Origin of the sequence: Candidatus Cryosericum septentrionale (assembly GCF_003570995.1) — a bacterium.
In the GTDB taxonomy this organism is placed as follows: Bacteria; Caldisericota; Caldisericia; order Cryosericales; family Cryosericaceae; genus Cryosericum; species Cryosericum septentrionale.
The window spans coordinates 1-53896 of sequence record NZ_QXIY01000018.1 but is presented as its reverse complement, the minus strand read 5'-3'; the positions used below and the strand labels follow the sequence as shown (position 1 = coordinate 53896).

General features: G+C 58.2%; 53 protein-coding genes and 2 tRNA genes. 26 read left to right on the top strand and 29 right to left on the bottom strand.

Annotated features, from left to right (window positions below; translation table 11 throughout):
- Positions 1–156: 156 nt before the first annotated feature.
- Complete coding sequence (locus tag SMC1_RS04870) at positions 157–1740, top strand: M2 family metallopeptidase (RefSeq protein WP_119085675.1); 1584 nt, start codon at positions 157–159, stop codon at positions 1738–1740.
- A gap of 86 nt (positions 1741–1826) precedes the next feature.
- On the opposite strand, the gene SMC1_RS04865 is transcribed toward SMC1_RS04870, so the two are convergent.
- The 15 genes from SMC1_RS04865 to SMC1_RS04795 all read right to left on the bottom strand — a co-directional run bounded on the left by SMC1_RS04865 (position 1827) and on the right by SMC1_RS04795 (position 14172).
- Entirely contained in the window at positions 1827–2636 is an 810-nt protein-coding gene (locus SMC1_RS04865) for an REP-associated tyrosine transposase (protein ID WP_119085674.1), read from the bottom strand.
- A gap of 100 nt (positions 2637–2736) precedes the next feature.
- On the bottom strand, positions 2737–3420 hold the full coding sequence (locus SMC1_RS04860; protein ID WP_119085673.1) for a 3-oxoacid CoA-transferase subunit B: 684 nt from the start codon (positions 3418–3420) through the stop codon (positions 2737–2739).
- 1 nt (position 3421) lies between these two features.
- Entirely contained in the window at positions 3422–4081 is a 660-nt protein-coding gene (locus SMC1_RS04855) for a CoA transferase subunit A (protein WP_119085672.1), read from the bottom strand.
- Positions 4082–4099: 18 nt separating this feature from the next.
- Positions 4100–5299: a thiolase family protein gene (locus SMC1_RS04850; protein ID WP_119085671.1), complete on the bottom strand. Its 1200-nt coding sequence runs from the start codon at positions 5297–5299 to the stop codon at positions 4100–4102.
- Between the two features lie 73 nt (positions 5300–5372).
- Positions 5373–6710, bottom strand: coding sequence for an aspartate aminotransferase family protein (locus SMC1_RS04845; RefSeq protein ID WP_119085670.1), 1338 nt, complete (start codon positions 6708–6710; stop codon positions 5373–5375).
- A 10-nt stretch (positions 6711–6720) separates the two neighbouring features.
- Positions 6721–8061, bottom strand: coding sequence for an acetyl ornithine aminotransferase family protein (locus tag SMC1_RS04840; RefSeq protein ID WP_119085669.1), 1341 nt, complete (start codon positions 8059–8061; stop codon positions 6721–6723).
- Positions 8062–8066: 5 nt separating this feature from the next.
- Positions 8067–9344 (bottom strand): lysine 2,3-aminomutase, encoded by a 1278-nt coding sequence (ablA, locus tag SMC1_RS04835; protein WP_165849224.1) that lies wholly within the window; start codon positions 9342–9344, stop codon positions 8067–8069.
- 20 nt (positions 9345–9364) lie between these two features.
- Positions 9365–9440 (bottom strand) — tRNA-Ala (locus SMC1_RS04830).
- Positions 9441–9465: 25 nt separating this feature from the next.
- A tRNA-Ile gene (locus tag SMC1_RS04825) sits at positions 9466–9542 on the bottom strand.
- A gap of 71 nt (positions 9543–9613) precedes the next feature.
- Positions 9614–10189: a molybdopterin-dependent oxidoreductase gene (locus SMC1_RS04820; RefSeq protein ID WP_207799309.1), complete on the bottom strand. Its 576-nt coding sequence runs from the start codon at positions 10187–10189 to the stop codon at positions 9614–9616.
- 22 nt (positions 10190–10211) lie between these two features.
- Positions 10212–10778, bottom strand: coding sequence for a folate family ECF transporter S component (locus tag SMC1_RS04815; RefSeq protein ID WP_119085666.1), 567 nt, complete (start codon positions 10776–10778; stop codon positions 10212–10214).
- Between the two features lie 97 nt (positions 10779–10875).
- Entirely contained in the window at positions 10876–12129 is a 1254-nt protein-coding gene (gene tyrS / locus SMC1_RS04810) for a tyrosine--tRNA ligase (protein ID WP_119085665.1), read from the bottom strand.
- Positions 12130–12140: 11 nt separating this feature from the next.
- On the bottom strand, positions 12141–12800 hold the full coding sequence (locus SMC1_RS04805) for a thiamine diphosphokinase (RefSeq protein ID WP_119085664.1): 660 nt from the start codon (positions 12798–12800) through the stop codon (positions 12141–12143).
- Between the two features lie 11 nt (positions 12801–12811).
- Positions 12812–13474, bottom strand: coding sequence for a ribulose-phosphate 3-epimerase (rpe, locus tag SMC1_RS04800; RefSeq protein ID WP_119085663.1), 663 nt, complete (start codon positions 13472–13474; stop codon positions 12812–12814).
- Positions 13471–14172, bottom strand: coding sequence for a PASTA domain-containing protein (locus tag SMC1_RS04795; protein WP_165849223.1), 702 nt, complete (start codon positions 14170–14172; stop codon positions 13471–13473). Before SMC1_RS04795 ends, rpe begins: the two co-directional genes overlap by 4 nt.
- A gap of 243 nt (positions 14173–14415) precedes the next feature.
- Between SMC1_RS04795 and SMC1_RS04790 the strand changes: the two genes are divergently transcribed.
- Together SMC1_RS04790 and argF are read left to right on the top strand one after the other, a co-directional pair.
- The gene (locus tag SMC1_RS04790; RefSeq protein WP_119085661.1) at positions 14416–15732 is read left to right on the top strand and encodes a cyclic 2,3-diphosphoglycerate synthase; all 1317 of its coding nucleotides are present in this window, start codon (positions 14416–14418) and stop codon (positions 15730–15732) included.
- A 12-nt stretch (positions 15733–15744) separates the two neighbouring features.
- The gene (argF, locus tag SMC1_RS04785) at positions 15745–16680 is read left to right on the top strand and encodes an ornithine carbamoyltransferase (RefSeq protein ID WP_119085660.1); all 936 of its coding nucleotides are present in this window, start codon (positions 15745–15747) and stop codon (positions 16678–16680) included.
- A gap of 137 nt (positions 16681–16817) precedes the next feature.
- On the opposite strand, the gene SMC1_RS04780 is transcribed toward argF, so the two are convergent.
- Positions 16818–17771 (bottom strand): NAD(P)/FAD-dependent oxidoreductase, encoded by a 954-nt coding sequence (locus tag SMC1_RS04780; protein WP_119085659.1) that lies wholly within the window; start codon positions 17769–17771, stop codon positions 16818–16820.
- 74 nt (positions 17772–17845) lie between these two features.
- The gene (gene rsfS, locus SMC1_RS04775) at positions 17846–18229 is read right to left on the bottom strand and encodes a ribosome silencing factor (RefSeq protein ID WP_119085658.1); all 384 of its coding nucleotides are present in this window, start codon (positions 18227–18229) and stop codon (positions 17846–17848) included.
- 171 nt (positions 18230–18400) lie between these two features.
- Here rsfS and SMC1_RS04770 point away from each other — a divergent pair, with 171 nt between their 5' ends.
- The 20 genes from SMC1_RS04770 (at position 18401) to SMC1_RS04675 (ending at position 35685) form a co-directional block, all read left to right on the top strand.
- The gene (locus SMC1_RS04770; RefSeq protein WP_165849222.1) at positions 18401–18742 is read left to right on the top strand and encodes a roadblock/LC7 domain-containing protein; all 342 of its coding nucleotides are present in this window, start codon (positions 18401–18403) and stop codon (positions 18740–18742) included.
- 37 nt (positions 18743–18779) lie between these two features.
- Entirely contained in the window at positions 18780–20726 is a 1947-nt protein-coding gene (gene metG, locus SMC1_RS04765; protein ID WP_119085656.1) for a methionine--tRNA ligase, read from the top strand.
- Positions 20723–21556 (top strand): TatD family hydrolase, encoded by an 834-nt coding sequence (locus SMC1_RS04760; RefSeq protein ID WP_119085655.1) that lies wholly within the window; start codon positions 20723–20725, stop codon positions 21554–21556. Before metG ends, SMC1_RS04760 begins: the two co-directional genes overlap by 4 nt.
- Complete coding sequence (locus SMC1_RS04755) at positions 21516–21728, top strand: ferredoxin family protein (protein WP_119085654.1); 213 nt, start codon at positions 21516–21518, stop codon at positions 21726–21728. The genes SMC1_RS04760 and SMC1_RS04755 overlap by 41 nt, the downstream gene beginning before the upstream one ends.
- The gene (locus SMC1_RS04750) at positions 21721–22848 is read left to right on the top strand and encodes a 2-oxoacid:acceptor oxidoreductase subunit alpha (RefSeq protein ID WP_119085653.1); all 1128 of its coding nucleotides are present in this window, start codon (positions 21721–21723) and stop codon (positions 22846–22848) included. The genes SMC1_RS04755 and SMC1_RS04750 overlap by 8 nt, the downstream gene beginning before the upstream one ends.
- Positions 22845–23639, top strand: a complete 795-nt coding sequence (locus SMC1_RS04745; RefSeq protein ID WP_119085652.1) for a thiamine pyrophosphate-dependent enzyme — start codon at positions 22845–22847, stop codon at positions 23637–23639. Before SMC1_RS04750 ends, SMC1_RS04745 begins: the two co-directional genes overlap by 4 nt.
- Position 23640: 1 nt before the next feature.
- Positions 23641–24219 carry a 2-oxoacid:acceptor oxidoreductase family protein gene (locus tag SMC1_RS04740; protein WP_119085651.1) on the top strand — a complete coding sequence of 193 codons (579 nt, stop codon included), beginning with the start codon at positions 23641–23643 and terminating at the stop codon, positions 24217–24219.
- A 157-nt stretch (positions 24220–24376) separates the two neighbouring features.
- On the top strand, positions 24377–25276 hold the full coding sequence (locus tag SMC1_RS04735; protein ID WP_119085650.1) for a radical SAM protein: 900 nt from the start codon (positions 24377–24379) through the stop codon (positions 25274–25276).
- Entirely contained in the window at positions 25273–26298 is a 1026-nt protein-coding gene (locus tag SMC1_RS04730; protein ID WP_165849221.1) for an FAD:protein FMN transferase, read from the top strand. The genes SMC1_RS04735 and SMC1_RS04730 overlap by 4 nt, the downstream gene beginning before the upstream one ends.
- The gene (locus SMC1_RS04725) at positions 26295–26666 is read left to right on the top strand and encodes a NusG domain II-containing protein (RefSeq protein ID WP_119085648.1); all 372 of its coding nucleotides are present in this window, start codon (positions 26295–26297) and stop codon (positions 26664–26666) included. Before SMC1_RS04730 ends, SMC1_RS04725 begins: the two co-directional genes overlap by 4 nt.
- On the top strand, positions 26650–27195 hold the full coding sequence (locus SMC1_RS04720) for a Gx transporter family protein (RefSeq protein ID WP_119085647.1): 546 nt from the start codon (positions 26650–26652) through the stop codon (positions 27193–27195). The genes SMC1_RS04725 and SMC1_RS04720 overlap by 17 nt, the downstream gene beginning before the upstream one ends.
- Complete coding sequence (locus tag SMC1_RS04715; RefSeq protein WP_119085646.1) at positions 27192–27434, top strand: DUF4321 domain-containing protein; 243 nt, start codon at positions 27192–27194, stop codon at positions 27432–27434. The genes SMC1_RS04720 and SMC1_RS04715 overlap by 4 nt, the downstream gene beginning before the upstream one ends.
- Positions 27431–28003: a Maf family protein gene (locus SMC1_RS04710; RefSeq protein ID WP_119085645.1), complete on the top strand. Its 573-nt coding sequence runs from the start codon at positions 27431–27433 to the stop codon at positions 28001–28003. Before SMC1_RS04715 ends, SMC1_RS04710 begins: the two co-directional genes overlap by 4 nt.
- Positions 28004–28006: 3 nt before the next feature.
- On the top strand, positions 28007–29011 hold the full coding sequence (locus SMC1_RS04705) for a rod shape-determining protein (RefSeq protein ID WP_119085644.1): 1005 nt from the start codon (positions 28007–28009) through the stop codon (positions 29009–29011).
- A gap of 3 nt (positions 29012–29014) precedes the next feature.
- Complete coding sequence (gene mreC / locus SMC1_RS04700; RefSeq protein ID WP_119085643.1) at positions 29015–29848, top strand: rod shape-determining protein MreC; 834 nt, start codon at positions 29015–29017, stop codon at positions 29846–29848.
- Complete coding sequence (locus tag SMC1_RS04695; RefSeq protein WP_119085642.1) at positions 29845–30330, top strand: hypothetical protein; 486 nt, start codon at positions 29845–29847, stop codon at positions 30328–30330. Before mreC ends, SMC1_RS04695 begins: the two co-directional genes overlap by 4 nt.
- On the top strand, positions 30323–32101 hold the full coding sequence (gene mrdA, locus SMC1_RS04690) for a penicillin-binding protein 2 (RefSeq protein WP_119085641.1): 1779 nt from the start codon (positions 30323–30325) through the stop codon (positions 32099–32101). The genes SMC1_RS04695 and mrdA overlap by 8 nt, the downstream gene beginning before the upstream one ends.
- The gene (locus SMC1_RS04685; protein ID WP_165849220.1) at positions 32088–32717 is read left to right on the top strand and encodes a septum site-determining protein MinC; all 630 of its coding nucleotides are present in this window, start codon (positions 32088–32090) and stop codon (positions 32715–32717) included. Before mrdA ends, SMC1_RS04685 begins: the two co-directional genes overlap by 14 nt.
- Positions 32718–32726: 9 nt before the next feature.
- Positions 32727–33836, top strand: a complete 1110-nt coding sequence (locus SMC1_RS04680; RefSeq protein WP_119085639.1) for an FtsW/RodA/SpoVE family cell cycle protein — start codon at positions 32727–32729, stop codon at positions 33834–33836.
- A 1-nt stretch (position 33837) separates the two neighbouring features.
- A complete protein-coding gene (locus tag SMC1_RS04675; protein WP_119085638.1) occupies positions 33838–35685 on the top strand; it encodes a TIGR03960 family B12-binding radical SAM protein in 1848 nt (615 codons plus the stop codon).
- Positions 35686–35758: 73 nt separating this feature from the next.
- Here SMC1_RS04675 and SMC1_RS04670 read toward each other — a convergent pair whose 3' ends face one another.
- From SMC1_RS04670 to SMC1_RS04630, 9 genes are all read right to left on the bottom strand, one after another.
- Positions 35759–36760: a DHH family phosphoesterase gene (locus tag SMC1_RS04670; RefSeq protein WP_119085637.1), complete on the bottom strand. Its 1002-nt coding sequence runs from the start codon at positions 36758–36760 to the stop codon at positions 35759–35761.
- Complete coding sequence (rbfA, locus tag SMC1_RS04665; RefSeq protein WP_119085636.1) at positions 36757–37125, bottom strand: 30S ribosome-binding factor RbfA; 369 nt, start codon at positions 37123–37125, stop codon at positions 36757–36759. The genes SMC1_RS04670 and rbfA overlap by 4 nt, the downstream gene beginning before the upstream one ends.
- 44 nt (positions 37126–37169) lie before the next feature.
- On the bottom strand, positions 37170–38825 hold the full coding sequence (argS, locus tag SMC1_RS04660) for an arginine--tRNA ligase (RefSeq protein ID WP_119085635.1): 1656 nt from the start codon (positions 38823–38825) through the stop codon (positions 37170–37172).
- A gap of 4 nt (positions 38826–38829) precedes the next feature.
- On the bottom strand, positions 38830–40281 hold the full coding sequence (gene gcvPB, locus SMC1_RS04655) for an aminomethyl-transferring glycine dehydrogenase subunit GcvPB (protein ID WP_119085634.1): 1452 nt from the start codon (positions 40279–40281) through the stop codon (positions 38830–38832).
- An 11-nt stretch (positions 40282–40292) separates the two neighbouring features.
- Positions 40293–41666 carry an aminomethyl-transferring glycine dehydrogenase subunit GcvPA gene (gene gcvPA, locus SMC1_RS04650; protein ID WP_119085633.1) on the bottom strand — a complete coding sequence of 458 codons (1374 nt, stop codon included), beginning with the start codon at positions 41664–41666 and terminating at the stop codon, positions 40293–40295.
- Complete coding sequence (gene gcvH / locus SMC1_RS04645; protein ID WP_119085632.1) at positions 41644–42024, bottom strand: glycine cleavage system protein GcvH; 381 nt, start codon at positions 42022–42024, stop codon at positions 41644–41646. The genes gcvPA and gcvH overlap by 23 nt, the downstream gene beginning before the upstream one ends.
- A 98-nt stretch (positions 42025–42122) precedes the next feature.
- Entirely contained in the window at positions 42123–42959 is an 837-nt protein-coding gene (rsmA, locus tag SMC1_RS04640; RefSeq protein WP_119085631.1) for a 16S rRNA (adenine(1518)-N(6)/adenine(1519)-N(6))-dimethyltransferase RsmA, read from the bottom strand.
- Positions 42960–42978: 19 nt separating this feature from the next.
- Complete coding sequence (locus SMC1_RS11150; RefSeq protein ID WP_119085630.1) at positions 42979–43839, bottom strand: G5 and 3D domain-containing protein; 861 nt, start codon at positions 43837–43839, stop codon at positions 42979–42981.
- A complete protein-coding gene (locus SMC1_RS04630; protein WP_119085629.1) occupies positions 43836–44579 on the bottom strand; it encodes a hypothetical protein in 744 nt (247 codons plus the stop codon). Before SMC1_RS04630 ends, SMC1_RS11150 begins: the two co-directional genes overlap by 4 nt.
- Positions 44580–44793: 214 nt before the next feature.
- Between SMC1_RS04630 and SMC1_RS04625 the strand changes: the two genes are divergently transcribed.
- On the top strand, positions 44794–45852 hold the full coding sequence (locus tag SMC1_RS04625; RefSeq protein ID WP_165849219.1) for a DUF933 domain-containing protein: 1059 nt from the start codon (positions 44794–44796) through the stop codon (positions 45850–45852).
- 56 nt (positions 45853–45908) lie between these two features.
- On the opposite strand, the gene hemW is transcribed toward SMC1_RS04625, so the two are convergent.
- Genes hemW through SMC1_RS04610 form a run of 3 tightly spaced genes read right to left on the bottom strand, consistent with a single transcriptional unit; the run spans position 45909 to position 51333 of the window.
- Positions 45909–47063, bottom strand: coding sequence for a radical SAM family heme chaperone HemW (hemW, locus tag SMC1_RS04620; protein WP_119085627.1), 1155 nt, complete (start codon positions 47061–47063; stop codon positions 45909–45911).
- The gene (gene lepA / locus SMC1_RS04615; protein WP_119085626.1) at positions 47047–48852 is read right to left on the bottom strand and encodes a translation elongation factor 4; all 1806 of its coding nucleotides are present in this window, start codon (positions 48850–48852) and stop codon (positions 47047–47049) included. The genes hemW and lepA overlap by 17 nt, the downstream gene beginning before the upstream one ends.
- Before the next feature lie 9 nt (positions 48853–48861).
- Positions 48862–51333: an ATP-dependent Clp protease ATP-binding subunit gene (locus tag SMC1_RS04610; protein ID WP_119085625.1), complete on the bottom strand. Its 2472-nt coding sequence runs from the start codon at positions 51331–51333 to the stop codon at positions 48862–48864.
- A gap of 205 nt (positions 51334–51538) precedes the next feature.
- On the opposite strand from SMC1_RS04610, the gene SMC1_RS04605 reads away from it, so the two are divergent.
- Both SMC1_RS04605 and SMC1_RS04600 read left to right on the top strand, forming a co-directional pair.
- Complete coding sequence (locus tag SMC1_RS04605) at positions 51539–52042, top strand: hypothetical protein (RefSeq protein WP_119085624.1); 504 nt, start codon at positions 51539–51541, stop codon at positions 52040–52042.
- 103 nt (positions 52043–52145) lie between these two features.
- The coding region (locus SMC1_RS04600) for a transglycosylase domain-containing protein (RefSeq protein WP_119085623.1) at positions 52146–53896 on the top strand (1751 nt) is incomplete at its 3' end.

Genomic DNA, 53896 nt, shown 5'->3' with positions numbered 1-53896 from the left:
ATTTCACCCTGCCCCAGAGAACACTTGAAGTATATGCGGCCCCAAGAACATGTCAAACGCGGCCTCTTCAAGCTGGAGCCTGTTCCGGTCACTCCTCTACTGGCCTGTTGCATTCGCCGATTACTTCGTAAACTGTACATACTCTAGGAGGTGCCCATGGAAAAAGCCATATATCTGAAGGAACTGAATGAGAAGCTCAACGCACTGTACTATCAGTGCAACATCGCCGCCTGGAACCTGTCGACGACCGGGAAGGACGAGTACGCCGCTCAAGCGGAGCATGCCGACCTGGCAATGCGGCTCTTCCTCGCTGACAAGCAGCGCTTCGACACCGTGAACTCCATGCTCGCCGCGGGTGACCTGGAAGAGCTCGAGCGCAGGCAGCTCACCCTTATCCACGACATGATGGTCGAAAACCAGCTTGACAAGGAGATGCTTCAGCAACTGGTCATCAAGCAGATCGCCTTGCAGAGCATCACGACGAAGTTCCGCGGAACGATCGACGGCAGGGAAGTCAACAACAAGCAGATCGAGGAGGTCCTCAGGTCCAGCACCAACAATGACCTTCGCAAGAAGGCATGGCTGGCCAGCAAGCAGGTGGGCGCAGTGCTCGAACCTGGCCTCATGGAGCTCATCAAGCTCCGCAACGAGTCCGCCGTCAAGCTGGGGTACGCCAACTACTATGAGATGTCAATCCAGCTCCAGGAGTTCGACGGTGCGTGGCTCAAGCAGACGCTCGAAAGCTACCGCGACCAGACCGACACGCTGTTCCGCCGCGTTAAGGACTCTATCGATCAGGCGGTCGGACAGCGCCTGGGCGTCGACCCTTCCACACTGATGCCCTGGCACATGAGCGACATGTTCTTCCAGGAGGCCCCCCGCACCTCAGACGTCGATCTCGGCGTCTATTTCGAGGGCAAGGGCAACCACATCGTCGAGGAACTTGCGACGAAGACCTACGATACTATCGGGCTGGACATCCGCGACATTATCGCTCGCAGCGACCTCTACGAGCGCGCGGGCAAGGACCAGCACGCCTTCACCATGCACCTCGACCACAAGGGCGACGTCCGCGTCCTGGCCAACCTGCGCCCCAACGAGACCGAGATGGAGACCCTGCTGCACGAAATGGGGCACGGCGTCTACGACAAGTACCTCGACATGTCACTTCCCCCGGTCCTGCGTCATCCCGCACACATCTTCACGACGGAAGCCGTCGCCATGTTCTTTGGCCGCATGGCCCGTGACCCCAAGTGGTATAAGCAGATGGTGGGCATCGATGACGCCGCCCTCCAGAGGCTAGAGGACGACCTGCCTGTCGCCATCCGTAACCAGATGCTCGTCGCGACCAGGTGGATCACGCACTTCGCGCTCTTCGAGAGCGAGTTGTACCACACCGAGAATGGCGACAGCCGCCTCTGGTACCAGGGCGTCCAGAACATCCAGTACCTCAACACCCCCGAGGAACGCCTGGAGAAGCCCGACTGGGCAGCCAAGTACCACTTCGCGATGGCGCCCGTGTACTACCACAACTACCTGCTCGGCGAGATGCTCGCCTCCCAGTTCGACCATACCCTGCGCGCCGAAACCGAGGGTAAGGTCCTGACGCCCGAAGGTGGGCGCTGGTTCGTCGACAACGTCTTCACGCCCGGCGCGAAGTACTCATGGAACACCATGATCGAAGACGCCACCGGCGAGAAGCTCAACCCGTCCTACCTGGTACAGCAGTTCAACTACTAACGACAAGGGACTGTAACACTCTCGGGACGGTTCCAAATATGCCGAGAGTGTTACACTTTGGGACGATTCCGAATAAGCCGAGCGAGTTATGGTTTCGTCTCTTCGGCGTTGAGCGCCAGATAACGCCGCGCCGTCATGTGACTTATGCCAAGTGCGGCGGCGATCTTTCTTAGACTCATCCCCTGCTGGTGGAGACTGACCACACGGGAGATTTCAATCATGTCGGGGGTCAGGCCGGCGACAGGCTTTCGCGGAGCAACATCTTGGCCGCTCTGTGACTGAGCGCGGCGCTTGGATTCCGCCCATTGCCTAGCCCTGCCCGTGAGTAGAAAGTCCGGTTTCTTGAGCCCGATACCAGCCTGGACAAATTCCCGGTAGAGCTCGCGGGATTCTGCTTCTTCCTGCGCGAACATCCCCATCAACTCGTGATCCCTTAGCGGAACGCGAGAGGGCGCACCCAGCACGGCAGTGCTGTAGCTACTCCAGCGCCACTCCTGAGGCGTAGTCACGAGGCCTGCCCTCAAGGGATTCAGCACGACGTAGCGCGAGGCCTCGAGAAGATGGCTGTCCTGAGTGATTAGAATCGAGAAGAACCGATCCTGAAATACATGACCGTGGCGTCCCCGGGCCTTGTTGTACCACTCGCCATAGCTCATGTTGATGTGGTGCATTCCTTCCGACAGATTGTCGTCATGCGTCTTCAGCAGGAAGTGGTAGTGATTCCCCATGACGCACCAGGCATACATAGACCAGTCAAATTCCTTGGCCGTGTCCGCCACCAGATCAACCAGTCGCCACTTCTCGGACGGCCCCTCGAAGATCATCATGTCGCCGTTGCCGTGTGTCGTCACGTGATAGACGCCATCGGGAATCCGAATTCTCGCTTGTCTACTCATCCAAGTAGACCATCCGCACGAAACATGTGCCTGACATGTTCCCTCCTCCAGTTCAAGTTATCGTCGAGAGTGTAACACTTTCGGAACCGTCCCGAGAAAGTTACAGAGACATGAGGTGGAGGTCGGGACTCAGGTCGAACTCGGCGTCGGTTATGCCTCGGAGCTCGTCCACGGTGATCTCGGGGGCGATTTCCTTGAGGACCAGTCTGCCGCCCTCGAAGACAAACACGGCGTACTCGGTGACGACTATGTCTGCCTCGCCGATGCCGGTGATGGGGAGCGTGCAGCCTTTGACCAGCTTGGGTTTGCCGTTTTTGCTGGTGTGCTGCATCGCGATGACGACTTCTCTTGCTCCTGTCACGAGGTCCATCGCCCCGCCGACCCCAAGCTGCTTCCCGTTGGGGATGATCCAGTTGGCAATGTTGGCCTTCTGATCCACTTCGAACGCCCCGATGACCGTGGCGTCGACGTGACCGCCCCGTATCATCCCGAAGGATGCGGCGCTGTCCATGTAGACGCATCCAGGAGTTTCTGTGACGCACGTCCTGCCGGCATTGATCAGGTCATGGTCCATCTGGCCTTCCGGCGCCGGACAGCCGACGCCGAGCATCCCGTTTTCGGCCTGCACGTAGATGTTGGGGCTTGTGACGTAGTTGGCCACCATGGTCGGAATGCCGACGCCAAGGTTGATGAACAGTCTCCCGTTCTGGGCTTCGCTGTCGAAGTGGCGCGCTATCACTGAAGCTATCCGTTCTTTTGCCTGTTGTTCGAGTATCGCCTGCATCTCAGCTCTTCCTCATCGTCAGCACATCCACATATATGTGGGGTGTCACTATGCACTCGGGGTCCAGGGACCCCACAGGGACTATCTCTTCGACTTCGGCTATGACGGTGTCTGCCGCCATCGCCATGACAGGATTGAAGTTGCGGGCAGTCTTGTAGTAGACCAGATTGCCCAGCTCGTCGGCCTTGTAGGCCTTGATGAGTGCCACGTCGGCATGGATGGATTCTTCCAGCACACACGCCCTGCCGGCGAATTCTCTGGTCTCCTTGCCTGCGGCGAGGTCTGTTCCCGCTCCGGTCGGTGTGAAGAACGCCGGGATGCCCACCCCGGCGGCTCTGATCGCTTCTGCGAACGTCCCCTGGGGGATAAGCTTCACGCTGATCCGGCCTTCGTTGTTGGCCGCGGCTACCTCTGGATTCCAGTTGTAGTAGGTCCCGATCAACGACCGGATCTGGTTGTTGGTGAGCAACTTGCCAAGGCCCACGCCGGGCGTACCCAGGTCGTTGCTGATGATCGTCAGGTCTCCCGTCCCACTTGCTGCAAGAGCCTCTATCAACTCCTCGGGATATCCGGCCAGGCCAAAGCTCCCGACCATGATGCGTGACCCCGGCTTGACCCTGGCAATTGCGTCCTCGATGCTTCTGTACTTGTCACTAACCATGGACAGAACCTCCTGCTCTCACACGCACAGATTCTCGAAGATCGTCGACACACCGAGGCCGCCCGCAACGCAGATGGTTGCAAGTCCGTACCTGGTGTTTCTCCGCAGCATCTCGTGGATCAGTGTGACCGAGATGCGCGTTCCGGAGCAGCCGAGCGGGTGCCCCAGCGCAATGGCCCCTCCGTTCACGTTGAGGATATCGCGGTTGAAGCCCAGCTCCCCCACGACTGCCAGACTCTGAGCTGCGAACGCTTCATTGAGCTCGATGAGGCCGATGTCATCCAGCGACAGTCCTGACCGTTCCAGGGCCTTGCGCGTGGCGGGTACCGGGCCGATGCCCATGATGGTGGGGTTGACGCCGGCGATGCCTGCTGCCACAAATCTTGCCAGAGGCTTGATCCCCAGCTCGCCGGCCTTCTCTTCCGACATCACCACGACAGCGGCGGCGCCATCGTTTCTGCTGGAGCTGTTGCCGGCCGTCACCGTCCCTCCCGCTTTGAACACGGGCTTGAGCTTGGCCATCTTCTCGAGGCTTGTATCTCTTCTGGGGCCCTCGTCGGTGTCGACAAGCATCGTTTGGCCTTTCCCGATGCGCACGCTCACAGGGATGATCTCCTCCTTGAACCGACCCGCGTCGATTGCTGCGACGGCCCTGGCATGGCTGGCATACGCAAATTCATCCTGTTCTTCCCTGGTGATCCCGTACTTGTCCGCCAGATTCTCGGCCGTCATGCCCATGGTGAACGAGCCGTAGATCTCCTCGGGCTGTGACTTTGGCTGGCTCTCGGTGTTCGGATCGAGCAACTCGCCGTTCCCGGACTTGTAGCCGTAGCGTGCACTGCGAAGGTAGTAGGGAGCCGTGCTCATGCTCTCGACGCCACCAGCCACGATCACATCGCCATATCCCGCCTGAATCTGCCACACGGCATTCAGGATGGCCTGCAGACCCGACGAACACTGTCTATGGACCGTGTATGCGGGGACTTCTTCTGGAAAACCGCCTTCCAGAGCGGCGACTCTGGCAATGTTGGGCGCATCCGTGCTCTGTTTTGCCTGCCCGAGGATAATCTCATCCACGATAGATTTCTCGATGCCTGACCTCTTGACGGCTTCCTCCAGGACAGTCCTTGCCAACTCGACGGCCAGAATGTCCCTGAAAACCCCGCCCATGTTGCCGACGGGCGTTCTGACTGCGGACGTGATGACAACTGACTTCATTGTTGTTCCCCCCTGTTCAGTATCTTTTCACCCCTCGAGGTGACCAGACAACTGCGCCGACTGGATTCTCAGCTCAGCTGATCGCCGCGAAGATCTGGTCGAGCTTCCGCAGCGTCGCCTCATAGTCTTGGGCCGAGTGCGCCAATGACGTGTAGAACGGTTTGTGAGGATGAACATAGATGCCCTCGGTCAAGCATGCAAAGTCGAAGGCCTCTCGCATGGCTCCGTTCTCGCGAGCCAGGTCGCGGTAGTTGCGAATCGGCGTCTCGCTCATGATGACGCCGAAATTGGCGCCGAGGCCGGCCACATGCCCGGGGATGTGATGGGCTGTCACCAGATGACGGATTCCAGCTTTGAACGCCTCGGTCGCCTCATAGAACGGCCGCATCTGGGACTCATCTGACAGGATATCCAGTGTGGCAAGCCCCGCAGCAAGAACCTGGACTGCCCCGTTGAACGTCCCGGAGTGGAAGACGCTTCCACCACTCGACAACGGGGACGTCAGGTCCAGAAGATCTTCCCTCCCCGCCACCGCTCCCACAGGGAATCCGCCCCCGATGATCTTGCCCAGGGTCATCAAGTCGGGCTGGACACCAAAGATGCCGGCCGCACCCTTGGGGCCCGAGCGAAACCCCGACATCACCTCGTCGAAAATGAGGACCATGCCAAGTTCCCGGGTGAGAGCGCGCAGGCCTTCCAGAAAAGCCGGGTCTGTCTGATAGAACGCACGCGGCGACGGCTCGACGATGACCGTGCCGACGCGGTCACGATTGGCCGTAAGCAGCGTCCTGCACGCGTCGAGGGCATTGAACGGAAGCACCAACGTGTTCTCGAGGATGCACGCAGGAGTCCCGCGGGACCCGGCGACGGACGTCGGCCGGTCTGGATCTCCATAGTCTGCCGCCCGCGGGGTATTGCTGAGCACGCCCTCATAATACCACCCATGGTAGTGCCCTTCGAAACGTGCGATAGCCGGCTTGCCGGTCGCGGCGCGGCCTAGCTGCAGGGCCAGGTACGTCGCCTCGGAACCACTGTTGGTGAGACGTACCTTGCCGCCGATCGGCAGCATGGACATCAGTTTCTCGGCGTACTGGACCTCGAGTTCATTCGGCGTCCCAAAAATCGTCGTGCCCCATGTCGCAAGTGACTGTGCCACGGCACTGACAACAGCCGGATGCCCATGGCCAAGGATGAGCGGCCCAAATGCGAGACAGTAGTCGATGTACTCGTTCCCATCGACATCCCACAAGTGCGAACCCCCCGCCCGCTGCATGAACAGCGGGTAGGGGGCAAAGTACTTGACGTTGGCGACGACGCCGGCCGGGAGAGTCTGCCGGGCACGCTCGCTCAGCTTTCGGGATGCCGGTGTCTTCGCTGCATACAGCTCTTTGAACTCAGCAGGAGACTTCATCGCACACCCCCTAGTTGTTCATCTGTTTCTCGACAGCCGCCAGAGACTCTTCCCAGATGTCCAGCATGACGTCGCACTGATCGTGTGTGACACTGAGCGACGGAGAAAGGCGGACCGCGTTCTCGCCACAGGGCAGCAGCAGCAGACCTCGTTCGAATGCCTCGAGGACCAGCTGGATGCTTTCTTCCTTGGCCTTGGTCTTCTTGGCGTCCTTCACGAACTCGACGCCGATCATGAGCCCCATGCCGCGCACGTCGCCCATCAGCGGGTGCCGCTTCTGCATCTGGCGCAGATGCTTCATGATGTACTCGCCCTGGACAGCAGCATTCTTCATCATCCCATTCTGGATGAGCTCGATCGTCTTGAGCGCTGCGGCACAGCTCAGTGGATTCCCTCCAAAGGTCGAGCCGTGGGCGCCCTGTTTCCAGTCCATGACAGTCTTCTTGGCGACCATGATGCCCAGAGGAAGACCCGAAGCAACACCCTTCGCGATAGCCATGATGTCGGGCTCTGTATCCCAATGCTCGATGGCGAACATCTTGCCGGTACGGCCCATGCCACTCTGCACCTCATCAACCATGAGCAGGATGCCTCGCTCTTCGGTGAGCTGGCGCAGTTTCTGGAAGTAGCCGGCCGGTGGCACGACATACCCACCCTCGCCCTGGATCGGCTCGACCACCATGACAGCTATATCCGAAGGTGGAGCAATACGCTCCATGACTTCTTCGATCATACCGATGCACCGGAATTCGCACGTCTCCGGTTCGAGACCAAGCGGGCATCGGTAGCAGTAGGCGTAGGGAACATGAACGACGCCCTGAAGCATGGGCGAGAATCCTTCGCGGTGCTTCGCCTTTGAACCCGACAGCGTGACGGCGCCGTAGGTGCGGCCGTGAAACCCGCCAAAGAACGCAAGCGCCAGCGGGCGCCTCGAGTGCCAGCGTGCAAGCTTCAGGCCGGCCTCGACAGCCTCGGCTCCGGAGTTCCCGTACCAGACCATCTTCTCGGTCGGACCAGGCGCGATTTCCTGGATTTTCTCTGCGAGCACAATCTGAATCGGGTAGAAGAAGTCCGTACCGGACATGTGGACCAGCTTGTCTGCCTGATCCTTGATGGCCTTGATAACTTCGGGATGACGATGACCGGTACTGTTGACGGCGACCCCAGCCGTGAAGTCCAGATACGTGTTGCCATCGACGTCCACGACTTCCAAGCCCTCGGCATGGTCAGCCACGAGGACATACGGGCGAACGTATGAAGGCGAGATGGCGGCGCGGTCACGCGCATACCATTCCATGCCCTTGGGTCCTGGGATCGCGGTCTTGAGGTCGATATAGTTGTTCTTGGCCATTGCCATCACTCCCTTGGATAATGCTCACGACGCTTTTCGCGCAACGTGCCTGGCGGTGTCAGGTCATAGGCGTCCTGCGTAAATATCTTGGCGATGCCCTCCGGCGGCACCTTGCGCTTCTGTGTGTCACAGATGACACATGGCTCCGGGCAATGACTCCTGGTGTCTTCGGGCTCGGGGTACGACACGATAACGCCCTCGTAGTTTCGAAGCACGATGCGGTCGGGAGACATGGAGAGAATGTAGTTGGGACTGACCGGGATCTTGCCACCACCGTGCGGCGCGTCGACGACGAATTGCGGCACGGAGAAGCCGCTTGTGTGACCGCGCAGAAACTCCATGATCTCGATACCCTTGTAAACAGAGGTACGGAAGTGACTGATACCTCTGGTCAGATCGCACTGATAAATATAGTAGGGCCTGACACGGATAGCCACGAGCTTCTGAACGAGTTCTTTCATGATATAGGGGCAATCGTTGATCCCCTTGAGGAGAACGGACTGGTTGCCAACCGGGATCCCTGCGTCGACCAGCATCGCGATAGCCCTTGAGGACTCGGGCGTCACCTCGTTGGGGTGGTTGAACTGCGTGTTGAGCCACAGCGGATGGTATTTGCGCAGCATCGCGCAAAGTTCGGGCGTGATGCGCTGAGGGAGAACCACGGGCGCACGCGTGCCGATGCGTATCACCTCGACGTGCTGAATGTTGCGGACCTCACTGATGACGTGCTCGAGGAACTCGTCGTCGACGAGCAGCGCGTCACCACCGGACAGGAGGACATCCCGCACCTCCTCGTGCTCACGAATGTAGCCGATTGCCGCATCGACCTCGCTCCTGGAGCGCCGTCCGTCAGTCATGCCTGCAAGGCGCCTGCGCGTGCAGTGACGGCAATACATGCCACACTGGTCCGTAATGAGAAAGAGCACGCGATCGGGGTATCGATGCGTCAGGCCGTGGACGGGGGAATCGACCTCCTCGTAGAGGGGATCGTCTAGATCGCTTGGCGCAGACTGCAGTTCCAGTGCCGTGGGAACGCACTGCTTGAAGATGGGATCATCGGGACTGTTCTGGTCGATGAGCGTGGCATAGTAGGGTGTGATAGCCATGCGGAACCTGGAGAGTGCGCTGATAACACCAGCCTTCTGCTCATCGGTGATATGGATGACCTGAGATAGCGTTTCGACTGTCTGTATGCGATTGGCAACCTGCCAGCACCAATCGTCCCAGTCGTGCTGCGGCACGTTCTTCCAGAGGGGAATATCAGTGTACTTGCGACTCGACAAGGAACACCTCCTCCTCTCGATGGTGGAGATGGCGGGATTTGAACCCGCGACCTCATGGATGCAAACCATGCGCTCTCCCAACTGAGCCACATCCCCACGTATGAAGACACGAACTACGAAATGGTGGGCCTCTCTGGATTCGGACCAGAGACCTCGTCCTTATCAGGGACGCGCTCTAACCAGCTGAGCTAGAGGCCCACTTGCAGCTTCCTTTTCCAAAATGCTATTCTACAGGGAATCGCCCTGCTGTCAAGTCGCAGGAACGGCTCTCAGCCATAGCGCTCTTCCTTCCACGGGTCTCCATGCATATGATAGCCACGCGATTCCCAGAACCCGGGCCGATCCTCTGTCAGGAACTCGAAGCCGGATACCCACTTGGCGTCCTTCCAGGCGTAAAGCGACGGTACAAGAAGCCGGATGGGTCCGCCGTGCTCGCTCGTGAGGGGAAGCCCGTTCCATTCCCAGACCAGCATCGTGTCGTCGGCGAGCAGGGCCTCGAGCGGGAGATTCGCCGTGAACTCTGTGATACAGTGGGCCATGACGAATCGAGCCGACGTGGATAACTCGACGTGCGCTGCCTCCAGGACGTCGCGCACCAACGCTCCGCCCCACTCGCTCCCCAGCATCGACCATCCAGTCACACAATGGAAGTCGGCCGCCAAGGTCATGTGCTTCACGGCCATGAGTTGCTGCCATGTCATCTCGGTCGGCTCCCGCACCTCGCCCCAGAACCTGAACGTGAAGTTGTTCACGTCCACCGACGGTACCTGCTCAGCCGTCAGGGTATGGAACGATGTCGTGACCGACTGGTTAGGAGGAACCCGTGGCCGATCGAGTCGCGGCACCGGTTCTGGACCACCGGAAGCTCTATGCTGGAAGACGCCCATATCCAGAACGCTCGTACGCGTTCACGAGCAATTCCACAAAAAACGCCGTCGCTGGAACCATCACGACGCTGCCTGCGGCTTGACCAGCCAATACGGGCCAGTATGGCAGCTTCATGACGCTACGCAGTACCAGCGGCAACCAGCCGACATTGAGCACCAGGCGCGTGACGCTCACCCCTATCCATATCCGCGCAGTGCGCGACCGTGGCCATCCCAACTTCACAAACATCCAGGGGATGACACCATTAAGAGCCGAAATTGCCGTTATCTGCCAGATAATGAAGGGCCCAGAAGGCCAGATAACGAAACCGACCAGGTCAGCGGCAGCTCCAACCAGCAATCCGCTCAGCGGGCCTGCAACGATGCCGGTAAACACAATCGGGAGATGCCCGAGACCTATCCTGGCCCCGAGGCCCCCTCCGATGGGAACATTCAATGACATGAGACGCGTCAGAACAATGCTCAGCCCAATCATGAGCCCGTCCAGTGTCAGGACTCTCAGGGCCATGCGGGTGCGATCCGATTTGCCTTCAACGGGTTCACTCACTGTTCCTCCTCCTGTGCCCTCCAAGCCGCGCCAACACTGAACAAACAGACGTGCAAGATCGGCTGCGTCAAGTGGCGCGCCGCGCCGTCCCGTCCCTCTAGAGATTGACGGCCAGGAACCGCTTCTTGCCAACGCGCATGTGGATGGGCGAATGACCCAGACTGACCCGGAACCCGATGTCGGCAACACGCTGCCCCTCCACTTCGATGCCGCCCTGTTGAATCAGACGGCGGGCTTCCGACTTCGACGGCACCGCCCCCAGTCCAAAAAGCAGGTCGATGACCGCAACCTCAGGGAAGCCGGCAAACTCGGCCGGCAGTGTAACGTCCTCATAAACGATGTCAGCGGACGCAGTCGATGCCCTCTTGCTGAACACATTCTCGAAGTTGGCCTGCGCAGCCGCCGCGCCCTCTGTCCCATGGAAACGCTCAGTGACGAGGAATGCCAGACGCTTCTTGGCAGTCATCGGATGTACGGAGCCGTCCGCAATTCCTGCCACGATACCCTGGAGCTCTGGTTCCGGCATGCTGGTCAGCAGTGTGAAGTACTGCTCCATCAACCCGTCCGGAATCGACATGGACTTACCATACATGTCCACGGCGTTCTCTGCTATGCCAATGTAGTTGCCCAGACTCTTGCTCATCCTGTGGATGCCGTCGAGTCCAGGCAGGATGGGCATCATAAATGCGACCTGCGCAACCTGGCCGACCTGTTCCTGCAATTGGCGAGCGAGAAGGAAATTGAACTTCTGGTCCGTGCCGCCCAGCTCGACGTCTGCCTCGACAGCCACTGAATCATATGCCTGCATGAGGGGATAGAAGAATTCGTGGAAGAAGATCGGGACCTGGACGTGGTAGCGCTTGGAGAAATCGTCGCGCTCCAGAATCTGCTGGATTGTGAACCGTGAGGCGAGGCGAATGATCTCTTCGAATGTCAGTCTGGACAGCCATTCACCGTTGTATCGGACCTCCGTTTTCTGTGGGTCGAGAATCCGGCAGACCTGCTCGAAGTACGTCGTGGCATTGGCATCGATCTGCTCTCCGGTCAACGGTGGACGCGTCTTGGAGCGTCCGGACGGATCCCCGATCCTCGCAGTGTAGTCGCCGATGATGAACACGACCTGGTGGCCCAGGTCCTGAAACTCGCGCAACTTGTCGAGAACCACGGCATGCCCGAGATGCAGATCGGGCGCACTTGGATCCGCTCCCAGCTTTACCCGCAGTGGCTTCCCCGAAACGAGGGAACTCCTAATCTTGGTTGCCAGGCCTTCTTCACTCACGATTTCCGCTGTTCCACGCCGCAGGATACTCAGCTGACGCTGCACCTCCTGCTCCAACTGTGCTTTTTTCATCTTCACCTCTTTCATGGAATATCGCTCTGTACCTTCCAGGCAATCATGACAACGGTGCCCCGCTCCACGATGACCTGCTGAACCAAGCCGCAGGCGACATTGCTGAGTGTTCTCGTCGATCCCCGCTGCACAACTGCGTGCAACAGAGGGTACTCGAATCCCGTCAAACTCAACTCGACTTCCCGCGTCACAGGAACAAATGAGACGGTCGTGCGCGCCGGGAGCTGCAGGGCATTGCTGGACGTAAGCGGCCTGACCAGACACCGGTCATCCTCGAACGTAATGTCTTCGAAGTCAGCGAGATGCCGCGCTGCAAGTTGAAAGTTGAATAGACAGTGATCGAGTCTCCCGCCGAGTCCGGCCAGCACAAGCACACTGCCCTGTCTCCCCATCGTCACCAGCAGGTCAAATGCAGCCTCGAGATCGGAAACGTCCTTGTGTGCAGGCAGAATGACCACCCGAGTGCGGCTCCTGTCCAGCCCCGCCAGCAGCTCTGGAACAACGGAGTCTCCGTCTCCGACGAACAGGTCAGGGGTCAGCCCAAGCTCGGCCATCACGGCCAGGCCACGATCTACGGCGACCAGAAATGCGTCTGCATAGTCAACCGTGCGCAGGTACGAGAACGAGCCAGGGTCTCCCCCGGCGAAGACGATCGTGGGCACGGCAGGCATGGTTGCTTTCCTCAGGCACCCTTGAGGAGCCGTACGAATGCAGCAGGGTCTGCGGCACGGAAGAATGCCGTCCCAGCCACAAGTTCGTCTGCCCCCGCGTCACAAAGAGCCGCTGCGTTCGACGCATCTACTCCCCCGTCAACAGCGATGCGAAGGGGCGTTCCAGCCCGATCCGCAGCCGAACGGAGCGCCCGCACCTTTGCCAGCGTCCCCGGCAGAAACGACTGGCCCCCAAAACCGGGTTCCACCGACATCAGGAGCACAGTGTCGACACTGTCCAGGAGAGGAACAACCGACTCTACCTGCGTAGCGGGGTTGACAGCGACTCCTCTGCCGATGCCAGGCCGTTTCAGGAGCTGAAGCGCCCGGAATGGGAACCGCGTCGCCTCCACGTGAAAGAGCAGCTCGGTGACACCGGCTCCGACGAACGCGTCGAACGCGTCCTCAGGGTGCTCGATCATCAAGTGCGCACGACATGGAAGGGCTGATGCCCTGACGATGTCGGCAGCAATCGACGAGCCGAACGAAATGTTCGGGACGAATCGGCCGTCCATGATATCCAGGTGGATGCTGTCGGCCCCCGACAGCCGAATCCGCTCAAGAGTACGCCCGAGCTCTGTGAAGTCCGTACCCAGGACGGATATGGACACTCTGGCGCACGGTTGTTCGATCATGGGACTTTCGACACCATCAGCTCGATCCAGCCGCCTTTCTCGATGGCGTCGCCAGCCGCTGGCTCCTGCCTCAGCACCAGCTGCGCAGGTTGAGTCGTCTGAGCGGATACGATGACCTTACTCACCGAGAGCCCGAGGGCACCCAGATGCTTCTTCGACTCAGTCAGCGACAGCCCAACCAGATCCGGCATGGCGGCCATGGTCCCTCTGCTGATCGTCAGAGTAACGACGGACCCTCCGTCGACATCGGCATTGCCCGCAGGTTCCTGGGCAAGGACAGTTCCAACCGGACTCGCGTCAACCTGCTCGACGAGGCCGCCCAGGACCAGTTGATTCGCGACAATGAAGGCCTGCGCCGCCTCGAACTTCCCACCGACAAAGTCCGGAAGTGTCAGAGAAACGGGCCCCGAACTGGTCACCACAGTAATGACACGCCCCTTCTGCACCACGGTCTGAGGTTCGGGGTCCTGTCTGAGGACAAAATCCACTGGCATCGTGTCCGAAGTCTCTGAAGACTGCACTTTAACCTGCACTCCGACTTCCGCGGCTTTCGCCTCGGCTTCGCGGAGACTCACTCCCACCAAGACCGGAGCCTCGATCATGCCCTGAACGGCAGTACCGGACGAACAGCCTGCAACTGCTGCCAGGACAGAGATGAGCGCAACCGCCACCAGATATCTATATAGGTTTCGTATCATCAATGTCATTCCACCTGTAGGCGGATGAAGTCAAACCATCTGCCATGTCTCGCCGGGCCGCTATGACCCGAACCTGCAACTTGCACATAACCTGTCCATAGACACTCTTCTGAACCATTATATGGCCAGCCGCCAATAGTCAACTGCAAAGGAGCACAAGTCATTTGACAACGAGGCCTAAGCCGGTAAAATCAGGATGCCCTGAAGCGGGCATTGGACGTTATTCTCTGTAGAGGAGGCTTTATGAAGAAGAGAGTCTTGATCATGGGAGCTGCAGGCCGGGACTTCCACAATTTCAACGTGGTCTACAGGGACAACCCAGACTACGATGTGGTAGCATTCACGGCTACGCAGATCCCCGGCATCGACGACAAGAAGTACCCTGTCGCCTTGGCCGGCAAGCTCTATCCGAGTGGTATTCCAATCTACCCAGAGTCCGATCTCGACAAGCTCATCGCTGAGCTCAATGTCGATGAAGTAGTATTCGCGTACTCCGACCAGCCGCATGTGAACGTCATGCACAAGGCTTCACAGGTTCTTGCTGATGGCGCCGACTTCACCCTGCTCGGCCCGAAGAGCACCGAAATCAAGTCCAGCAAGCCGGTTATCTCCATCTGCGCCGTTCGCACGGGATCCGGCAAGAGCCAGACCAGCCGCGCCGTCGTCCGCGCTCTGCGCGCCGCCGGCAAGAAGGTCGTCTCCATCCGCCACCCGATGCCCTACGGGGACCTCGCAGCCCAGGCTTGTGAGCGCTTTGCGACGTATGCCGACCTCGACAAGTACAAGTGCACGATCGAAGAGCGCGAGGAGTACGAGCCATATATCGACATGGGCGCCGTTATCTACGCCGGCGTCGACTATGAGATGATCATTCGCGAAGCAGAGAAGGAAGCAGACGTCATCATCTGGGACGGCGGCAACAATGACTTCTCGTTCTACGTTCCGGACCTCAAGATCACGGTCGCCGATCCCCTGCGTGCCGGTAATGAACTCACGTACTATCCAGGTGAGACCAACTTCCGGCAGGCGGACGTCATCGTAATCAATAAGGTCGACTCAGCTACTCCCACACAGCTGTCCGAAGTCCGCGAGAACATGTACAAGGTGAACCCCAAGGCCATCATGATCGAGGCGGCTTCTCCTGTGTTCGTCCAAGACTCGGATATGATCCGCGGCAAGCGGGTTCTGGTGATCGAGGACGGTCCCACGCTGACGCATGGTGAAATGACGTATGGTGCAGGATATGTCGCTGCCAAGAAATACGGCGCAGCCGAGATCATCGACCCTCACCCCTATGCAGTCGGCTCCATCAAGGCCACCTTCGAGAAGTACACCCAGAAGATGAGCATCCTGCCGGCCATGGGCTACAGCGATGAACAGATCGAAGATCTGCGCCAGACCATCGAGGCAACCCCGTGCGACGTCGTCGTCATGGGTACACCCATCGACCTGCTGCGCGTCATGAAACTCTCCAAGCCGTCGGTCCGCGTCACCTACGAACTCCAGGAGATTGGCACACCAACCATTGCCGACGTCCTGAAGAAATTCGGTCTCATCTGACCGGGGAGGATTATGGCCACAAAACTCAAAGGAAGGGACCTGCTCTGCCTCAAGGATTTCTCGAAAGAGGAGATCCTCGAGATCATCTCGTTTGGCGACAAACTGAAGATGGATTCCATGGTGGGAAAGCAGGAGCACTACCTGGAAGGCAAGTCTGTTGCCATGATCTTCCAGAAAGCCTCTACCCGTACCAGGGTGTCGTTCGAAGTCGCAGCATTCGAACTCGGAGCCCACGCATTGTACCTCAACGCGAACGACATGCAGCTGCACCGCGGTGAGACCATCTCGGACACCGCACATGTCCTCTCGCGCTACGTCGCTGGTATCGTCGCCCGCGTGTTCGCGCACCAGGACCTTGTCGACCTTGCCGCCAACAGCGATTCCCCAATCATCAACGCCCTGTCCGACTTGAGCCATCCCTGCCAGATCCTTGGGGACCTCATGACAATCCGCGAGAAGAAGGGCGCCCTCAAGGGCCTCAGACTCGCCTACGTCGGCGACGGCAACAATGTCGCCAACTCCCTGTTGCTCGGATGCGCACGCGTTGGCATCAACATCGCCATCGCATCACCCAGGGGGTTCGAGCCCAAGGAAGACATCGTCAGGACGGCAACCGAGATCGCCAAGCAGTGCGGCAGTACCGTCCTCGTGACCAACGATCCCATCGTTTCGGTCCAGGATGTCGACGTCGTCTATACCGACGTCTGGGCCTCCATGGGTCAGGAAGCAGAGCATGAGGAACGCGTGAAGGTCATGCGTCCTTTCTCCCTTACTGCTGATCTCATGAGCCACGCCAAGAAAGATGCCATCGTGCTGCACTGTCTGCCGGCTCACCGCGGCGAAGAGATCACCGACGAAGTCATGGACGGCCCTCAGAGCGTGGTGTTTGACCAGGCCGAGAACAGGCTCCATATCCAGAAGGCGGTCCTGGCTCTTCTCCTCGGCTAGCAGCTGTACTCAATCACACAAGATGGACAAAGGCCGGGAGTACCCCGGCCTTTTTGTTGTGCCTGTTGCAGGACTAGTTGAGCGTCACCGGACTGACCAGATCTTGGGCAAAACGACTTCGTAGTAGTTCAACGTCCTCAGTTCTCAGGAGAGCCATTCTTTTTCCCCTTTCTGCTTCGTACGTATATACCTGCTCTCTGTGCAGCAACTGCTCCGTCAGCCACTGCGGTCACAATCTGCTTCAGCGATTTGCGTCGTACGTCTCCTGCTATGTAGAGACCCGGAACGCCCGTCTCCGTCGATTCGGGAGTCACAACATAGCCCTGAGCATCGACTTCAACCAGTCCCTTGAGGAGGTCTCCTGTCGGAACAAATTCCATGGCCACGAACACAGCTGCAACCTCCAGCGTCTTCTCCCCTCCAGCAGAAAGGCGCAGCCGAAGTCGCTCTACCTTTCCCTCTCCCTCAACGGCTGCGGGGGCCGCACCCGGAACAAATTCGACATTCGAAAGCGCCCTCAGTTGTTCAACCAGGATCGGTTCTGCCTGAAGCGAGTCGAGCGGAAACGCCACAACCACCTTGCTGCAACCGCGCGCAAGCACCAGTGCTTCTTCGACTGCGGAGCCACCACCACCCACCACGGCGACCGGCTTCCCCTTAAAGAATGCAGCATCACACGTAGCGCAGTAGCTGATGCCCCGTCCACGGTACTTGGATTCCTCTTTAACGGGAAGAACCCTCGGCATCGCGCCCGTTGCTACGATGACCGAACCAGCCTGGTACACTGTTCCCCCGGCAGTCGTGACGCCAAAACCCATGTCTGTCCTGTTGAGCGAGAGTACCTCATCCGACACAAATTCCGCACCGAACCGTTCAGCCTGCCGACGCATGCGGTCCATAAGTTCAGGCGCAGCAATGCCATCGGGAAATCCGGGGTAATTGTCGATCCATTCGGTCGAAAGAACCAGTCCTCCCACGCTCATGCGTTCCAACACAATCGGCTTGACAAGCGACCGGCTGGCATACAGGGCAGCAGCCAGACCCGCAGGCCCGGCTCCTATGATCAGAATATCGGTAGTGCGCTCACTCATAATCGACCTCCATATACCCCATAGGGTATATGTATCAGTATACTGAAAATCTGCAGAGCCACAACCGGCAGTGGCTACTCCGTATCTAGACGGTCTCCAGGCGTAGCAGGAGCAACCCTTCTTCCCTCCCTGAGCGACTGCGACCAGAGACTCTCGAGGTTGTAGCGCTCCCGAACGTCGGCGCCAACGAACACATGAAACATGGTATCTCCATAGTCGCACACGACCCAGTCGGATGCCGGTGATGATTCGGTGAATGTAGCGACCCCGGCATCAAGCTCAACAGCCTTTGTCACCTTGCGAAGCAGTGCGTCGGCCAAGACCGTGTTGTCGACCGTAGCAATGACTAGAAAATCGAAAAAGGGAGTCCGTTTCCTGACGTCAATCAACCTGACCGCCTCGGCCCCCATCTTCTCACATTCGTTGACAATCCGGTTTGCCAGTCGTTTGCCGTTCATGAGCACCTCACACCAACAGATGGCCCTGCAAATTCATTGTAAGGACTGACACTCGGAAAGCAACGTGATTGCTCTCCTCCGTTGCACAAAACCCTATTGCACGTATCATGTTCAGTGTTCAGGCGTGTGTTTCAGACCACATTCTGAGAGACAGAAAGGCTGGTGATCGTGGTGCAAGAGACGCTAGACAGACTCAAGTCTTCTTCGGGTGTTCTCGCCGTCATTCTGACCGATCTTGACGGCGCCATTCTGTACACGGCCTCAGACATGGACATCGCTCCTCCCCTCGTGCGCGGCATGATTCTGTCCTTTGCCGGATACATGCAGCAGATTGTCACCCAACTCGACATGGGCAAGCTGACCGAGCTGGATGTGGAGACGACGACCGGGCGCATCATGATGGTACGGACGAAGGGCAATTCCCTTGCCGTCCTCACCACCAGGCAAAGCAACCTCGGCATCATCAGAATCGCCATGGGCCGCGCTCTCAAAGATCTCTTGGAGCGTGCCTGAGCGACGCGCCACACCCGACATAGCAGGAGGAGTTGCCATGGATCGATATTTCCTGACCACGGCCATTTACTACATCAACGACAAGCCGCACGTTGGCTCGGTGTCGGAGACCATTGCCGCCGACTTTATCGCACGGTATCAGCGGAAGCTGGGCAAACAGGTCCTGTTCTCGACGGGGACAGATGAGCACTCGCAGAAAGTCGAGCGAACAGCGTTGGCCATGGGACAACCCGTGGAGCAGTATGCTGCGACGGCTGCCGCGTCCTGGAAAGCCCTCTTCGACAGGCTGGGCATCAGCTATTCCCGGTTTATCCGGACCACTGATGCAGACCACATAAAGGTCGTGCAAGAGATGTTCCAGAAGCTCTACGACCAGGGAGACATCTACAAGGGATCGTACGACGGCTGGTACTGCGTGAGGGAGGAGGCGTTCCTGCTGGAGTCAGACCTCGTGGAAGGCAAGTGCCCCCACTGCGGCCTCGAGGTACAGCACGTCTCCGAAGTGAACTACTTCTTCCGCCTCTCCAAGTATCAGGACGCTTTGCTTGCCTGGTATGAGCAGCACCCGGACTTCGTACGGCCCCCGATGCGCTACAACGAGCTGGTCAACGTCATCAGGGGCGGCCTGCGGGATGTATCCGTGTCCCGGTCGACCGTGAAGTGGGGAGTCCCTGTTCCCTTCGACACCGACCAGACCGTCTACGTCTGGGTTGACGCCCTGATCAACTATGCGACAGTGGCCGGCTATGGAACGGAGCGGTTTGCGACCGACTGGCCGGCCGACCTCCATCTGATCGGCAAGGACATCACACGGTTCCATGGTATCATCTGGCCTGCCATGCTGATGGCGCTCAACCTTCTACTGCCCCGGCGCATCTTTGCCCACGGTTTCTGGAACTTCGAGGGTGAGAGGATGTCGAAGTCGCTCGGCAATGTCGTCGACCCGGCTGCTCTCATCGAGAACCTGAGCAACCTCATCGGGATCGACGAGCCTATGGCTGTCGACGCCCTACGGTACTACCTGTGCAGGGAAGGAACCTACGGGCTCGACGTCGACTTCTCCAGCCAGCGCCTCCTGCTTCGCTTCAACACGGACCTCGCGAATGATTTGGGCAACCTGCTGAACAGGACATTGAACATGTTCGCCAAGTTCCGATCCCAGATCGAGAGCCAGCCGCTGGAGCCAAAATCCGCTCTTTCGGAGCTGTTTTCGACGACCCTTTCCGCAGTGAGCGCCGACTACGACAACCTACAGTTCTCTGCGGGACTCGAGAAAACATGGATGCTGGTCAACGTGCTCAACAAGATGATCGAAGACGACAAACCGTGGGCACTGGCTAAAGTCGGTGACGCCGCTGGACTGGCAACTCACCTGGCGACGCTTCTGACAGGCCTCTGGTACATTGCAAACCTTGTGGAGCCGTGCATGCCCACCGTCTCAGACCGCCTGCTGGAGGCAATCCGGAGGCCACAGGTTGCCTGGAGTGACCTTGCATGGCGGGGACCGGGTTCAGAACTCCCCGAGGCAAGCTCGACTGTTCTGTTCCCCCGTATCCAGCCTGACCAGCTGGAAGAGTTCCTGGCAGCCCAGACAGCCCGCAAGACTGGCGCGACGACGGGTGCCACTGCAACTGCTTCACCTGCCCCCGTTGTCAACTCGGGTCTGATCACGATCGATGACGTCGCCAAGGTGCAGTTGCGCATCGCCACGATCCTCGAAGGCGAACGGGTGCCCGAGACCGACAAGCTGGTCAAGCTGCGCGTCAAGGTGGGCGGCGAAGAACGTACGATCGTGGCAGGCATCGGCAAGCACTATGATCCTGCTGTCCTGGTTGGCAAACAGATCGTGATCGTCGCGAACCTCCAGCCACGCAAACTCAAAGGCATTGCATCGCAGGGCATGCTCCTCGCGGCTTCGGCCGGAGACGAGATGGCTCTCCTGACACCGATGACGGTTCTACCGGACGGAGCGGAAATCCATTGAGCGAAGAACCCTCCTACATCGACACGCACGCGCATGTCCAGATGGCCGAGTTCGACGGCGACCGGAAGCATGTCCTGCGGAGGTGTTGGGACAGCGGCGTCCGCTGGATTGTCTGTCCGGGCGTCGACATAGCTACGTCGGACCTTGCGGGACGCCTTGCGCAACAGGAGCCCGGCGTTTTCGCGGCCGTTGGAGTCCACCCCGAGGAGTGTGCCGATGCACCGTCAGACTACCTGGCACAGCTGAGCGCCTTGTTTGCCCAGTACGGGGCGAAGACAGTCGCCATCGGTGAGATTGGACTGGATTTCAAAGAGGGCACTCCCGACCACATCGTGCAGATGCGTTTCTTCGAGGAGCAACTGCAGGTGGCTGCCGACCTGGGGCTCCCCGTCATCGTGCATTCGCGCTTTGCCGTGGTAGAATCCTTGGGTGTCATCTCGCATTTTGCCGGATTGCGCGGGGTGATGCACTGCTTTGGAGGGACGCCGGCGGACGTCGAGCAAGCGGTAGGTATGGGCTTGTGTGTCTCCTTCACCGGCAACCTCACCTACCCGGGAGCACGTGCGACGCGTGAGGCTCTAAAGGCTTGCCCACTGGAGCGCCTGCTGCTTGAAACCGATTCACCCTACATGCCGCCGGTACCGATGAGAGGCACGCGGAACGAGCCTTCGTTTGTTGTTCACACCTACCACGCAGTGGCCTCACTGCTGGACAGGGACGTGCTCGACCTGAGCCAACGCATAGAACAGACTGCTCGAGAATTGTTCAACCACCACGAGAGGAGGGAACATGCCGGAGAAAAAGACATTCAAGATCACACACAACCGTAAGTGGTGCAAGAACTGCGGTATCTGCGTCGCCGTGTGCCCGAAGAAGGTCTTCAAGATAGACCGGAATGACCGGCACGCAATCGTCAACCCGCAGGACTGCATCGGCTGTCAGATGTGTGTCGAGCACTGTCCTGACTTTGCGCTCGCCGTGGAGGAGGTCAAGAATGAGTGAGAAGATGGTCCTGATGCAAGGCAACGAAGCTGTCACCGAGGGCGCGATTGCCGCAGGTGTACGGTTTTACGCCGGATACCCTATCACACCATCCACCGAAATCGCCGAGATCATGGCCAAGCGCATGCCACAGGTAGGCGGCACCTTCATCCAGATGGAGGACGAAATCGCGAGCATCATGGCGATTGTCGGAGCATCGATGGCCGGCAAGAAGGTGCTGACCGCGACATCCGGCCCTGGGTTCTCGCTGATGCAGGAGGGTCTCGGTTACGCGTGCATGGTCGAGGCGCCCATCGTGATTCTGGACTCCATGCGTTATGGGCCTTCGACGGGCATGGCAACCAAAGTCTCACAGATGGATCTCATGCAGACACGCTGGGGAACGCACGGTGACCATTGGGTGATTGTCCTCTCCCCCTCCAGCGTCGAGGAGTCCTACCAGTTGACCATACGTGCGGTCAACCTGGCCGAGAAGTACAGGAATCCCGTCATTGTCCTGTCCGACGAGACCATCTCTCACCTGCGTGAACCCATCGATACCAGCATTTCGCCGACCATCGTCGACCGCAGACTCCCGACCGAGAAGGCCGGATACCTTCCCTACAAGACTGACGAGTCACTGGTCCCGACGATCGCCAACGTCGGCACCGGTTTTCGTACCAGCTTCACGGGTCTTGTCCATAGTGAATCCGGCTTCCAGACCGCGAATGGTCATGTGGCAGAGGCCCTGGTCGAGCGCCTGCGCGACAAACTCTTCAACAACCTCGACGACATCATCCAGTTCGAGACCGACCGCGTCGAGGATGCTGATATCCTGTTCATGAGCTTCGGCATCACCGCCCGCGGAGTAAGTGAGGCAGTCGAATCGCTTCGCTCTCACGGACGGAAGGCCGGGTCGCTTCGGTTCATAACGCTGTTCCCATTCGATGATGACCGTGTCCGCAAGGCTGCCGGCAATGGCAGGACAATCGTTGTTCCTGAGCTTAATTCCGGTCAACTCGTCCTTCTCGTCAAGAGAGTGTTCGGAGACTCCCGGAAGGTCGTGCCCATGAACAAGATCAATGGCGACCTTATCAGTCCGCAGGAGATCCTCAGCTTCCTCCGGGAGGAAAACTTATGAGACTCGATTTTCTGCGAGGCGAACGACTGCCCAACATCTGGTGCCCCGGTTGCGGAAACGGCATTGTCCTCCATGCGCTCCTCGAGGCAATCGACCAGCTGCAACTGGATCCCGACAAGGTCGTCCTCGTGTCGGGCATCGGCTGCTCTTCACGCGCACCGGCATATACTGCCTTCGACAATGTGCACACCCTTCATGGCCGCGCCATTCCAGTCGCCACAGGCATCAAGCTGGCCAATCTGGACCTCACGGTCATCGTGGTCACCGGTGACGGGGACAGCTCGGCAATCGGCGGTAACCATCTGATCCATGCCGCACGACGGGACGTCAATATTACTGTCGTGGTGTTCAACAACTACAACTACGGGATGACCGGCGGGCAGGCGTCGCCTCTTACGCCGATCTCGTCGATCACGACGACGACCCCGAACGGCAATCTGGACCGGCCATTCGACCTTGTGAAGCTGGCAGCCGGAGCCGGTGCAACGTATGTGGCACGCTCAGGCATCTACTTCACAAAACATCTTGTCGACCACCTCAGGAAGGCTATCGCCCATGACGGTTTCTCTCTTGTCGACGCTGTCGCCCAATGCCCTACATACTTTGGGCGATTCAACAAGAAGGGCAGCGCCGGACAAATGGTCACATCGCAGAAAGACTGGATGGTCCTCAAGAGCGTGGCCGAGAAAAAGACTCCCGAGGAACTGGCGGGGAAAATCATCATCGGCGAATTCGTCAATATCGAGCGCCATGCGCCGGTGAGCGCGGCTGCGCCCAAGGAGCAGGCCTGATATGAGCAACGACAACCGTTTTGAACTCCGCATGACTGGCAGCGGCGGGCAGGGGCTCATCCTCGGTTCTATCATCCTCGCGGAGGCCGCCATCATGGAAGGGAAGATCGTCACCCAGAGTCAGGTCTACGGCGCAGAAGCGCGTGGTGGAACGACCAAGGCCGAACTTGTCATCTCGAACAAACACATCGCCTATCCTAAAGTCACCGATCCGGATCTGCTTGCTGCAATGACCAACGAGGGGCTCAAGCAGTATGGCGGAGGGATCAGCCGGAAGACCGAGGTCATCATCGATTCATCAGTAATGTCGGCCCCTGACTTCCTGGACGAAGAGAACTGCCGGGGCCTGCTGGCCCTTCCCATTCGCAGCACCCTCATCAGCAGGCTGGAGTCCGAGCTTGGACTCAACATCGTCCTGCTCGGTATCATCGAGGGTCTGACAGCCATCGTGGAGGTCGAGATACTCCGCAAAGCAATCGCGATGCACGTCAAAAAGCAGTTCCTCAACCTCAACATGAAGGCTCTGGATCTTGGCATGGAAATGGTCGAAGCTCAAGCCAAGACCGGCATACGCATCTGAGGGCTGCATCGTCGGCCTGGGGTCTCCGTGATTGCCTTGTGCACCTCATGTTCGCCACAAAGGACACTGCAAGGGTGTCCTTTGTGGCGTTCCGCAAATACTGCCTGCACACAGGCCACAAGCCAGAAATGCGATGTCACTGCGTTGCTGAGGAATCATGAGATTTGACAGGTTTTCCAGTCCTCTCGGGCAGCCATATCTTTCCGAAATCGAGGAAGTGCCTCTCTATCACTATCTGCTCGGTGATTCGGTGCTCGTCCTGCAGGTGCCTGGATGCCTCCTGCGTTGTCCGTACTGCGACCGCCCACTGCTGGCGCATTCACCGGACTGGTCGCCCTACGACCCTGACAGGATCGCCGACGCGGTGGAGCAACTCGGCAGCGAGCCCGGGTTCGCCGGTGTGGTCTGGAGCGGCGGTGAACCCTCACTGCACTGGGACAATGTCGTCGAGTGCTCCCGAAAGGTTCACGAGGCAGGCAAAAAGGTTGTCGTAGCAACGAACGGCGGGTTGACCGCGGACTTTCTCCGTGACTCATCTGGAACGGTAGATGCACTGCTTGTCAGGTTCAAGGGTTTTGCCGACGAAACGTATCGGACGCTGGGAAATTCGGCCGGTATCCTGGAGAACAGTCGAGCCCTTGTAGAAAGTGCCATCGATGCAGGAATTCACGTCGAACTCATGCTCGATATTGCACGGAACACTCCAGCCCAGGAACAGGAGTTCTCTGCCATGCTCGCGTGGATCGTCCAGGACCTTCGAAGGGGAATCCCTCTCCATCTCAGGGCCATTGCCCCCGAGCATGGTTTCACAATTCGCCATGGACCTGGCATGCCTTTTCTCGAAAACCTTGTAGAATCTGCGCGAAGACAGCACGTGGGCTTTGTCTACCTGAGTAACTGCCATGGGCATTTCTTCAATAATACGATGTGTCCCAACTGCTATTCGGTCGTCGTCGACCGCACGACTCGTCCACTGGAGTTACCCTTCGTCACAGACGGAAAATGCGGCCATTGCGGAACGGACCTTGGATTGACACTCGACAAGGAGATGCCATGAGAAAGGCAATTGCTCCGATTGTGGCGCTGATCGTCGCCGGAGCAGGACTGGCGACCTTCTTCGCCTTGCGCACATCACCTGAACCGGTTATGTCCACATACTTTCTCATGGACACGGTTCTCACCGTCAAGACCACCGGAGGCGATGCTGCCACAATCAATGAGCATCTCCATGCTCTGGCATCCGACGTCGACAGCATGACCAGCTACTACAAGGCCGAGTCCGAGACGGCTCGCGTGAATGCAGCCGCCGGCAAAGGTCCGGTGTCCGTCTCGCCGGAATATGCAGCACTCGTGAAAGCTGCCGTGGCCGTAGAGGCCATCGACCATGGCAGCACGTTCGACATAGCGATCTCGCCCCTGTCGTCGCTGTGGGGCTTTACGACCGAGGATTTCAGGGTCCCTGCTGCGAAGGAAATATCGGATACGCTAGCCTATTCCCACTCAGATCAGCTCGTGATCTCCGGCACCACCGTGCAGCTTCGGGATCACCGGGCCCGCATCGACCTTGGCGGTATCGCCAAGGGCTACTCGCTCGACGTCATGGAGGAGTATCTCCATACTATCAAACTCCAGCCCCGACAGGTGATCGTCGATTTCGGCGGCAACCTCCTGTTGTATAGCGGTGGCCGAAAGCACGACTGGAAGATCGGTATTCGCGATCCGCGCGGTCAGGGGATCATCGGCTATGTTCGATCAGGGGATGCCTTTGTGGCCACGTCCGGAGATTATGAGCGGTACTTCGAGCGGAATGGCAAGCGATACTGTCATATCATCGACCCATCGACGGGATACCCGGGGACCCTCAATCAAAGCGCCACGGTCATCACGGACATACAGCCCATGCACGGAGCCATCGGCGACGCCCTCGGCAAGGTGTTCTTCTGCTCGCCAGCCGAGACTCAGCGTTCACTCTTCCAGACGGTCGAGAGCCAGGGGATCGTCGGCATCGTCCTCGTCGACGCTGCAGGAACACAGTCCACACTGGGGCCGATCACCTTTGTGCCCACGGCTGCTCAATGAAGCGGAGTGACCGAATTACGGGCGTGGTCATCCTCGCCGCCGTAGCACTTGTCGTCGTCTTCTGGATCGTCATGCACCGTACACCCGGTACCCTGGCGGTTGTCCAAGTGGACGGCAAGGTCGTCGCGACAGTGGATCTGACGTCGCGCGAGGTCCAAACGCTGCGCATAACGGGTGTGCTGGGACCGCTCGTCATCGTAGCTGACGGCAAGGGCTCCATCCGAGTCGCGGAGGCGACCTGCCCGGACCAGATCTGCGTGCATACCATTCCAGCCCGGAGCCCCGGCGACCAAGTCATCTGTGTTCCCAACCACATGGTCATTACCGTCGAAGGAAAAGGGACCGGCATCGATGCTCTCGCCCATTAGAAGGAGCCGTACAACGCAGGCTACCCTGCGATTCGCACTGCTAGCCGCCGTTGCTATCGTCATCAACTACTTCGACCCTCCGCTCCCGTTCCTGCCGGGCGCCAAGTTGGGCCTGTCTCAGATAAGCACGATGCTATGCCTGGAGATGTATGGAGCCCTCGCGACCGTCGCACTCGTGGTCCTGCGTGTTTTGGTCACGGGTATCATGAAGGGAAATCTCATGACCATCACGTCGCTGCTCTCCTTCGGTGGCAGCCTCGGCGCAGTCATCGTCATGGTCCTCCTGAGGAAGGCGTTCGGGAAACACATCGGATTGCCGACTGTAAGTACCATAGGGGGCGTCTCCAACAATCTGTCGCAATACCTGCTCTTGTTGATTACCAATACTGTGGGTACACTATGGTATTATCTGCCGGCGCTGGTGGTGGCGGGCGGAGCGGCCGGATATCTGATCGGTGGTGTTTCGCTCGCCGTCCTGTCTCGACTCGACCGAGCCCTTCATGGCAGTGTACCTGTGGAGCAGCGGTGAGAAGAAAAGAACGAACGATATCGATAGCTTTTGTGATTGCGGGGGCCATCCTGGGGTCCGTGCTCGGCGAAGTGTTGGGCGCGTACTACCCCTTCATGAGGGCAGGCCTCCATTTCGGCGTTCCTGACTTTACGCTTCAGCTTGGCTTTACGGAGCTTCGACTAGGCTTCACACTCAACATGAACCTTGGAACCGTTGGACTCGCTCTGCTTTTTCTTTTCTTCTCCACGCTCGTATGAAGCTTTACCTGGCCTCGAGCTCGCCACGCAGGGCTCACATGCTCGCCGACTGGGGTATACCGTTCTCCACCGTGAAGGCTGACGTGGACGAAGTCATGCTGGACGCTGCACCTGAGAACTGTGCAGCACAGAACGCACTGGCAAAAGCAATATCCGGAAGTCATCATGTGGACGCAGGGCTCGTCGTTGGCGTCGACACCGTCGTCACCTGTGACGGTCGAATCCTGGGAAAGCCGCTCGACGAAGCTCAAGCCCGCGAGATGCTCGCGTCGCTCGAAGGGAGGGAACACCGCGTTATTACCGCCATGGCAGCTGTGCTCATGCCTGAAAAGACAGCAGCCGCCAGAATATCCATAACGCGTGTGTTCATGAGACGCCTCAGCGAGCATGAGCGGCAAGCCTACTTGAGCAACCCCGAATATCGGGACAAGGCTGGGGCGTACGCCGTTCAGGGACTGGCAGCAAGTTTCATCGAACGAACTGACGGGCCGATGGACACAATCATCGGTTTCACGATGAGTGATTTCTATGCGCTCTGTACTGAGCTGCATGCTGATGTGAGGAGGTAAGTCGTGGCATTTTTCTCAAAAGACCTGGCAATAGACCTTGGTACTGCGAACACAGTTGTATACGTCAAGAACAAGGGTGTCGTCATCCGCGAGCCTACCATCGTGGCGACCGATGCTAAAACCGGCACTGTGCTTGCCGTTGGCAACGACGCCAAGAAGATGGCAGGGCGCACGCCCCAGTCGATTACCGTGACACGTCCCCTGAGGGACGGAGTCATAGCAGACTTCACGGTAACCGAGAAGCTTCTTGAATACTTCATCCGAAGAGCCTCTGGAACAGGTCTCTTTGCCCGTCCACGTGTGCTTGTCGGAATCCCGTGCGGCATCACCCAAGTTGAGATGAAGGCCGTCATCGACGCAGCCCTCAACGCCGGTGCACGAGAGGCAAAGCTTATTCAGGAACCCATGGCAGCTGCCATCGGCGCCGACCTCCCCGTCGCTGATGCTCGCGGAGTCATGATCGTCGATGTCGGCGGCGGTACAGCCGAGGTCGCGATCATCTCGATGAAGGGCATCGTCACATCGCGGTCACTGCGCATTGCGGGCGACGAGATGACGGAAGCCATAGCGACGCATATCCGCCGCCGCTACAACCTGCTCATCGGGGATGTGACGGCAGAGGAAGTCAAACTCGCCATTGGCTCCGCATATCCGCTCGAAAGCGAGAAAACCTATGAAGTACGGGGCAGAGACCTGATCAATGGCCTGCCAAAATCAGTCGAAGTCACGAGCGAAGAGATTCGCGACGCACTCAAGGAACCTTTGGAGCAAATTCTCGCGACGATCAAGTCGGCACTCGAGCTGACCCCGCCCGAACTCTCGGCGGACATCATCGACAGCGGCATCATGCTTTCGGGTGGTGGCGCGCTTATCATGGGCTTCGACAAGTTCATCTCCACCCGTACGGGAATTCTCGTCAGCATCGCAGAGGATCCGTTGCAGTGTGTCGCCAAGGGCGCAGGCAAGGTCCTCGAAAACTACGATTCGCTGCACGAGGTTCTGATATAGCGAATGCCCGGTCCGGTACGGAAGCCTACCCGCAGGTCCACTAGCCTGCTGTTCATAGCGCTGTTTCTCGCGCTGGCGACCGTCATCGGACTGGCGTCCCATGGCGTCACGCTCGGGAACCTTGCACTCAGCGGGGTCCAACGCGTCGCGCGGACTCTTGGCGGGGCTGTCTCGGCAGCAACTGACAGTGTGGCCGCATACGGTCATGCCCTGCTGTTTTCCCGGGGCATCTACGCTGAGAACGAGACCCTCCGCAGCGAGAACCAGTATCTCGATGCTCGCCTGCGCCTCGTTCTCAGCGATCACGACGAACTGAAACGACTGCAAGCGCAGTTGGCGGTCCAGCAACAGTTGCCGGTTAAGAGTGTCCTTGCTCAGGTGACGGGAAGGGCAATGGGTATGAGCTCCATGGATGTGTTTATAGACCACGGAACGGCCCTCGGCGTAGCCGACGGCGCTGGAGTATTTGTCGCAGACTCGACGGGCCAAGTCTACGTGTATGGCAAAGTCCGGGGCGCATTCAAGTCCAATGCGACAGTGATTCCACTGCTGGATAGCAGGTGCGTCATCTCCGGCATCAACCGTCGCACCGGGGAGGACGTGCTCGTCAAGGGCACCAACGGAGAGTACTGTGTTCTATCATACGTCTCACCACTGCCCCAGTTCCAATCGGGTGATATCGTCGTCACTTCCAGCAGCTCAGGAACCTTTCCTCCCAACATCCCTATCGGCAGAGTGGACGCGCTGACCACCGGCACCGCGACACGCCTCGTCCTGCGCCCGTTTGCAGCCGTCTGGGCGACACGCTACCTTCTGGTGACGCAGGGCTCGAAATGAACTCGAAACAACAGTATGCCGTCCTGGCAGGGGTTCTGGCCATGGAGACATTCGTGTTTGCGTTGTTCTGCAGCATCGCGTTACACACCCCGGCCGCGGGAGCCTTCAGCTTCCTCGTGGCGGCGGCTATTGTCTTCTACTACAGCGTGCGTCATCCCACTCCCTTTGGCGTTGCTGCCGGACTCTTCAATACACTCCTTCTTTCGTACTTCAGCCAGTCGCAGGCACTACCCACTGCCCTGCTGCTGCTGTTGGTCGTCGGCACCTCGCCCTACATCGAACAACTTGCACCTGGCCTCGCTCGCGTAACCTTCACGGGCGCCTATGCGGTCACGGCACTCGTTCTCGCCTTCTTCACCAGAGGTAACACTGCTCCCAGTCTCATAGCCCTGTCGTGGTACTGCGTCGCAGCAGCCGTCACAGGGCTGGTGGGGTCCCGCTATCTGGTCAGGCGTTCGCCTCTCGAGCAGAATCATGGATAAGCTTCCACGGTTCCGGCAAACCCGGCGATTCCTTGCGGTCACCGTTTTCTTCACGGTGATCTTGTTGGGCATCATGGCCCGCCTTTACTTTCTGCAGGTCGTCAAAGGCAGCTACTATGCAGGAGTTGCGGAAGACAACCGTCTGCGCATCATCAGCACCGATGCTCCACGGGGCGAAATCCGCGACAGGAACGGGGTCATTCTCGCAACCGATGTCCCATCGTTCGACATCGTCGTGACGACCTACGACCTCAAGAACTCCGACCAGGAGCTGGGTGTCGTAGCCCAGCTGACAGGCGTGAAGCTTCAGACTCTCAAGGACACAGTAAAGAAGGCTGGCGTCGGGCCTTTCACTCCCATCACCGTCGCTCGCAACGTCAGTAAAGTAGTTGCATTGAAGCTTGCAGAACAGGAACCAGACCTGCCTGGCATCCAACTCGTCATGTCGACCAAGAGATCGTATCCCCAGGGAACGTTGGCGGCACATGTCCTCGGGTATACAGGTGAAATAGCCGACACTGAACTCAAGAAGCTGCAAGCTGACGGCTATGTCATGAAAGACACGATCGGGAAGGACGGCGTTGAGCTGCAATACGAGTCGCTGCTGCGCGGCCAGAAGAGTCAGAAACTCATCGAAGTGGATGCCGGCGGCAAAGCCGTGAAGACGCTGCAGGAAAAGCCCGGTGTGCCTGGAAAGAGTATCATCCTGACCATCGATGCCCGTCTGCAGAAGACGTGCGAGGGGCTTCTTGGAGACAACCAGGGTGCAGCAATCATAATGGACCCGCGCAACGGCGAGCTCCTTGCGCTGGCAAGCGCACCCACGTTTGATCCGAACAAGTTCATCTCCGGGATCTCCAGCCAAGATTGGAAGACGTGGTCCGCCAAAGGGTCTCTATTCGACCGCGCAATTGCAGGTACGTTCCCTCCGGCGAGCACGGTCAAGGTCGTCACCGGAACAGCGGGGCTGGAAACGCACACCATAACAGACCGAAGCATCATTTACTGTGGTGGAGGGTTGACGGTTGGAGGACGGCTGTTCAAGTGCTGGATCTGGCCAGGTCGTCATGGAAACGAATACCTCTACAAGGCCTATGCCGACTCCTGCGACGTCTACTTCTTCACCGTTGCTCGCCTGACCGGCATCGAGTCGATGGACATCTACGCGCACAAGTTTGGCATCGACAAGCCCACCGGCATCGACCTTCCTGGCGAGGCGACCGGTTTCGTCCCGACACCGCAATGGAAGCTCAGCAAATACAAAGAACCATGGTACGAAGGAGATACGATGAACATGGGCATCGGCCAGGGGTACGTGCTGGAAACGCCCATACGCAACATCTCCATCTACAGTTCGATCGCGATGAACGGAACCCTTTGGCGCCCTCACCTCCTGAAGGCTTCGGTCGACCCAGTCACCAAAGCAGAGACGCAGACGACGCCCGTCGTTCAGGACACGCTAGGCATAAGCAATGCCACGCTGACGGCCGTGAAGAAGGGCCTCAATCTCGTTTCGAAGACCGGAGGGGTGGCACGCATTCAAGTCGGGAACATCGAAATCTGCGCAAAGACCGGCACGGCCGAAACCGGTACGCCGAATCTGTACCATACGTGGGTGCTAGCATTCGCACCGATGGACAATCCCCAGGTGGCGGTCCTTCTCATGTACGAGAACTCGCCCTATGTGCGCAGTACCAGTATGGCACCACTCGTTCACCGCATGTTGCAGCAGTACTTTGATCTGTACGGAGGGAAAAATGGCAGCAACTAGTCCAACGAACACGGTCGTGTTCAAGGGAAGCCAAACGGAAATCCTGGCACTCGTCAACCCCAAGGCAAAGTGGAAGGAAGCCGAGCACGTGCTCCTCATCCAGGCGGCCGCCCAGCATCACATCCTTCCTCAGCTCAAGCTCCAGGTCGACCTTCAGAACCGGGCATGCGGCCTCAAGACACTAGCCAAGCTGGAAAAGGATCTGCGGAAGGTCGTGGGCGACAACCTCGGCATAACCAATTACCGCATACGGGGATCGAAGAAGGACACCCCTCTGTCTGAGACAACCTTAATCATCGCTCATGATCTGATCAGAGGCGAAGTCATCCAAACGACGAAGGACGTCGTTGTGGTCGGCTCCGTTCTCGAGGGCTCGCGCGTCGAGACGATGCGTTCGTGTTTTGTATTCGGCGCTATCAGGGGAACCGTCCTGGCCGGCACCCAGGGAATCCAGGATGCGGTCATTACGTGCCTCGAGGTCACCGGTGGCGCTTCACTTTCCGTCGGCAGCGCGAGCGCCATCCTTCACTTGGCCCCAGCAGGCATACGGAGCCATTACTACGTGGCGAGCGCCACCCAGGGCCGGCTGAACGTCGAAACACGCTTTCTGGAGTAGAGACGCCCCGTGAAGTCCCATCGCCTGCCGCTGTTCTTCCTCATAAGCGTCCTGCTCCTCCTCGGGTTCAGTTTGGCGACGTTCTATGTCGCGAGCCTTGCGGAGCGGTACACACTGGGGCACTTCGGGAGTTATTACTCCTATTTCCAGAAGACGCTCCTGCTGCTTGGCCTCAGTCTGATCATAGCAGTCATGCTGCAATTCGTGAACTACCGGGTTTTCCGGTATCTCGCGATCCCGGTTTACGTCATACAGACGGGGCTGCTGGTGGCAGTGCTGTTCATTGGGACCGGTATGTACGGTTCACGACGATGGATCTCCATCATGGGGTTATTTGGCCTTCAGCCGAGTGAGATACAGAAGCTGGTGATTATCCTTGTTGTCGCGTTGATCCTGACGTTGCCCCAGAAAAGGCTCAACGTAGGCCTGAAGATCCTCCTTGTTATTGCCGCTGTCGTGCCGTCTGTTCTTCTCGTCAAGAAGGAACCGGACCTGGGATCCGCGAGCCTGCTGCTCGGGATCTCCGTCATCATGCTGGTTCATTTCCGGCTCACCGGCCGCCAGCTCCTGGTTCTGGGGCTTGTCCTGGCACTTGTGGCAGGCGGTCTGTGGCTTAGCCTCAGGCCATATCAGCGTACACGAATCGAGACCTTCCTGAATCCACAGGCAGACCCACTCGGCAACGGTTACAACGTCATCCAGTCCATCGTAGCCACTGGATCCGGCGGCATGTGGGGACGTGGCATCAAAGGAAGTACCCAGGCCCCTCTCTCGTTTGTGCCTGTACAGTATGCCGACTTCGTCTTCTCTCTCGTCGGAGAGCTGTTTGGGTTCGCCGGCAGTGCGCTGCTGGTTCTCCTCTTCATTATGCTCCTCTGGTCAACGTTCCTCGTCTTTCGATCGCTGACTGACGACTTTGCCCGCTATATCGTCGTGGGCATAGGAGCCATGTGGTTTCTGCAAGCCGCCGTGAGCATGGGCATGACCATCGGGCTTTCTCCTGTCACCGGCATCCCCCTGCCGTTTATCAGCTATGGCGGATCGTCTCTACTCACGCAGGTTGCGGCCGCTTCCATGGTCGTCAGCGTCTACCGTATCCGCGACGAACTGAGGTTCTAACATGGACATGCACTCTCTCGAACGTTTCGAAGGCCCTTCGCGATACGCAGGAAACGAGCTCAACGCCGTCCATAAGGACTGGGAAGATCGCTTTCGCGTCGCGCTCAGCTACCCGGACCTCTACGAGGTCGGTATGTCGTCGCACGGCATCCAGATCCTCTATCACCTTCTAAACACCATCGACAGCGTCGTTGTAGAACGCGTGTTCGCCCCGTTCCACGATCTCGAGGCATGGCTCAGAGAGCACGAGGTTCCCTTGTTCTCTCTCGAAAGTCGCCAGCCGCTGGGCTCGTTCGACATCATTGCCTTCAGTCTCGGTACGGAACTCACTTATACGAACCTGCTCAACATGCTTGACCTGGCCAGGCTTCCCGTGCGGTCGCAGGACCGGAGCGAGTGGCCGATAGTCATTGCAGGTGGCAGTTGCACGTTCAACCCCGAACCCATGTCTGCGTTCGTGGATGCATTCGGTATCGGCGATGGCGAAGACCTCTTTCCAGAGATTGTGCGGAACCTTGCCGCGTCGCGCGCAGCCGGAGCAAGCCGTCACGATGCGCTGGAGACACTGGCGCGCAACGTCGAGGGCGTTTATGTCCCATCTCTGTACAAGACACGCCCAGCCCTCAACGGTGCGCCGTACGTTGTCGCCGAACCCGTCTCGCCCGGAGCCCCCCCGACCGTGCGTAGGCGGATTGTCGAGAGCCTCGACGATGCATTTGCTCCTGTCAGCCCGATTGTCCCGTATCGCGAACTCGTCCATGACCGGGGGGTCATCGAACTGTTCCGTGGGTGTGTGCGAGGCTGTCGCTTCTGCGAGGCCGGCATCTGTTATCGCCCCACCCGAGAGCGATCGCTGGCATCCATCCAGAAGCAGCTCGAGCAACTCGTCGCCAACACCGGCTACGAAGAAGTTGGATTGCTATCTCTGAGCAGCACCGACTACAGTGACCTGCCCGGGCTGGTCTGGCTCGTGCGCGCGTACAGGGAAGAGCACAAGGTAGCCATTTCGTTCCCATCACTCCGCATGGAGAACTTCCCCGGCTATCTCGCAGACGAGATCAAGCAGACACGCGAAGGCTCGTTGACGTTTGCCATCGAAGCCGGCAGCCAGCGCCTCCGCGATGTCATCAACAAGAACATCACAGAAGAATCGATCTTTGAAACGCTGCGGACCGTCTTTGGGAAAGGCTGGCATCTCGTCAAGTTCTACTTCATGTTCGGCCTTCCGACCGAGACGGAGCAGGATCTCGATGCCATGATCGACCTGGTGGGCCGCATCTACACGTTTGGCAAAGGTTTCCGCAGGGACATCGCCATCAATCTCAGCATCAACCCATTCGTGCCTCGCCCCGATACTCCTTTTCAATGGTGCCCCCAGGATACGCCTGAGTCTTACGATGCCAAGATCGATCACCTCCGCAAAGGCTTCAGGCCCTTCAAGGGCAAGCTCCATGTCGAGTTTGGCGATCCACACATCTCCTTCCTCGAGGGATTCCTCAGCCGTGGCGACCGCAGAGTCAGCAACGTCATCGAGACCGCCTGGAAGAACGGGGCCAAATTCGATGCCTGGCGCGAGTCTTTCACGTTCAACGTGTGGCAACGGGCCATTGCCACCTCAGGCCTCGACCCCGCCGACTTCCTATATCGCAGTATTCCTTTGAAGAGCGAGCTGCCGTGGCAGGTCATCGATGCGGGAGTCTCGACAGACTTCCTCCGCGAGGAATACCTGTCCGCAGAGAAGGGCGAACGTCTCCCCACATGCCGTCAGACGGGTTGTCATGCGTGCGGCATCCAGGAGTATCTGAATCCCTGTCCGACCTCAGCGCTCATCAACGCCAGAAACCCTTGACACAGTATCATCAAGATGCTCACTGGCGATACCATGTATCACGTGCCGGGGGTCTACGATGTCAGCAGAAGTTTCAGATTCTAGAAGGCCCCAGGTACCTGTCCAGCTCGGCGAGGATGCGCACTTCGGCTTCGCCGAGCTCACTCCTGATGGTGCAGCCGGCGGCGAGCAAGTGACCTCCGCCACCAAACGCGGTTGCTATGCGCTTGACGTCGAACCCATACTTCCCGCGGAGGCTCACCTTGATCGAGCCATCTGATGCCTCTTTGAAGAGCACGACCGCCCTGGTTCCAGCAATGCGCCGCAATTCGTCCGTGATCCCTTCCGTGTCCTCATCCAGCGCACCCGAATCAGCAAGCATGTTCCGCATCACGTAGGATACGACCACCTGCCCGCCGTACATCAGGCGCGAAGCTACTACAGAAGCAGCCATGAGCCTCAGGCTTCCGTATGGTTTGCATTCGTAGATACTGCGGGAGATCTCGTCGGGCGACGCGCCCAGTTCGATGAGCTGAGCTCCGTGCACCAGGGAGAGAGCCTTGGTATTGGCGTATTGGAATGATCCGGTGTCCGCAACCAGACCGGTATAGAGAGCGGAAGCGATCCTGGCGTCGATGAGCCGGGGATCGATCATGTTGAACAGCTCGAAGAGAATCTCGCAGCACGAGCTGGCCGAACCATCTACAGCAAACACCTCGCCAAAGCCTGCATTCGTATCGTGGTGGTCAATCACCAGACGCTCCACCCCGGAGAGAAACAAGGATTTCCACTCACCCAGACGATCGACATCGGCCGCGTCTACACTGAGACACGTCACATCTGCGGTACCGATGCGAGCCGTAGCTTGAGCGGCGGACATGGTGTTCAGCAATTCATCGGTTGCCAGAAATCGATAGACACTCTGGACTTTGCCAGGGACAAACGCATGAACACTCTTGCCCATTGCCTGCAGATACAGCGTAAGCGCCACCATAGAGCCCAGAGCATCGCCATCGGCAAACTCGTGGGTGAAAAGAAAGACATCACTCGCATCGCGAATCCTCGATGCAATTGCCTCAAGACCGGCCCCTCTCATGAATCCGCAGTATCCTTCTTCTCGTTCTTCTCGAGCTCAGTGAGCAGTTCGACAACCTGAGTGCCCTTCACGAACCCTTGATCGAAATGGAACGAAAGGAGGGGCGTAAAGCGCATCGAGACGTCAGCAGCCAGTCTCTCCTGGAACTTGCCCGAGGCCCTGGACAGGGCTGCCATGAGAACCTTCTGACCGCTCTCGTCGCTCGACAGACTCGAAACGTACACCTTCGCCAGCCGCGTATCGTTTGACAGTTTGATGCGAGTCACGGTCAAGAGTCGCAGGTCGGGGTCGTCCATCATGACCAGCTGACCCTCGACGCTACGTCGTATAAACGCTTCAAGCCGCAGTCTACGGATGTTCTTCATGCATACCTCACTTCGTGCTCACCGCACAGATGCGGGGAGATCATTCACATTGATTCGGGGAGAGTGACGCCCAGAATGTGGGCATACGCCTGCAGGAGACGCTGCGAGACCAGCACGAGCAGCATGCGGGCCTGTGCCAGGTCTGTGTCTTCCTGGATAACCTTTTCTTTCTGATAGAATGCGTTGACCGACTTGGCAAGCTCACTTGCAAGATACAAGATCCGATGGGGCTGCCTCGTCCTTGCGGCGTCATCGACCTCATCCTGCGCTTTTAGCAAGCACTTCAGCAATTCACGGTCCTCAGGAGTCTTCAGCCGTGAAACGTCAGCCGGGCTTGCCACAGAAGGAACAAAAGCTCCGATGCCACGTGCCTGACGTTCCACGCTGCAAAGCCTGGCATATGTGTATTTGAGATAATATGCCGGGTTGTCGAGTGATTTCTCCTTGGCAACCTCAAGGTCGAACTCCAGCTCAGAGTCAGCCGACGAAAGGAGAAAGAAGACGCGTGCCTGGTCCTTGCCCACCTCGCGTACGAGGTCGGCCAGCTCGATGATCTCGCCTGTCTGTTTGGAGAGGACGACATGCTGCCCACCGCGCAGGAAATGTACGATCTGGTAGATGATGACCTCCAGAAAGTCATCGGGGAGTCCGAGACTCTTCATGAGGGCCTGCATGGGGACGATATGTCCTATATGATCCGCACCAAAGACATCAATGCTCTTGACATATCCGCGCTGGAACTTGTTGAAGTGGTAGGCCGCATCGGTGAGTGTGTAGGTTGGCTCTCCATCACGCCGTACGAGTACTCGGTCCTTGTCGTCACCGAAATCGGTCGAGCGCAGCCAGACGGCATCATCCTTCTCATACACGACACATCGATCCCGGAACTGCTGAAGAACGCGATCGTTCCATCCGTTCTCGATGAGATACCGCTCCGAGAACCAGGTGTCGAAGGAGACACCCATTTCTTCCAGGGCCTGACGAATCGATGCAAGCACAAGCTCCTTCCCGTCCTCTCCTATGACAGCAAGGCGCTGCTCTTCAAGCAGGGAAAGCAACTGCGACCCTTTTCGATCATAGATGGCTTGCGCCAGATCCGACACATATGCCCCATGGTAACCTTCATCAGGCATAGGATGTTCCAGCCCAAGCATCGGAAAGATGTAGTGCGCAATCGACTCCGTGAAGAGCTTCATCTTCGACCCGTAGTCGTTGACGTAGTACTCACGATCCACCTGATATCCCTGGGTCTCCAGAAGCGTGGCTAGAACCGACCCGAGCGCTGCTCCACGGCCGTTGCCCACGTGCAGAGGTCCGGTCGGGTTGGCGCTCACGAACTCTACCTCGATCTTCTGGCCGTTCGCCTCCTTCTGGAGCAGCACAGCAGGCTCTGTGCCAAGCATGGAGGTAAGCTGATCGGCCACAAACGAATCCGAAAGCCGGATGTTGATATATCCGGGGGCAACTGCCTCCGCAAGTGCTGCACAGGCTATGCCTGCGACAGCAGGTTGCAGTTCCTGTGCAATGACGACGGGGGCCCTGTGCCATGTCCTGGCCAATTTCATGGGAAGCGAGAGCGTGTAGTCGAGAAAGCCGGGGCGGGACAGCGAGCAACATGCAAGAGGGGCCTCCTCCGCAGAGAGGAGGTCCCTGAGCGCGAGGCTGACCTGCCGGTCTATTGTCTCACGTAGGTTTAGCACTCAGTCAAGTTCCTTTCTTGTCACGATGACTCGTGACCAGGTGACGAGCTGCATACGTCTCATTGACGCGGGTTACCACTGTATCGTGTGGAGCAGACAGCAGGAGGTCCGGATTCTCTTTCGCTTCCTGGCTGATCTTGATGAGGGCGTCGCAGAACGAGTCCATCGTCTCCTTGCTCTCGCTCTCGGTCGGCTCGACCATCATGACCTCTTCTGCATACGGCGGGAAGTGTGGGAAGTAAATCGTTGGGGGATGATACCCATAGTCCATGAGACGCTTGGCGATGTCGAGCAGAGTCACGCCATACTTGTCGTAGCCCTTTGCACTCAGAACCGTTTCGTGCATGACAGGCCTGTCGTAGGCAGGCGGGAAATATGGGCTCAGCAATGCCTTGACATAGTTTGCGTTGATGACTGCCGCCCGGCTTGTCGCCAGAAGACCGTCCCGGCCCATCATCTTGATGTACACATAGGCGCGGGCTAGTACGGCGGTATTGCCATAGAATCCCGACATGCGGCCGATCGTGTGCGGCCTGTTCTCATCCAGAGCGTACTGACCGTCTCTGCAAACAACAACGGGGATCGGCAGGTAGTCAGCCAGGAATTTCTTGACGCCCACAGGGGCAGCGCCCGGACCTCCGCCGCCGTGTGGGGTGGAGAATGTTTTGTGGAGGTTCAGATGAACCACATCAAACCCCAGATCGCCTGGACGGATGAGCCCCATGAGAGCATTAAGGTTTGCCCCATCGTAGTACAGGAGACCTCCGCGAGCATGCACGAGTTCGGCAATCTGCGTGATGTTCTCCTCGAACAGTCCCACGGTGTTCGGGTTGGTCAGCATGATGGCCGCCACCGTATCGTCCATGAGCTTGTCCAACGCATCCATGTCGACCCCGCCTCGCTCGTTGGAGGGAACGGTCACGACCTGGAATCCCGCCATCGTTGCCGACGCAGGATTTGTCCCATGGGCAGAATCGGGGATCAGCACTTTCGTGCGCTTGGCATCGTGGTCACGCATGTAGGCATGGATAATGAGCATGCCAGCGAGCTCTCCATGGGCGCCGCATGCGGGCTGCAGTGTGAAGTCGTCCATACCGGTGATCTCCTGCAGACACTCCTTCAGCTCGAACTCCATTTGTAGGATGCCCTGGTTGTCTGTGGCATTATCCAGTGGGTGACGCACAGTCAGCCTTGGATCAGCGGCCATTCGCTCGTTGATCTTGGGGTTGTACTTCATCGTGCACGACCCCAGCGGGTAGAAGCCGGTGTCAACGCCGTAGTTCATCGTGGCCAGATTCGTGAAATGGCGCACCAGGTCAAGTTCAGCAACCTGTGGCAGCGGTTTCACCGCAGCGCGCGCAAACTCAGGAACATACCTTTCGGCTACAGCCCTGTCCTCCTCGAACCCAAACGAGAATGCTGACCGACCTGCCACGCTCTTCTCAAATAGAGTCATCTTCCGCCACCTCAGCTCAATGCGCCGAGAACCTGCCCAAGGATACTGTCCTTGAGCATCTCGGTCGCGCAGACCAGATACGTATGAGGCATCCCCTGGACTTCCGGGACAACGCCACCAGCGAGAGCGAGCGGTGGGAACACCGGCACACCCGCCAGTCGGGAGCGCATGTCTTCGGGAGCGATCGAACTGGCAAGGACTGCTTCGTTAAACACAGGACTCTGTTTGAAAACACGGGTGAAATGCCCGGTCGCTTCAAGTCCACTGACCAGTTTCTGCAGCTTCGCAACGTTCTCACAGGCAAGTGCTCTAAATCCCGACTCGCCTACGCTGCCAAGGTACACGGCCGCCGTCAGTGCATTGAGCGCATGGTTCGAGCAGATATTGGACGTCGCCTTCTCACGTCGAATGTCCTGTTCGCGAGCTCTCAACGTCATGACAAATGCCTGGCGACCCTTTGTGTCGATGGACTCACCGACGATTCGACCAGGGAACTCACGGTTATACTTCTTCAGGGTGGCAAAGACGCCAAGATGCGGCCCACCAAATGACATCGACAGACCAAGCGACTGCCCCTCGCCGATGACAACGTCTGCTCCGGTGCCAACACCATACTTGAGCAGTCCCAGAGCCATCGCTTCGGTGAAGGATTCGACAAACAGGGCATCGTGCCCGTGGACGGCTGTCCCGATGGCACCAAGGTCTTCGATAATGCCCAAGTAGTTTGGGCTCTGGACAAGAACTGCGCTGCACGCAGAGGCAGACAGTTTTAGCTCCAGGTCTTCCATGGATACGCGCCCGTCGCCATCCATCCTGACAACATCGACGGCAATCCCGCGTGGTTTCAGGTAGGTCCGGACCGTTGCCAGGTAGTTCGGGTTCACCGTTGCAGCTACGAGCACACGGTCCGCCTTCTTGACGCGATGAGCCATCAGCATGGCTTCAGCGGTCGACGAGGCCCCATCGTACATCGAGCAGTTGGCCAATTCCATGTCGGTGAGTTCCACCATGAACGACTGGAACTCGAACAGGGACTGCAGCGTCCCCTGGCTTATCTCAGGCTGGTATGGCGTATATGCTGTGACGAAACCCGGGAGAGATGCAAGGTGCGGGACGACAGCTGGAATGAAATGCATGTATGCCCCGGCGCCCAGAAGAGAAGCCTTCCTGGGACCCGAGTTCCGGGACATCATGGTGTCCCAGTACTCGACCATCTGATCCTCCGTCAATCCGTCGGGGAGTTGGAGACCGCCTTCCACACAGGAGTTGCCAGCAAAACACTTGACGATGTCGTCAAACTGCAGGCCGATCTTCTGCAGCATCGCCTGCTGCTCACCACCTGTCGCCGGGATGAACGAGAACCTATTCCTTTCTGTACTCTGCATAGTCAGTAGCGCTCATCAAGCCATTCAGCTCATCCGGATTCGAAAGCTCGATCTTCGCCAGCCAGCCGGCTCCAAACGCATCACTGTTGAGAAGTTCAGGCTTCGCGGTGACTTCGTGGTTGACTTCGAGAACCTTGCCCGACACGGGCGTATAGACGTCTGAGGCAGCCTTGACCGATTCGACGGAGGTCAGGAGGTCTCCTGCCTTCAATGTCGAGCCGACGGAGATGTCGCCGACGAACACGACATCCCCCAGCTTGCCCTGGGCGTAGTCAGAGACTCCAACGAACGCAACGCCACCCTCGACGCGTACCCACTCGTCCGACTTCGCATAACGTGCATCGCTCTGAATCTTCATAATCGTATACCTCCCGAAATGAGATGACTTGGTTTACCGAGAGATTTTACTCCCGATGAGGGAAAAGGCAACACGGCGGGCGCTCTGGACGCCCTCGATCAGACGCGAGTTACCTGGGAGACCGCCCGAAACAAGTCGATGAACTCCGGGGGCGTGAGGACCTCCGGGCGAAGCTGAGACGTTCCGGCAAACTCACCCGTAAGCGGGACACCAAGTCGGCGAAAGAAGTCGGCCAGTTTCTTGCGCCTGTGCAGGAACGACTGCTGAACAAATCGCATGAATGGCGCGACTTCGGCGTCCTCCAATCCGCTTGGACGTCTGAGAAACCCCAGAAGGGTCGAGCTGACCTCTGGACGCGGGAAAAACACGTCAGGCGAAAGCTCGAGCAGCCGCTTGATATCGAAGAACGTCTGGGCCACGACAGACAGCGAACTGTAGTCACCGTTCCCGGAATGAGCGGCAAGACGGGTTGCGAACTCCCGCTGGAACAGTAGGCAGGCTTGCCCGATACAATCGGTTCGAATGAGCTTCAGGACAGTCTCGGAGGACCGAAGATACGGGAGATTCCCCATAAGCACCAGGGTCTCTCCCTCATGTCCCAGGGTACACCAGTCCGCCTCCAAGGCATCCTCATACCTCAGTTCGATGCGTGTCCGGAGAGGGTCATCGGCCAGAAGGGCGTCATGGACCTTGCGAAGACGCTCGTCAATCTCGTAGGCAACCACGCGTTTGCCACGCTCAGCGAGAATCCCGGTCAGAGCAAGCGCCCCGGCACCTACCTCGATGAACACCACGTTCTCATCTGAAGGGAACAGTGAAGCCATGGAGGCAAGAACGTTGCCATCGACCAGGAAGTTCTGCCCGAGGCGTTTGGAGAGGACAACACCCGTCCGGTTCAGCAAGTCGCGAAGAGCGGTTGGCGTGAGCGCGTTCATGCTGTGGACTTCCTCCTCGTCATTTCAGAACGAACACACGGACCGAGCGCCTTCCCCATCTCGCCATCTCGTCAGACGAGTAGAAGAACACGTCGATCCGATTGCCCTTGATGGCGCCGCCCGTGTCGCCGGCTATAGCGTACCCGTAGCCTTCCACATAGAGCTTGCTGCCGAGCGGTATGACCTTCGGGTCGACTGCCACCACGCCACGTCCAGACTTCATCCCCGAGGCTGTCATCCACGGATTGCCATCCGTCTCCTGAACCGTCGGCGAATAGGCGGTGGCCTCCATGAAGAACTTGTTCGTCGCTCCACCGCGATAGACGGACTTCCCGACAGCCAATGCGTCACCAGCGGGCGGCCCGACCAAGGAGTCGGAAACCAGGACCCGCGATACCAGTGCACCGTCCTCGTACAGAAGGCGGAATACACGCTGGCGCACGCCACCCGTGCCGGATGTCCACACGACCACCTGTCCCCTGGCTGCAGACTGCTCGGGCACATACCGGAGGTCATACGGAACCCGTTCCCGTACCGTCACCGTTCTCTCGCTCACCTGGACAAATGTCACTGGACCGAAAGCTTGCGGGACATCCCATGTTCCATCGGAAGACGACTTCTCCCGCAACACTCGAATCATCTGCTGACGGTGCGTGACCAATTCGATGCCACCGCGCACGTCCTGCACCACTACGCCTGCTCCCGGACCAAGAACAATACCTGCATCGCTGGCGATCTGCACAGCATCCAGTGACGTCACCTGAACCGCCCGACGCGCCAGAAGGTTCATCGGGGCAGACGATCGGACCGACAGGAGCGATGCTCCAGAGATAATGATAGCCACAGCGACGGTCAGGTGCCGCGCGCGACCGGTCCTCACTTCGATGAGGTCTTCTCCAGCAGCTCGCGTATGCGAGTCAGGTTTCGGTTGATCTCGGTCAGGACGGCAAGCACGGCGCCGTCGCCCGCGAAATCGAACTGGTCGAACGAGGTTGTCGGAACCCCTGCAGAGACGGACGAGTCCAGCACTGCCTGAGTATCTGGCTGGCCAAGCTGGACGACGGCATCGACGAAGTACTCTTTGCGTGTGTCCTCATCGGTTTCGGTGCTGTTGACCTGGGAGATAAGAGACGCGCGTTGCAGTGCAGCCCGTTCGTCTGTGTCGCGCTCGCTGCCAAACACAGGGCTCAGGATGATCGTCGGAAAGGCATACCAGTTGTTGCCGCGACCGGTCGTGAGTCCCATGTACTCACAGAACCCCATCAACGTCGCAGGACCAATCTGGAGGAATCTTCCATGTTCGTCCACAAACACCAGGATGCTCGACGCCGTGCCGTGTATCGGCAGCTTCCGAGTGGCGCCGATAGCGGCAGAAAGGCCCTGTCTGGCGAGCCTTACTCCTCGCGCCCAGCCAATCTGCTTCGCCAGTTCGGGGAAAAGGCCCCCAAAGTCGACATAGTCCTCGCCACGGAGCAGACGCGTGATGTACCACGCCTTGTCCGTCGCAAGTAGCCCATAGGTCTTGTCGAGTTCACTGGAGTACGTCACCGTCTCCCTGTGACCAGCGACTATCTTGCGCTGCACAGCGCGCAGCGCTCCACGTACCGTCTTGATCTTCATCTGATATGTTGTCTCCAGAGGCAACAGTGTATAATGTCAGCCTCACGATGTCAATCGGCCGGTTGCACGAGGTATACGCCCAACAGCCCGTCCTGGCCAGGTTCCACCTGTCCTGCGAGGTTCATTGCCTCGCGATCCTTGAAACAGGTTTATGACGCAAGTATACTGGACAAGAGCCCACAAGCATGAACGAGTATATGAGAAGGAGTTGCCAATGAAGATTGGAATAATCGGTCTGCCTCAGACGGGCAAGACCACGCTGTTCGGAGCACTGAGCAGGGGAACCACGCAGGTATCACAGTCCAAGACGAACCTCGCGGCTGTCGGCGTCGCCGACACTGACCTGGACTATCTGGCCGAGGTCTTCAAGCCCAAGAAGACGACGCCCGCCAGCGTTGAGTTTGCTGATGTTCCGGGCATACCGTCGGGCCAGGAAAACGCTTCACGACGCAACGAGCTGCTGAAAGACGTGAAGAACGTCGAGGCGCTGGTTGAGGTATTTGACGCATTCACACAGGCAGCTTCTGCCACAAGCCTCAGGGAGCAGATAGAGAATTTCGAACTGGACCTTGCTCTGGTGGATCTGGAAATCGTAGAACACCGGCTCGAGCGTATGAAAAAGGAGAAAATGACGCCTCTGCTCGAACGGGAGCGGGACCTCCTCTCGAGTGCCCAGTCATGCCTTTCGGGAGGAAAGGGGCTGCGTAGCCTCGGCCTGTCTGATGAAGACAAGAGCCTTCTCACTTCCTACGCGTTCATTACGCTGAAGCCGGTGATGTATGTCATCAATATCACGATGACGGACGAAACCGCGGCCAGAAACCTCGAGGCGGACCTCACGGCTGCTGCAGATCAGGTGGATGCAACGGTCATGGTGCTGGATGCAAAACTGGAACGCGAGATCGCCGAACTCCCCGCTGCTGAACAACTCGAGTTCCTGCAGGAATTTGGTCTGTCCGGATCGGTTATCGACACGTTTATTGGCAGAGCATATCAGCTGCTCAAGCTCGAGACCTTCTACACTGCGGGAGAAGACGAGTGCAAGGCTTGGGTCATCGAGACCGGCACCCGTGCCCGGGGTGCCGCAGGGAAGATTCACACGGATATCGCGCGCGGATTCATTGCAGCCGAAGTCATCTCGCTGGATGACTTCCGTAAAGCCGACAACTCCTTCAAGGTTGCCAAAGAGAAGGGACTGCTGCGGATAGAGGGTGAAAGTTACATCGTGAAAAACAAGGAGATCGCCCACTTCCGGTTCAACGTTTCTCACTGACGGGGGACGACCGTCGCCATCAGCCCCGGCCTTGATGGCCGGGGCTTTCGCTGTCCTCAGATGAGTGCCCCGGCCACGAGGTTGTTCAGTTCGAGGCCCTTCTGTGTACATACAGCCCTGTCTTCCAGGACGCTGATGAGTCCATCACCCATGAGCCGGGCAAAAGCCTCACGAAAGACGACCTGCGCGTCGTCTCGAAACAGCTCGCTGAAGGTCGCGAAATCGAGGCCGGCACCGGGCAAGCGCATGCGCAACATCGCATACTCGCCTTCCCGAAAACGACCCTCGAGCCGCTCTTCGCTCTCGACAGGAAACCTGCCACCCAGAACGGCAGCGAGGTACACTGCCATGTTACTGACATTCGTCCATCTTTTGCCTGACACGAATCCAGACGCTCCCAGGCCGAGACCGACGTAGTCGGTGAACAGCCAGTAGCCAAGATTGTGTTGCGAGACAAAACCGGGACGGGCGAAATTGGAGATCTCGTAGTGCTCAAACCCGCTTTCCGCAAGCAGGCTCCATCCCTCCCGCATCGTTCCCAGAACCGTGTCGTCGTCTGGCATCACCTCACGACCTTCAGCGACGGACATGGCCAACGGGGTGCCGGCAGCCAGGGTCAGGTTGTACCAGGAGATGTGCTCCGGAGAAAGCTCGATGGCGTGTCTCAACGAGGCAACCTCTTCACCAGGCAAGGAACCGGGAAGTCCATACATGAGGTCCAGAGACAGGTTGTGAATCCCCGCCTCCCGCGCCTGCTGAAGTGCGCGGTCGGCCCCGGCCGAATCGTGCAGGCGTCCCAGTCTCTCCAGCGCGCAATCGTTGAAGCTCTGGACTCCAACACTCAAGCGGTTGATACCCGCGCCGGCGTACGCCCGAATTCTCGCAGCATCGAGGCTGTCCGGATTGCTCTCCATGGTGATCTCACAATCCGGCATTGCCGGCACAGCAGACCTCACCCCCTCGATCAGCCGCCGAAGCTGAAGAGGCTCCAACAGGGAAGGTGTACCGCCGCCCACGTAGATGGACCGCACACCGAGGTCCTGTCGACGCAATGTCTCAGCCCACAGTCCCCACTCGGAAAGCAACGCGTCCACATATTCGTTGGGAACACCCGTTGCCTCTCCTGTCGACAGGAAGTCACAATAGTTGCACCTTCTGCGACAGAAGGGGATATGGATATAGATGCCGACCGGTCTAGTCGTCCGACTCACGCTTAAGAATGGAGAGAAACGCCTCCTGGGGGATGCTCACCTTGCCGATCTGCTTCATCTTCTTCTTGCCCTCTTTCTGTTTCTCCAGAAGCTTCCGTTTTCGCGTGACGTCCCCACCATAGCACTTGGCCAAGACGTCCTTGCGCAACTGGACGATGCTCTCGCGCGCTACAATCTTCCCACCAATTGCGGCTTGCAACGCAACTTCGTACATCTGCCGGGGAACGTACTTGCGCAGTCGCTGTAGCATCGACCTTGCGATATGCTGGACTTCATCTTCGTAGGCGATGAACGATAGTGCGTCGACGGGCGTTCCGTTGACCAGGACATCGACCTTGGCGAGCCGTTCTTTGCGGTACCCTGCGAACTCGTAGTCAAGCGTTCCATACCCCTTCGTAATTGACTTGAGCCGATCGAAGAAATCCGTGATGATCTCGGACAATGGAAGTTCATATTGCAGGATCGCCCGCCGGCTCTCGGGGTAGGACATGTTGACATATTTGCCCCTGCGCTTGTTGGCGAGTTCCATGACGTCTCCGATAGCTTCATGCGGTACCACAATCTCGGCTTTGACGAAGGGCTCCTCGATGCGTTCGATCTCTCCCAGTGGGGGAAACTTCGAAGGACTGTCAGCAAGGACTTCTTCTCCGGTATTGCGCTTTATGACACGATACCGCACATTCGGAACGGTGACGATAATGTCCTGGTTGTACTCGCGGCGGAGGCGCTCCGTGATGACCTCAAGGTGCAGGAGTCCGGAAAACCCGCACCGGAACCCAAAACCAAGGGCCCCCGACGATTCAGGTTCAAACGTGAGAGAAGCATCGTTCAGCTGCAGCCGCTGCAGTGATGACTTGAGCCCCTCATAGTCGTTGGCATCAATAGGGTAGAGTCCCGCAAAAACCATTGGGAGCACCGGCCTGTACCCCGGTACGGGCTCAGCAGTCGGCCGGGCTGCGCTCGTCACGGTGTCCCCGATATGAACCTCAGCAGGAACCCGGATCACCGCTGCGAAGTAGCCGACGTCCCCGGCTGTCAGGACATCCGTCACGACAGGCGTCAGTTCGAAGTACCCCACTTCGACGACATCGAACTCGGTGCCAGTGGCCATGAACTGGATACGGTCTCCCTTCTGGATGGTCCCTTCGAAAACCCTGATGTGAACAACTACGCCCTTGTAGGTATCAAAGTGTGAGTCGAACACGAGACACTTAAGAGGGGCGCCTGCGTCGCCGGAAGGACTCGGAAGCTTGTCCTCGATGACGCGAAGCAGCTCGTCCACTCCGAGCCCCGTCTTTGCGCTAACAAGTGACGCGTCCGATGCATCGAGTCCGATGATCTCCTCGATCTCCCGTTTCGTCTCGTCCACGTCGGCGTTTGGCAAATCGATCTTATTGACAGCAGTGATGATCGTGAGGTTGTGATTCAGCGCGAGGTAGGTATTGGCAACAGTCTGCGCCTCGACACCCTGTGTCGCGTCCACGATAAGCACAGCTCCTTCGCAGGCGGCTATGCTGCGCGAGACTTCGTAGTTGAAGTCGACGTGGCCGGGCGTATCAATCAGATTAAACACCACCGGCGAACCGTCTCGTCCGGTATAGGTCAGGCGGATGGGATGTGCCTTGATCGTGATGCCGCGTTCCTTCTCGATGTCCATCTGATCCAGGACCTGATCACCCTTGTTTTTCAGGATGAAGCCGGCTCGCTCAAGAAAACGGTCGGCAAGCGTGGACTTGCCGTGATCAATATGGGCAATGATACAGAAGTTCCGTATGCTTTTCGGGTTCATGACTCCAGCCTATTGGGCTGGCACAAGCTCTTTCCGTGCTGACTCGAAGACCACCTTCTGGCCGTCGCTCGTCACGACAATGGTATCGCCATGCTTGAACTCACCCTCCAGGATCCGATATGACAGCTCGTTTTCCACCTCGTGCTGGATCAATCTCAGCAGAGGCCTGGCACCATACTCGGGATTGAAGCCCTTGCGTGCAAGATACGACACGAGCTCGGGGCTGAACTGAAGGTGCATGTCCTCCTCCTCGATCTCCTTGGTTACTCTCTTCAGCAGGATCGCTACGATCTTCTCGATGTCCTCGACCGACAATTGGTTGAACACGACGATCTCGTCGACCCGGTTCAGGAATTCCGGCTTGAAGCTGTGCTTGAGCTCGTCCATCATGGACGCAGTGTGGGCTTCTGCCTCACCACCCTCGCCGGGAAGCTTAAACCCGAGCCCACCCATCCGATTGAACCCGCCTCCAATGTTGCTCGTCATGATAATGACGGCGTTCCGGAAATCGACCGTCCTTCCACTCGAGTCAGTCAGACGTCCATCGTCCATGATCTGAAGCAGAATGTCGAAGACGTCCGGGTGGGCTTTCTCGATCTCGTCGAACAGAACGATGCTGAATGGGCGACGCCTCACGGCCTCGGTCAACTGTCCACCCTCTTCATATCCTACATAGCCAGGAGGAGCGCCAACCAGGCGAGACACCGCGAACTTCTCCATGTACTCGCTCATGTCGAGGCGGATAAGCGACGACTCAGTGCCAAACAGCTCCTCGGCCAGGACGCGTGCCAGTTCAGTTTTTCCCACGCCTGTCGGGCCAAGGAACAGGAACGACCCGATGGGCTTTGTAGGATGCTTGAGCCCCGCACGAGAACGCCTCAGGGCCTCTGCCATGAGCGCTACAGCCTGGTCCTGCCCGACAACTCTTGTCCGAAGAGCGTCCTCGAGGTGAAGCAGCTTTGCTCGTTCATCCTCAGCAAGCCGCTCGGCTGGAATGTTGGTCCACAGAGCCACAACGGCGCGAATGTCATCCGGACTCACAACTGCTTCCCGTGCAGCCGATGCCACAAACGAGCTGCCTTTCATCGTCTCGATCTTGTCGTGAACGTCCCGCTCCTGGTCTCGCAGACCCGCCGCCTTCTCGAACTCCTGGTTGCGAATGGCGTCGTCCTTCTCTCGCTCGATCTTGTCGAGCTCGTCCTGCAGTTGACGGTATTCGTCGCTCGGAACGGTAGAAGCAAGCCTTACCTTGGCGCCGGCCTCATCCATGAGGTCGACTGCCTTGTCCGGCAGGAACCGGCTCGTGATGTACTTCACAGAGAGCCTGACGGCAGCCTCGATGGCCGCGTCCGTAATGGTTACCCGATGGTGAGCCTCATACCTGTCGCGTAGTCCCTTCAGGATTTCGATCGACTCGGGTATGGTGGATTCGCTGACGACGATCGGCTGGAATCGGCGCTCGAGCGCCGGGTCTTTCTCGATGTATTTGTGGTACTCTCCAAGCGTGGTGGCTCCAATCGTCTGAAGCTCGCCTCTCGACAACGCCGGCTTGAGGATGTTGGCCGCATCGATAGAACTTCCTTCTGCGGACCCGGCCCCTACAACGTTGTGCAGCTCGTCGATGAACAGAATGACCGTGTTGCCGGCCGTCTTCATCTCGGCCAGAAACTTCTTCATCCGGTCCTCGAATTCGCCACGGTATTTGGTCCCCGCCACAAGGCCTGGAATATCAAGCGAAATGACGCGCTTGTTCTTGAGAAGTTCAGGCACTTCGCCCGCAACGATTTTCCGTGCCAGCCCCTCGACGATGGCGGTCTTGCCTACGCCGGGGTCACCGATGAGAACGGGGTTATTCTTGGTTCGTCGCAGCAATATCTGGAGCAGCCTCTCAGTCTCCTTATCGCGGCCGATGACGGGGTCGAGCTTGCCCTGACGAGCCATCTCTGTCAGATCGCGACTGTACTGGTCAAGCGTCGGCGTCTTGGTGCGCTGCCGCGGCTGGTGACCCGGGCGCTGGGACTCCGTCGTGTGCTCGGTGCCACGCAGTGACAGAACCGTGTTCACGAGTTTCGAAACATCGACACCTTCATCCTCCAGACTCCGAACACCCACACCGCCACCCTCGTGAACGATCGCCAGCAAGATGTGTTCCGTAGAGATATACCCGTCTCCGAGGTTGATAGCCTCGCGTTCAGCCAGATCAAGGACCTTCTTGGCCCTGGGCGTGAGGATGATCTCATCATTTCTGCCGAGGAAGTTGTTATGCTTGACCCCTCGCACCTGATCGGAAACGTAGTCGACCAGTTTGTGAAGATCGATGCCACTGGCGACCATAGCCTCATACGCTATACCTTCTTCCAGCTTGGCAAGACCAATCAGCAGATGGTCGGTGTCGAGGAAGTCGTTACCCAGCGAGCTGGCCGACTCCTGTGCCATCCATACGGCCTTTTGAGCACGTTCTGTCAAGTTTGCCCAGTTCATGGAATAATGCCTCCGTTCCCGGCACTGCCTGTCACGCAAAGGGGGGCCGGACCCCCGCATATCTGTTTCTAAGATAGTTTACTGCGCCCATGGCTTTCGTCAAACAGGCGACTGTGGCGAGAGCGGGCCAGCATCATGGTTTGACTTGTTCTGTCACCACATGTAGAATCCATAAGGTAGGCTCTTGGAAACAAAGGGGGATGCTATGGATGACAAGGTCGACGCAGAAAGCACGCCGCGTGACTGGTTTGCAGAACTGACAGCTCGCATCCCGAATTTTGTGGGCTATCAGGGCAAAGACCAGCGCCGCACTGCAGACAAGACGGTGCGAGACACTATGGTGTTCAAGCTGGACGACCTGAGGGAAATCCTTTCTGACGTCATCGAGAAGGCAAACGACACAGAAACGTCGGTCGTCGATGACATCTCCAAGATCCTTCGAACAATGAACGAACTGCGTGACAAGGTAGAGTTTCTCGGATATGGCGATACGACGTTCTTCACCGATGAACAGCTCAACCCCGATTTCCTGTCGAGGGTCTATCAACTGGAAACACAGATATACGATAATCTCGATGAACTCGAGACTGCATTCGAGTCGCCCAAGGACCTTGGCCGGCGAGATACACTGAAAGATATCCGCAAGCGTCTCGAGGTCATCTCGCAGGACTTTGCCGCTCGCAAGGAGACGCTTAAGTCACCACGGTAGCACCGTACACGTTCCGAATCGAACGGCAGGCATCCATGTCTGCTCTTCGCAGAACCCTGTGTACCGTCACTCCGTGTCGACAACCAGGAGGCACCACTTGACCATGGAACACGCCAACTCACCCAGACATCATGCTCGTCCGCCGCTCAAGACCATACTCGGATGGCTTCTTGTCGCGATACTGGCAGTCGGAATTGCCGGGACTGCCTTTGTCGCTCTCCTTTTTGCACACTACTCCACCCAGGTACCCCCCGTCGGCGCGTTGTTCATCCAGACGCCGATGGCTTCTCAGGTGTTCGACCGCAACGATAACCTTCTCTCGTCAGTGTACTTTGCTGAGAACCGCCTGCCCAAACAGCTGGCGGACATTTCCGAGATCGCCATCAAGACGCTAATTGCCTCGGAAGATGAGCGATTCTTCAGCCACGGTGCCATCGATTTCCACGGCATCATAGCAGGACTCCTTATCGACCCACTTCTCGGACGGGGTATTCGTGGAGCGAGCACCCTGACACAGCAACTTGCACGTCAGGCCATCCTCCATGACACTGACGTCACGATAGCACGGAAGGTCAAGGAGATCATCGTTGCATACAGGCTTGAGAAGCAGTATACGAAAGAGGAGATCCTGAACATGTACCTCAACTACGTGTACTACGGCAACGGTCTGTACGGCATCGAGGCAGCAGCACTCGGATACTTCGGCGTGCATGCACGGGACCTTGATGCAGCTCAGTCGGCAATGATCGTCGGCGTTCTCCCTGCCCCGTCAGCGTACAACCCATACGTCGACCTGAAGCGGGCCACCGAGCAGCAGCAACTCGTGCTGCGCAAGATGGTGCGCAACCACTACCTGACGCAGGAGCAAGCCGACACCGCAGCGACCGAGAAGCTCACGCTCAAGAACGGCATGCGGTCCCCCTATGGAAGCATCGGGTGGTTCGTCGACTACGTCAAATCCATCGTCGAGAAGCAGTATGGCGCTGAGATGCTGTATCAAGGGGGACTGCGCATCTATACGACGATCGACCCCAAGCTCCAGGAAGCGGCGCTATCAGCCGTCCAGAAGGTCTGGGATCAGGCCAAGAAAGACAAGGTGTTCGTCGAGAGCGACCGCGATTCCCTTGGGGTCTTCCAACCCCAGGTAGGCATGGTGAGCGTCGACCCCAGAACTGGCTACATTCTGGCTATGGTAGGCGGAACCAACTACGACGAGACGAACTTCAACCGCGTGCTGGCACCTCGACAACCAGGTTCAACGTTTAAGATCTTTGATTATACCGCAGCATTCGACAATGGCGTAACCTTCCCGTCCGAGATTGTCGCTTCGCAACCCACGAACTTTGGCGGCTGGAGTCCCCCGGAATGGCTGGGTACCAACCAATGGTTTGGCCGGATCTCCGTGGCCAATGCCATCAAGGAATCGTCCAATATCATCGCTGCCAAGACAACACTCAGGACAGGGCTCGACAGGGTCATCTACTATGCTCGGAAGATGGGTGTCACGTCTCCTCTGAAACCATATGTGTCTCTCGCCATCGGCAGCTTCGAGGTCTCGCCCCTAGAAATGGTCGAGGCATACTCGACGATCGCCAATGGAGGAGTCCGCATCACGCCCTATCCAATCCGGCGCATCGAAACACAGGACGGCACGACAATCGAGGAGCACAACTTCGCCGCGACCCGGGTCGTGCCAACCTCCACTGCCTGGATTGTGCAGGCAATGATGAGAGGCGTCTATGAGAACACACCCAACGCGCATATCAGCGGGCTGCAGGCAGCCGGGAAAACCGGCAGCACCAACGACTGGCGCGACGCCTGGTACGACGGCTTCACTCCCGAACTCTGCACGGT

Bases quoted from the DNA above. Each gene is read 5' to 3' on its own strand.
- SMC1_RS04865 (WP_119085674.1), bottom strand. From the start codon at position 2,636: ATGAGTAGACAAGCGAGAATTCGGATTCCCGATGGCGTCTATCACGTG.
- mrdA (WP_119085641.1), top strand. From the start codon at position 30,323: ATGGATAAGCTTCCACGGTTCCGGCAAACCCGGCGATTCCTTGCGGTC.
- SMC1_RS04675 (WP_119085638.1), top strand. From the start codon at position 33,838: ATGGACATGCACTCTCTCGAACGTTTCGAAGGCCCTTCGCGATACGCA.
- SMC1_RS04730 (WP_165849221.1), top strand. From the start codon at position 25,273: ATGAGAAAGGCAATTGCTCCGATTGTGGCGCTGATCGTCGCCGGAGCA.
- gcvPA (WP_119085633.1), bottom strand. From the start codon at position 41,666: ATGCAGAGTACAGAAAGGAATAGGTTCTCGTTCATCCCGGCGACAGGT.
- SMC1_RS04610 (WP_119085625.1), bottom strand. From the start codon at position 51,333: ATGAACTGGGCAAACTTGACAGAACGTGCTCAAAAGGCCGTATGGATG.
- SMC1_RS04755 (WP_119085654.1), top strand. From the start codon at position 21,516: ATGCCGGAGAAAAAGACATTCAAGATCACACACAACCGTAAGTGGTGC.
- SMC1_RS04850 (WP_119085671.1), bottom strand. From the start codon at position 5,299: ATGAAGTCAGTTGTCATCACGTCCGCAGTCAGAACGCCCGTCGGCAAC.
- SMC1_RS04805 (WP_119085664.1), bottom strand. From the start codon at position 12,800: ATGCCTGCCGTGCCCACGATCGTCTTCGCCGGGGGAGACCCTGGCTCG.
- SMC1_RS04625 (WP_165849219.1), top strand. From the start codon at position 44,794: ATGAAGATTGGAATAATCGGTCTGCCTCAGACGGGCAAGACCACGCTG.
- metG (WP_119085656.1), top strand. From the start codon at position 18,780: ATGGATCGATATTTCCTGACCACGGCCATTTACTACATCAACGACAAG.
- SMC1_RS04855 (WP_119085672.1), bottom strand. From the start codon at position 4,081: ATGGTTAGTGACAAGTACAGAAGCATCGAGGACGCAATTGCCAGGGTC.
- SMC1_RS04870 (WP_119085675.1), top strand. From the start codon at position 157: ATGGAAAAAGCCATATATCTGAAGGAACTGAATGAGAAGCTCAACGCA.
- rsfS (WP_119085658.1), bottom strand. From the start codon at position 18,229: ATGAACGGCAAACGACTGGCAAACCGGATTGTCAACGAATGTGAGAAG.
- SMC1_RS04840 (WP_119085669.1), bottom strand. From the start codon at position 8,061: ATGGCCAAGAACAACTATATCGACCTCAAGACCGCGATCCCAGGACCC.
- SMC1_RS04740 (WP_119085651.1), top strand. From the start codon at position 23,641: ATGAGCAACGACAACCGTTTTGAACTCCGCATGACTGGCAGCGGCGGG.
- SMC1_RS04695 (WP_119085642.1), top strand. From the start codon at position 29,845: ATGAACTCGAAACAACAGTATGCCGTCCTGGCAGGGGTTCTGGCCATG.
- SMC1_RS04745 (WP_119085652.1), top strand. From the start codon at position 22,845: ATGAGACTCGATTTTCTGCGAGGCGAACGACTGCCCAACATCTGGTGC.
- gcvH (WP_119085632.1), bottom strand. From the start codon at position 42,024: ATGAAGATTCAGAGCGATGCACGTTATGCGAAGTCGGACGAGTGGGTA.
- lepA (WP_119085626.1), bottom strand. From the start codon at position 48,852: ATGAACCCGAAAAGCATACGGAACTTCTGTATCATTGCCCATATTGAT.
- SMC1_RS04845 (WP_119085670.1), bottom strand. From the start codon at position 6,710: ATGAAGTCTCCTGCTGAGTTCAAAGAGCTGTATGCAGCGAAGACACCG.
- rbfA (WP_119085636.1), bottom strand. From the start codon at position 37,125: ATGAAGAACATCCGTAGACTGCGGCTTGAAGCGTTTATACGACGTAGC.
- rpe (WP_119085663.1), bottom strand. From the start codon at position 13,474: ATGATCGAACAACCGTGCGCCAGAGTGTCCATATCCGTCCTGGGTACG.
- mreC (WP_119085643.1), top strand. From the start codon at position 29,015: ATGCCCGGTCCGGTACGGAAGCCTACCCGCAGGTCCACTAGCCTGCTG.
- SMC1_RS04630 (WP_119085629.1), bottom strand. From the start codon at position 44,579: ATGAAGATCAAGACGGTACGTGGAGCGCTGCGCGCTGTGCAGCGCAAG.
- SMC1_RS04710 (WP_119085645.1), top strand. From the start codon at position 27,431: ATGAAGCTTTACCTGGCCTCGAGCTCGCCACGCAGGGCTCACATGCTC.
- rsmA (WP_119085631.1), bottom strand. From the start codon at position 42,959: ATGAACGCGCTCACGCCAACCGCTCTTCGCGACTTGCTGAACCGGACG.
- SMC1_RS04780 (WP_119085659.1), bottom strand. From the start codon at position 17,771: ATGAGTGAGCGCACTACCGATATTCTGATCATAGGAGCCGGGCCTGCG.
- SMC1_RS04685 (WP_165849220.1), top strand. From the start codon at position 32,088: ATGGCAGCAACTAGTCCAACGAACACGGTCGTGTTCAAGGGAAGCCAA.
- SMC1_RS04860 (WP_119085673.1), bottom strand. From the start codon at position 3,420: ATGCAGGCGATACTCGAACAACAGGCAAAAGAACGGATAGCTTCAGTG.
- argF (WP_119085660.1), top strand. From the start codon at position 15,745: ATGGCCACAAAACTCAAAGGAAGGGACCTGCTCTGCCTCAAGGATTTC.
- SMC1_RS04720 (WP_119085647.1), top strand. From the start codon at position 26,650: ATGCTCTCGCCCATTAGAAGGAGCCGTACAACGCAGGCTACCCTGCGA.
- gcvPB (WP_119085634.1), bottom strand. From the start codon at position 40,281: ATGACTCTATTTGAGAAGAGCGTGGCAGGTCGGTCAGCATTCTCGTTT.
- SMC1_RS04725 (WP_119085648.1), top strand. From the start codon at position 26,295: ATGAAGCGGAGTGACCGAATTACGGGCGTGGTCATCCTCGCCGCCGTA.
- tyrS (WP_119085665.1), bottom strand. From the start codon at position 12,129: ATGAAAAAAGCACAGTTGGAGCAGGAGGTGCAGCGTCAGCTGAGTATC.
- SMC1_RS04790 (WP_119085661.1), top strand. From the start codon at position 14,416: ATGAAGAAGAGAGTCTTGATCATGGGAGCTGCAGGCCGGGACTTCCAC.
- SMC1_RS04605 (WP_119085624.1), top strand. From the start codon at position 51,539: ATGGATGACAAGGTCGACGCAGAAAGCACGCCGCGTGACTGGTTTGCA.
- SMC1_RS04670 (WP_119085637.1), bottom strand. From the start codon at position 36,760: ATGAGAGGGGCCGGTCTTGAGGCAATTGCATCGAGGATTCGCGATGCG.
- SMC1_RS04735 (WP_119085650.1), top strand. From the start codon at position 24,377: ATGAGATTTGACAGGTTTTCCAGTCCTCTCGGGCAGCCATATCTTTCC.
- SMC1_RS04795 (WP_165849223.1), bottom strand. From the start codon at position 14,172: ATGATACGAAACCTATATAGATATCTGGTGGCGGTTGCGCTCATCTCT.
- SMC1_RS04750 (WP_119085653.1), top strand. From the start codon at position 21,721: ATGAGTGAGAAGATGGTCCTGATGCAAGGCAACGAAGCTGTCACCGAG.